The sequence below is a fragment of the Actinokineospora spheciospongiae genome, from assembly GCF_003182415.1.
In the GTDB taxonomy this organism is placed as follows: Bacteria; Actinomycetota; Actinomycetes; order Mycobacteriales; family Pseudonocardiaceae; genus Actinokineospora; species Actinokineospora spheciospongiae.
Genome location: NZ_QHCP01000003.1, coordinates 622,593 through 680,263, shown reverse-complemented (window position 1 = coordinate 680,263; position 57,671 = coordinate 622,593). Strand labels below are relative to the sequence as shown.

Here is a 57,671-nt window from a genome sequence, read left to right as displayed (position 1 = left end):
AGGCCGGAGCTGAGCAGCACCCCGGTGACCCGGCCCGGGGTGCGCCCGATGTGGTCGAGTAGGGCGAGCGGGTCCGACCGGGCGGCGCCGCTCCCGGTCCCGGCCAGGAGCGCGCCCACCCGCTCCACCTCCTGCCGGGTGAGCGCCGCGCGCCGCGCGCCGTCGTGCTCGACCTGCGCCCCGCGCCGCAGCCGCAACTGCCCTTCCTCGACCACCCTGGGCCGCTGGTCCCCGGCCACCACGACCCGCAGGCTCGCGTGGTCGCCCCGCAGCGCGGCGGTGATCTCCTGCCGCGCCCGCGCGGTCAGCGCGGGCGCGGGCTCGTTGGCCCCCGCCGTCATGGCGAGCACGAGGACGTCGTCGTCCCCCGCCGCCTCCCGGGCGCACCCCACGACGAGTGCGCCGAACAGCACCGTTGCTGTCAGAAGAGCTGTGACCTGCTGGTTCTCCCTCATCGAGCACCTCATTCCCTGGCCGGGGGCGGCTCCCGAGGCCGCCTCCCGTGTGGCGTACGCCACCGGTACTCAGATTGCGTGACAGAAGTGCCTAAAACAAGTTCCTCATGCAATTGCACAAGGTGGCACCACCCGTTCGGAGCAGCATCAGGACCCCGGGTGTCAGCCGAATGGCCCAACGATCGCACGAACCATCCGAAGGTGTGATCCCGCCGAAAAGCTCCCTGGTGAACACTGGATTTCAAGCCCGGCAACAAGTTGGGCGGCGCGGCGCGCGCCGCGCTCCCACTGGCGCCGACCCGGGACGCCGGTGTTAACCTCGACGGGCTCTCGCCATGCAATTGCACCACGCTGCGCGGCGACTCCGCCCGGGTCGGCCACTTCGCGACGCGTTGAGCCGTCCGGAGAGCCGCCACGACAGCCGAGGCAGCAAGATCGACACCGTCCGGGGTCACGCCGCCGAGTAGGAGGGGACATGCCCAGCCAGGGCCCGCTCATCCCCCGACGCCGCCTGGGCGCCGAACTCCGCAGGCTCCGCGAGGCCGCGGGCCTGCACCTCGAGCACGCCGCCGCCCACCTCGAGTGCAGCACCAGCAAGGTCTCGCGCCTGGAGACCGGCCAGGGCATCCCCAAGACGCGCGACATCCGCGACCTGCTCGGCCTCTACGGCCTCACCGACCAGCGGGCCCAGGACCGCCTGCTGCGCCTGGCCGGGGACGGCCGCCGCCAGGCCTGGTGGCAGGACCTCAACGACGCGCTGACGAGCAACCTCGACCAGTACATCTCACTGGAGTCCGAGGCCTCGCTGCAACGCGACTTCAGCATCTCCTACATCTACGGGCTCCTGCAGACCGAGCGGTACGCCCGCGCACTGCTGCGGTCGATCGCCCCGCACGAGCGGGAGAGCATCGTCGAGGACCGCGTGGGCCTGCGCATGAAGCGGCAGCAGGAGTTCGGCGCCCGCACCGACCTGCCGCGGCTGGACATCATCCTGGACGAGGCGACCCTGCACCGCCGGGTCGGCGACGCGGGCGTCATGCGCGACCAGCTCGAATCCCTGTTGGCGGTGAACGAGACCACCGGCAGGCGGCTGCGGGTCTTCCCCTTCTCCGCCCAGCCCGACATGGGCGCCCAGTGCTCGTTCGTCATCTTCACCTTCGACAGCGACTACGACCGCAACGCCGTCCACATCGAACTGCCGGGAGGTGACCGCTGGTTGGAGGTGGAATCCGACATCGAGCGGTACACCTTGTTCTTCCAGGCCCTCGCCGGGAAAAGCCTCAGCGAGGATGACACCGACGCCCTGATAAAGAAAATCATGGCCAACAACCAGTAGGACAACCCGTGACAATCGATGCCGAATTCCGGCGGAGCAGCTTCTGCTCGAATGGCAACTGCGTCCAGGTCGCCATGCTCGCCGACGGCAGGGTCGCGCTGCGCGACTCGAAGAACCCCGCCGCCCCCGCCCACGTGCTCCCCGCGCGGGCGTGGACCCGGTTCAACGCCGCGATCAAGGGGGACGCGGTGGGCTGTCCGGCGGGCTGAGCCCGCTGTCCGCTTTTCGTCCCTGGTGATCACCTGTTATCGACCGCTAACCTGAAGGTGAAAGTCCTGTCACATCGCTGACTGCCGGACACGGGGATTCCTCCGCGATGTGGCTCCGGAGAGGGGTGGCGGAGTGGAACGGTTCAGGCGGAGCAGTCACTGCTCCAACGGCAGTTGTGTCGAGGTGAGCATCGCGGCGGACTCGGTGGCGGTTCGGGGAGTGGAACCGCGCACAGTCCTGCGGGTTCCCCTCGTCGGCGGCTGGCGGCGATTCCTGGGCGTGGTCAAGGCATCCGGGCCGGAGGACGACCGGGTCGCGTGAGACGGGGGTCTCATGCGGCCCGGCACCCGCCGGTTCGCGGGCGGACGAATGGCCGCCGCCGCGGTGCGGTTCGCTAGTCTCGGGTACTCAGGTCGGGGCCTGCAACCACACACGCGAGGAGTACCTGGTCATCGAACAGGGTCAGTTGGTCGCCGGTCGCTATCGGTTGCTCGAGACCATCGGCGGCGGCGCCATGGGAATCGTCTGGCGGGCCAAGGACGAACGGCTCGAGCGGGTCATCGCGATCAAGCAACTGGTGGTGCGGCCCGGCCTGTCGCAGACGCAGACCGACGAGGCGCGCAGGCGGGCGATGCGGGAGGCGCGGATCGCCGCGCGGCTGCACCACCGCAACGCCATCGCCATGCTCGACGTGGCCGAGCACGACGGCGACCCGTGCCTGATCATGGAGTTCCTGCCGTCGCGCAGCCTGTCCGCGGTCATCGCCGAGCGCGGCACGCTGCCGCCGGAGCAGGTCGCCGCGATCGGGTCGCAGGTGGCGGCGGCGCTGGCCGCGGCGCACGCGGCCGGGATCGTGCACCGCGACGTCAAGCCGGGCAACATCCTGCTCGACGACGCGGGCACGGTGAAGATCACCGACTTCGGCATCTCCCGGGCCATCGACGACGGCACGGTCACCGAGACCGGGATGCTCGCGGGCACCCCCGCCTACCTGGCCCCGGAGATCGCCCGCGGCCAGGACCCCAGCCGCGCCTCGGACGTGTTCTCCCTGGGTGCCACGCTCTACCACGCCATCGAGGGCACCCCGCCGTTCGGCCTGAACCCGAACGCGCTGGCCCTGCTGCACGCGGTGTCCTCCGGCAACATCCAGCACCCGCGCAACGCGGGCCCGCTCACCGACACGCTGATGGCGCTGCTCAGCGTGGACCCGGCGAACCGGCCGACGATGGAGCAGGCGGTGAGCGCGCTGACCGTGCCCACCGCGCCGCTGCCCGCGCAGCCGCTGCCGCAGCCGGTGCCGGTGCCGTTCACCGAGCAGCGCACCGTGCCCGCCCGGCCCGCCGCCGCGCCGCCGGTGCCGCCGCGGACCAGCTTCCTGCCCCCGCCCCGGCGGGAGCAGCCCGCCGCCGCCCCGGCCCCGCGCCAGCAGCCGGGTCCCAAGCGCGGTGTCCTGCTCGGCGCGGTGCTCGTGGTGGTCGCGCTGGCCGCCGCGGTGGTGACCGTGATCGCCGCCAACTCGGGCAAAACGGACGCCACCCCGCCCGGGACGGTGACCAGCTTCGTGACCGTGCCGGGGCAGGCGCCCCCGCAGCAGCAGCAACCGCCGACCACCACCACGACGACCCCCGCGCCCGCGGCGGGCGACGGCAAGGTGTCCGACTTCAGCTCCGCGGGCAAGCTGGTGATCGACTTCTACGGCGACGGCTCCGCCGCCGCGCACTGGGCCATGCTGGGCCCGAACGCCCGCGCCGTGTTCGGCGACGAGGCGGCGTTCACCGAGTACTGGGAGGGCTTCCGGTCGGTCAGCTCGCGCAACGCCAACGGCGTCACGGCGAACGCGAACGGGTCGGTCAACGTGCCGGTCGACGTGACCACCACGACGGCCGCGGGGGCAGAGGAATCCCGCAAGCGGCAGGTCGTGGTGATCTCCAGCGGGGGCAGGCTGCTGATCGACTCCGACCCGCGCTGACCGGCCGGTCCACCCCGGACTGTGATTGCGGCAACCCCGATCGGGTGGCAGCGTGGGGGGTCCGGGTCCACTGCCCGGGGTCGAGGAGGACCGCCATGCCCGTGATGCCGGTGACGGATTCGGTGTTCCTGCTCGGCGAGACGCGGGAGCACCCACTGCACGTGGGCGGCCTCCAGGTGTTCCGGCTCCCGGACGGCGCGGGCCCCGACCACGTCGGTGAACTGCACCGGGAACTGCTCACCCACACCGACATCAGCCCGCTGTTCCGGCGCAGGCCCCGCGGCCCGATCGGCACCCTCGGCCAGTGGGTGTGGTCCGACGACCACCAGCTCGACCTGGAGTACCACGTCCGGCTGTCGGCGCTGCCCACCCCGGGGCGGGTGCGCGAACTGCTGGAGCTGGTGTCCCGGCTGCACGGCTCCCTGCTCGACCGCCACCGCCCGCTGTGGGAGTGTCACCTGATCGAGGGCCTGGAGGACAACCGGTACGCGGTCTACACCAAGGCCCACCACGCCCTCCTCGACGGCGTCTCCGCTCTGCGCCTGCTGGAGCGTTCCCTGTCCACCGACCCGGCGGACACCGGCGTCCGCCCACCGTGGTCCCCGCGCCGGGGCGCGGTCGAGCCGCCGGAGCGGACCGCCCCGACCCCGTTCGCGGGCCTCGCCTCGGCCGCGAGCGTGGTCCGCGACGTCGTCGGCCTCGGCCCGGCGGTGGTGAAGTACGTCAACCAGGCGTTCCGCGAGCAGTCGGCGACCCTGCCGCACGAAACCCCCAAGACGATGTTCAACGTGCCGATCACCGGCGCCCGCCGCTTCGCCGCCCAGGGCTGGCCCCTGGCCCGCATCCGCGCGGTCGGCGCCGCCGCGGGCGCCACGGTGAACGACGTGGTGCTGGCGATGTGCGCGGGCGCGCTGCGCGAGTACCTGCTGGAACTCGGCGCCCTGCCCGACAAACCCCTGGTCGCCGCCGTCCCCATCTCCCTGCGCGAGGGCGCGGCCGTGGGCGGCAACGCCGTCGGCCTCATCCTCTGCACCCTGGCCACCGACCTCGACGACCCGGCCGCCCGCCTCACCGCCATCGCGGAGTCCATGCGCCGGGGCAAGGCCTTCTACCGGGGGATGTCCCCGCTGCAGATCACGGCCCTGAGCGCCATCCCGTTCGCCCCGCTGGCCCTGTCCCTGGTTCCCGGCGCGGTCCGGATCACCCCACCGGCGTTCAACCTGCTGATCTCCAACGTGCCCGGCCCGTCCGCCCCGCTGTACTGGAACGGCGCCAGGATGGAGGGCGTCTACCCCGTCTCGGTCCCGTACGAGGGCCAAGCCCTCAACATCACGGTGACGAGCTACGCGGGCAGCCTGGAGTTCGGCCTCACCGGGTGCAGGCGCAGCGTCCCCCGCCTGCAACGCCTACTGACGTTCCTCGAGGACAGCCTGGCCACCTTGGAGAAAGAACTCCTCTGAGCAGGTCCGCCACCGAGCGGGAACGAAGCCCGCTCCCCCACTGCCGAACCGCCGGGACACCTCGCCGGGCGATTCGCACCGACCCGACGATCCACACCGACCGGGCGATCCCGCACCGACCCGACGATTCGCACCGACCGGGCGATCCCGCACCGACCCGACGATTCGCACCGACCGGGCGATCCCGCACCGGCACCCCCGAGCACCGCACGCGCACCCGCGAACGGACGACCCGCCCCGCCGGCCCACACCGACACCGGGTCCTCGATCAGCACCCACTGCTCCGCCTGATCAACACCCGGAGCCCCGACGCACCCACCTGCCGAACACGCCCCAGGCCAACCGAAGTCAACTCCCGCCCCACCAACTCCCCGCCCCCGCCTGCCCTGCGCCCCCACCTGCCCCGCGCTCCCACCAGCCCTCTGCTCCACTCAGTCCTCTGTTCCCGCTGGCCCCCGAACACCACGCCCATCCCGCACCCGGCAACAGCACGTGAAGCACCGACCACTCCCCCGCAGCCCCAAACCCCAAGCAGCCCCAACTCGAAGCACCGCCCCGAACCCGAAGCCGCGCACCCCACTCCGAAAACCAAGCACGCGCGCCGCTTTCCCTCGCGCGCGCGTTGCCATCCACAACCCCCACCCTCCCTGGGGATTGGCGGCCCTGGGGCCATTCTACCGGGGTGGGAGGGCGGGAGCGGTGGTGTTGATCTTGCCTGTGGACAACTCCTGTCGCCCGGGCGGGTGGTTCCGGGGTCAGCCGCTCTTGCGGCGGTGCTGGCGCTTGGCGCCCGCGCGGCCGTGGGCGTCGTGGACCTTGGAGTTGCCGGTGGCGTTGTCCTGGCCTGCCTGGGACTTCGCCTGCTTGCGCTGCAGGGCTTCGCGGAACTTGCTCTTGAGGTCCTGGGGCTCGGCCGTCTCGTCGGTGGCGGGCGGCTCGGGCTGGTCGGGCATGAAGGACCTCCAACGGGGGGCGGACGGGCAGTCAAGCCTGGCACGGGTGCTCCGGCCGGGTCGACTCGGTTTCGAGGTTACCGCGCTCCGGACCCGGCTCCGCGCCCCTCGGCCCCCGGCGCCGGGTGGCGGGCGGGGCGGGCGCGCCGAACCGCATCGGCCCAGGGTGGCGGCGAAGATCGCTCCCACTACCCTCTCCGGCGGAGGAAGAACGGTGAACCTGCTGGACCACATCGCGTCCGTGGCGGCACTGGCCGGCCGCGCGGACCACGACCCGCGCGCGCTCGCGGCCGACGAGCACCTTCGCTTCGAGTGGTACCGGGCCGCCGACCCGGTGGACGAGCGGGCGTTCCTGGAACTGGTGCTGCTCGACCCCGACCGGGAGATGGCGACCGCCGCGGTGGTGGCCAGGATCGACGAGCGCGGCCGGGCCCGCGGCGACTTCCACGCCTGGGCGGCCAGGGTCGGTCCCGTGGTCGAGCACGTGGAGTTCCTGCGCCGCAGGCTCGCCGAGTGGCGGCTGCTGCGCGACGCGCTGGCGGGCAGGCCGGTGCAGGCGACGGCGGTGCTGGCGGCGAGCGACTGGGCGCAGCGGCGGCTGGCGGCCGAGGTCGACGGGGACCTGCTGGCGCTGCTGGCGGTGCACGGCCGCACCCGCCGGGTGCGGGCGCTCACCCGGGTGCCGCGCCCGGTGCGCAGGCCGCGCGAACCGGACAGCGGGTACTGAACCGGGCGCGCATGACGGTCGACACGCCCGCCGGGACTGGACCGGGCCGCCGCGGTCGCGGTCTACTCGGATTCCGCACGGGTGTAGGGAGTTCGATGTCGTACCTGGGGACCACCGGCGAGCACAGCGCGCGCTTCCGGCCGGTGGACGAGACGATCGTGTTGGACCGGCCCACCACCTCGGCGCACTTCGTGGCGCCGGGTTCGGTGACCGACGGGCAGTTCGGCCTGTTCCGCTGGGACATGGCGCCCGCTTCCGGCGGCCCGGCCCGGCACTTCCACAAGACGTTCTCGGAGTCGTTCTACGTCATCGACGGCACCGTCCGCCTCGATGACGGGGAGCGCACCGTGGACGCGACGGCGGGTGATTTCCTGTACGTGCCGATGGGCGGCATCCACGCCTTCGCGAACGTCTCCGACGAGCCTGCGTCGATGCTGATCCTGTTCGCCCCCGGCCCGCCGCGCGAGCAGTACTTCCTGGAGCTGGCGGAGATCGCCGAGTCCGGGCGCGAACTCAGCGCCGAGGAGTGGGCCGAGTTCTACGCCAGGCACGACCAGTACATGGTCTGAGCGGTTCAGCCGGGCAGCTCGTACTCCAGCTCGAAGAAGTGCTCCTTGTCCGGGGTGATGGTGATGGTGGCGGTGCCGCGCAGGCCCGCCAGCCCACCGGTGCCCGAGCCGGGCACGACGAAGTAGCGCGAGCTGAGCTGCCCGCGGTCCTGGCTGGAGCTGTGCGAGAGCACGAAGGTGCCCTCGCGCCCGTGCACGGTGCCCTCGAAGAACTCGATGCCGACGTAGGTGGCGGACTTCTCCTCGGTCGTCTGCGCCATGATCATCTCGGTCCAGCCGCGGCCGGTGATGTCGCCGCCGTCGAACTTGCGCGAGGACTTCCCGTGCAGCAGCTTCGCGCCGTCGGTCACCCGGTACGGCTGGTCCGCCTCTTCCCAGACGTCGAGGTCGAACTGGCTCTTCGCGGTCGGCACGGCGACTCCTCCTGGCTCGGTTGGACCACACCCTAGCGCCGCACCGGCGCGGGCGGGCCGCTCAAAGTTGAGCGGCGCCACCGGGTCGCCCCGGCGCAGCATCGGCGGGTCCGAAGTGCCCGACCCCCCGGAGGGCCCGCGATGCCCGTTCCGCAGCCGCCCGCCCGGCCCGCCCGGCCGCGCCGCACCGAGGCGGCCGGGGTGGCGATCGGCGCGGACGAGGCGCACGTGTGGGTGCTCGACCCGCAGACCCTGGCCCTGTCGGACCTGGTGTCGGCCTGCCACGACCTGATCTCCGACGACGAGCGAGCCAGGGTGCGCCGCCGCCGGTTCGACCGCGACCGGCACACCGCGCTGGCCGCGCACGCGCTGGCCCGGACCGCCCTGAGCTGGTGCTCCCCCGAAGTTCACCCGGACGAGTGGCGGTTCGCCCGCACCGAGCACGACCGCCCGGAGGTGGCCGACCCGCCGTCGCCGCTGCGGTTCAACGTGTCGCACACCGACCGGCTGATCGCCTGCGTGGTGACCCGCGACATCGCCTGCGGGGTGGACGTGGAGGTCGCCGACCGGGACACCGACGTGGCGCTGCTGGTCCGCGGCACCTGCACCCCGGCCGAGTGCGCCGCGCTGCGCGGGCTGCCCGAGGGCGAGCGACCGGGCCGGTTCTTCCGGTACTGGACGCTCAAGGAGGCCTACAGCAAGGCCCGCGGCCTGGGCATGTCGGTGCCGTTCGAGCGCTACGGCTTCGACTGGGACTCCGGCCCGATCCGGGTCAGCACCCCGGGGGACGCCCCGGAGGAGGACGACCCGGCGCACTGGCAGTTCGCCCAGTGGCCGGTGACCGACCGGCACATCCTCGCGGTCGCGCTGCGCACCGGCCTGGCGCCGGACCTGCGCATCGTCCGCCACCCCACCCCGACCGGGCGCGACGGCGCGGGCGGCCCGGGGGTCTTCGCGCGTTGGAGGTTCGAGAACCATGGCTGACACCGTCCTGATCACCGGATCGGCCGTCCTGCTGGGCGCGCACCTGGCCGCGCGCAGGCTGGCCGCCTCGGACGACTACGTGATCTTCGCGCCGTGGGGCACCGACCAGCCGGGCCGCGCGGACCTGACCGCCGCCGTGCGCCGGGTGCTGCGCGCCTCGACCGGCGCCGGGCCGGGTCCGGCCGTGGACATCGGGCGGATGCGCTGCCTGCCGTACGGGGAGGGCCTGGCCCGCGCCCTGCCGGAGGGCTGGGAGACCGCCGAGGTGTGGTGCGTCACCGGGACGCCGAAGGTGTCCGGGGCGCAGTTGGCGGCGGCGGACCTGGTCGGCACCCGGCGGCTGCTGGAGGAGCTGGGGCCGCTGGGGGTGCGGCGGCTGAACTACGTCGGGTCCGGGTACGCGGCGGGCCTCGACGCCGGGCACGTCCCCGAGGAGCCGTGGGCGGTCGACGACGGCCTGGGCGACCCGGTCACCGAGCGGTACACGGCGCTGGAGCGCGAGGTCGTCGGCGCCTGCGCCGCGGCCGGGGTGGAGCACCGCGCGTTCCGCACCGGGCTGGTGGTGGGCGAGGACCTGGGGCTGGCGGGGTTCGTGCGCGAGGGCGCGGTGCCGCTGTTCGCCGCGGTGCACGACCTGGTGCGGGAGGTGCGGGAGCGGCTGCCGGAGTACTTCGGGCACCAGCCGCTGCGCTGGTTCGCGCCGGGCGGCGGCTCGCTGGGGCTGATCGAGGTGGGGGCGGCGGCCGACGCCCTGCTGTGCCTGGCGCGCAACGAACCCCCCGGCGGGGTGCACAACGCGCTGGCGCCGTCGAACCTGGCCGTGGAGAAGCTCGTCGACCAGGTCGGCGAGGCCTACGACATCCCGATCACCGCCGTGGCCGACCGGGCCGACCTGACCGCGGTGGACCGGCTGTTCGAGGCGCGGCTGGGCGCGTTCGCGGAGTTCTTCACCGCCCGCACCACGTTCCGGCCCACCGCGCGCTGCGGCCCGGAGTCGGCGGTGACCCCGGAGCTGCTGCGCTCGCTGCGCCGCGCCCAGGACCTGGCGGCGCGCGCGGGCGCCCGGCACGTCGCGGAGACGCGGATGGGCGCGCGGCGGCGGACGATCGACGTGCACGGGCAGCCGCTGACCTACGAGGTGTGCGGCGGCGACGGCCCGGTGCTGGTGGTCCTCAACGCGCTCGGGCAGGGCCCCGGCTTCTGGTACCGGCTGGTGGACCGGCTCGCCGACCGCTACCGGGTCGTCCTGTGGGAACCGCGGGGCACCGACTCGCCGGTATCGGTGGTGCTGGGCGACCAGGTGAACGACCTGGCGGAGGTGCTGCGGCACGAGGGCGTCGAGGAGTGCGACCTGCTCGGCTGGTGCACCGGCCCGAAGGTGGCCGTCGAGTTCGCCCGCCGCCGACCGGGGGCGGTGCGGTCGATGGTGCTGCTCAACGGCTCGTTCCGGGCCACCGGGCGCGTCGGCGACCCGGACACCCCGTACGAGCGCAACCTGGAGGCGCTGTGCCGGATGGTCGGCGGGCAGCCGCAGTTGGCGCGGTCGATGCTGCGCATGTTCGGGATGCGCGAGGAGTTCGACCCGTCCGCCGACCCGCACGAGCTGGCCGCGCAGGTGCTCGCCCTGCCCAACACGACCCTGGCCGAGGAGCTGCGCCACCCGTTCCGCTCGCCGGAGGCGCTGGTCAACTACGCCCGCCAGCTCCTGGACTTCTGGGCGCACGACTCCCTGGCCGACGCCGGGTCGATCCGCACGCCGATGCTGTTCGTCGGCTCCGAGCTGGACACGGTGGCCTCACCGGAGCGGTTCGAGCTGTCCGCCGCGGCCTTCCCCAACGCCCGGCACGTGCGGATCGACGGCGCCACGCACTACGTGATGCACGACCGCCCCGACCTGGTGGCCACGATCGTCGACGGGTTCCTGCGCGGGCACGAGCGGCCGCTGGACCGCGCGGGCGGCGTGCACTGGGCGGGTTCGCCCGCGCTGGTGGGCGACCGGTCCTGAACCGCGCGACCGCTCAGTCGATCGGGTTGTGCCTGGCCAGGAAGTCGTCGACGTGCCGCCACGTGGTGGCCCGGGCGGCGCGACCGGCCAGCACGCCCAGGTGCCCGCCGGGGCAGGTGTGGAAGGTGACCTCCGGGGCCCCGCCGAGCACGTCCACCAGGTGCCGGACCGCCCGCGCGGGGGCGATGGCGTCGCTGTCCCCGGCGACCACCAGCACCGGCACCGACACCTCGCGCAGCGCGATGCGGCGGCCGCCGAGGTCCAGCTCACCGCCCGCGAGGTCGTTCGCGCGGAAGAAGCGGTGGTAGATCTGGCCGAAGGTGCGACCGGGGTAGGCGATCATGTTGTCGGTGAACCGGTCCACCGCCTCCAGTTGCGCCAGGAAGTCCGCGTCGTCGAGGTTGCGCAGGATCGCGTACGGCTTGGTGACCACCTTGTCGATGGCCGAGATCTGGAACGCCTTCTTCACCAGCGCCCGCGGCGCCCCGCCCAGCAGCCGGTAGGCCGGGGTGAGAATCCAGCCGTTGGTCAGGTCCGCCAGCGGTTTGATCGGGGCGACCAGCGGGATGGCGGTCATGTCGATCGGCGCGGCGATCGTGGTCAGCGAGGCGATCGGCAGGTCGTGCCGGTCGGCGGCGGTGAGCAGGGACAGGATGCCGCCCAGGCACCAGGCCACCAGGTGCACCGGCCGCCCGCCCGCGTCCCGGCTGACCGCCTCGATCGAGCGCGGCAGCACGTCGTCGACCCAGTGCTCCAGGCCCAGGCCGCGGTCGGCGAAGCTCACCTGCCCGTAGTCCACCAGGTACACCGAGCGCCCCCGGTCCACCAGGTGCTCGGCCAGGCTGCACCCGCGGCGCAGGTCGAAGCACAGCGCCGGGGCGGCCAGCGGCGGCACCAGCAGCACCGGGTCACCGGCCCCCGCCGGGGTGAAGCGGTGCACCGCGCGGGTGCGACCGCGGTCGACCAGGGCGCGCGGCATCGGCCGGAGGTCGGCCAGCCCGCCCCGGAACACCTTCGCCACCACGTTCGCGGTGGCCGAGGACACCCAATCCGGTGCCGCTGCCAGTCCCGACGCCACTGCCGCTCCCCACGTTCGGTTCACCCACTAGTATCCATGCGGGCGGAGGGTCACCGGGGAGGTACACATTGTCAGGACCGGCGGCGGACCCCGACCGGCCCAGCGCCGCCCGGGTGTACGACTACCTGCTCGGCGGCGCCTGCAACTTCGAAACCGACCGCCGCTTCGCCGAGCGGATCGTCGCGGCCATGCCCGAGGCCCGGTCCGCCGCCAGGGAGAACCGCGACTTCCTGCGCCGCGCGGTCCGGTACTTCCGGGCCCGGGGCATCACCCAGTTCCTCGACCTCGGGTCGGGCATCCCCACCGTGGGCAACGTGCACGAGGCGGTCCCGGACGCGCGGGTGCTGTACGTGGACCTCGACCCGATCGCGGTCGCGCACAGCGAGGTCGAACTCGCGGGCTGCCCCCGGGCCGAGGTGGTCCTCGCCGACATGCTCGACCCGGACGCCGTCCTCGGCTCAGCGGCGGCGCGCAGGCTGCTCGACCTGGAGCAGCCGATCGCGGTGCTGATGGTGTCGGTGCTGCACTTCGTCCCCGACCCGATGCCCGCCATCCGCCGCTACGTCGAGGCGATGGCCCCCGGCAGCTTCCTGGCCATCACCCACGGCACCCGCGACGCCCGCCACCCCAACAACGACAGCGCCGTCCGCCTCTACGACGAAACCGGCAGCGCCAGCGTCTCCCGCGACCGAGCCCAGGTCGAAGCCCTGATCGACGGCCTGGACCTGGTCGAACCAGGCGTGGTGTGGACCCCCCAGTGGCACCCGGACACCGCCCCCGGCGACGGCGACCCGCGCGAGTCCCTGATCTACGCGGTGGTCGGCCGCCGCCGATGAGACCCCTGCGCGACGAGTCGGAACTGACCACCCTGTGTTCGCACAGACCCGACGCGGAAGCCTGGCGCCGGATGATCACCCACGGCCTCGGCACCGGCCTCAACCGCCTGGAGTGGTGCTGGCTGGCGGAGGAAGCCGGGGAGGTCACCGCCGCCCTGGCCTGGTGGGCCCCGATCGGCGCCACCCACCCCCACATGCTCGACCTCCTCGCCACCCCCGACCCGACCGCCGCGGTGGAGCTGATCACCCACAGCCGCCGGGCCCTCGACATCCCCACCGCCGAGTGCAACGTGGTCACCCCCGACGACACCACCCCCGACCCCGTCATCCCCGACATCCTGCGCGCAGCGGGCTTCACCCCCGCGGTGGACCGGGTCCGCGTGGAATGGACCCCGACCAGCCCACTGGCGACACGATCGGGTGAACAACCGCAAAAGTTGTCCCCGATCCACCCCGCCGGCCCCTCTCCCGTATCGAAGAGGAGAACGCGGCCCCGGACCCCCCTGGAACTCCGCCAGGCCCGCCACGTGGACGAGGACACCCTGATGACCCTGTTCGCCCAGGTCGGCGACGGCACCCTGGACCACCACTCCAGCCGCGCCCGAGCCACCCGGGGCCGCACCGCCGAAGCCGCCGACCGCCTGCACAAGTGCTTCGCCTACCCCGGCGACCCCACCTGGTTCACCATCGGCTTCACCCCAGACGGCCACCCCGCAGGCTACGTCGTCCCCGCCCTCATCGACGGCGACCACCCCGTCCTCGCCGAGATCGGCGTGGCCCAACCCTTCCGCGGCCAAGGCCACGTGGACCACCTGCTGACCACCGGCACCCGAGCCCTGACCACCGCCGGAGCCACCCGCGTCCACTCCGACACCGACCAGGCCAACCACCCCATGCGCGCGGCCTTCGCCCGCGCGGGCTACCGCGAATTCGCCACCCGCCGCGACTACGCGTGGACCCGCCCGCACTGACCCGGCTCGACGGGCGCGCCTGGCCGGCCTGCGCGGCGGTGGCGCGCCGGGTGGGGTCTGGTGGCGAGGTTGGGGGAATCGTTGCGGGAGCGGTTTTTCGCATCGCCTGGGCGCAGTTTCGGGGTTTCAGGCCGAACGGCCTGTCGCGGGTGCCAGGCCGGTCAGAGTGCGGGAACGTGCGGCAGTCCGATGAGTCGCGCGGCGTGCCACTGGGCCGGGGGGACAAGCCAGCGAGCCACCCGGGCCGGGTGACGAGCCACGGGCCGGGTGGCGGATCGGCGGCTCCGCAGGCCACCGAAGTGGACCCACGGAGCTGTCACCCGGTCAGCCCGCCAACCCCAGTTCGCGGGCGATCAGCATGCGCTGCACCTCGCTCGTGCCCTCGCCGATTTCCAGGATCTTCGCGTCCCGGTAGAACCGCCCCACCGGGTACTCGTTCATGAAGCCGTAGCCGCCGAAGATCTGCGTGGCGTCGCGGGCGTTGTCCATGGCCGCGTTGGAGGCGACCAGTTTGGCGATGGCCGCTTCCTTCTTGAACGGTTGGCCGCGCAGCATCTTCGAGGCCGCGGCGTAGTAGGCGAGGCGGGCGGTGTGGGTGCGGACCTCCATGTCGGCGATCTTGAACTGGATGGCCTGGTAGGAGCCGATGTTGTGGCCGAACGCGGAGCGTTCGGCGGCGTAGGTCAGTGACTCGTCGACGCAGCCCTGGGCCAGGCCGACCGAGAGGGCGGCGATCGCCACCCTGCCTTCGTCCAGTGTGGACAGGAATTGGGCGTAGCCGCGGCCTTCGGTGCCGAGGAGGTTTTCAGCGGGGACGCGGACGTCGGTGAAGGACAGGCCGCGGGTGTCGGAGGCGTTCCAGCCGACCTTGGAGTATTTGCGCGAGACCTCGAAACCGGGGGTGCCGGAGGGGATGATGATGGCCGAGATGCGCTTGCGGCCGTTGTCGTCCGTGCCGGTGACGGCAGTGGCGGTGACCAGGCTGGTGATGTCGGTGCCGGAGTTGGTGATGAACGACTTGGAACCGTTGACCACCCACGAGTCGCCGTCGCGGACGGCGCGGGTCTTGGTGGCGCCCGCGTCGGAGCCGCCGCCCGGTTCGGTGAGGCCGAACGCGCCGAGGGCGGTTCCGGCGGCCAGAGGGGGCAGCCAGCGTTCCTTCTGCTCGGCGGTGCCGAAGCGGTACAGCGGCATGGCGCCCAGCGACACGCCCGCCTCCAGGGTGATCGCCACGGACGAGTCGACGCGGGCGAGTTCTTCCAGGGCCAGGCACAGGGCGAAGTAGTCGCCGCCCATGCCGCCGTGCTCCTCGGGGATGGGGAGGCCGAACAGGCCCATCTCGCCCATCTTGGCCACGAGCGCGTACGGGAACTCCTCGCGCTCGTAGAGGTCGCCGATGACCGGGGCGACCTCCTCGCGGGCGAACTCGCGCACGGTCGCGCGCAGGGCGTCGTGCTCCTCGTCAACGCTCAGGTCGATCATCGCTCGTCCTCCGGTGGGGTGACCACGGCCAGGGTTTGGTCCAGCGCGACCTGTTGGCCGGGCCGGACGGGCAGTTCGGTGACGACGCCGTCGACCTTCGCGGTGACGGTGTGCTCCATCTTCATGGCCTCGACGACGAGCAGGGGCTGCCCGGCCACCACGTGCTCGCCCGCCGCGACCTTCACCACGAGGACGGTGCCGGGCATGGGGCTGGTGACGGGGCCGCCCGCGGCGGTGGTCCCCCGGTCGCCGTCGAGCGCGGAGTGCTCGGTGACGGCCCAGGTGTGCCCGGCGGAGGCCAGCCACAGGGTGTTCCCGGACAGGGCGCGGGTGTGGCGGGTGACCCTGCCGCCCAGGGTGACCCGCAGCGAGTCGTCCGCGTGGGACGCCGAGGCGCGCGCCGGGGTGCCGTCGCCGACCGTGACCTCCGCAGCGGCCGGGGTGCCGGTGACGCGCACGGTTTCGGCGCGGTCGCCGCAGGTCAGGCGCAGGGTGAGGGGGGCGGGGCGGCCGAGTCGCCAGCCGTTGGGGACGTCCCACGGGTCGATCGCGGCGCCGTCCGGTTGCAGGGAGAGCAGCCGGTCGAGCGCCGCCGCGGCGAAGACCCCGTCCGGGGCTTCGGCGGTTCCGGTGAGCCGGTCGAGTGAGCGCTCGACGAGTTGGGTGTCGAGCCTGCCCGCGCGCACGTCCTCGTCGGCGAGGAGGGCGCGCAGGAAGGTGGTGTTGGTGCCGACGCCGAGGACCACCGTGTCCGCCAGGGCCGAGGAGAGCCTGGCGAGGGCTTCGGTGCGGTCGGCGCCGTGGGCGATGACCTTGGCGAGCATGGGGTCGTAGTCGGAGCCGACGACGGTGCCGACGCGCAGGCCGGAGTCGACCCTGGCCCACTCGGCGGTGGGTTCGCGCAGGTGCAGGACGGTGCCGCCGGTGGGGAGGAACCCGGCGGCGGGGTCTTCGGCGTAGACGCGGGCCTCGATGGCGTGGCCGTGGAGTTCGACCTCGTCCTGGGTGAGGGCCAGGGGTTGCCCGGCGGCGACGCGGAGCTGCTGTTCGACCAGGTCGAGGCCGGTGACCAGTTCGGTGACGGGGTGTTCGACCTGCAGGCGGGTGTTCATCTCCATGAAGAAGAACTCGTCGGGCCGGTCGGCGGAGACGATGAACTCGACGGTGCCCGCGCCGGTGTAGTCGACGGCCTTGGCGGCGTCGACGGCGGCCCGGCCCATGCGGGCGCGGGTTGCGGGGTCGAGCAGCGGGGAGGGCGCCTCTTCGATGATCTTCTGGTGTCGCCGCTGGAGGCTGCACTCGCGTTCGCCGAGGTGGATGGCGCCGCCGTGGGTGTCGGCGAGGACCTGGATCTCGATGTGCCGGGGGCGCTGCACGAACCGCTCCACCAGGAGCGTGTCGTCGCCGAAGGAGCCGCGGGCCTCGCGCCGGGCCGACTCGATGGCGGCGGTGAGCCCGGCGGCGGACTCGACGAGCCGCATGCCCTTGCCGCCGCCGCCCGCGGACGGCTTGAGCAGCACCGGGTAGCCGACCTCGGTCGCGGCGGCGACCAGGTCGTCGTCGGTCATGCCGGGTTCGGTGCGGCCGGGCACGACCGGGACGCCCGCGGCGGTGACGGTGAGCTTGGCGCGGATCTTGTCGCCCATGGCCTCGATGGCGCCGGGGGGCGGGCCGATGAAGACCAGTCCGGCGTCGGCGCAGGCGCGGGCGAAGGCGGCGTTCTCGGCGAGGAAGCCGTAGCCGGGGTGGACGGCCTCGGCGCCGGTCAGCCGGGCGGCGGCGATGACCTTCTCGATGGACAGGTAGCTGTCGCGGGCGGCGGCCGGTCCGATGTGGACGGCTTCGTCGGCTTCGCGGACGTGCCGGGCGGACGCGTCGGCGTCGCTGTGGACCGCGACCGAGCGGATGCCGAGGCGGCGGAGGGTGGCGATCACCCGGACCGCGATCTCGCCGCGGTTGGCGATGAGGACCGTGCTGAACACTGCGATCACATCCGGAAGACGCCGTAGCGGACGGGTTCGAGCGGCGCGTTGGCCGCGGCGGAGAGGGCCAGGCCGAGGACCTGGCGGGTGTCGGCGGGGTCGATCACGCCGTCGTCCCAGAGCCGGGCGGTGGAGTAGTAGGGGCTGCCCTGTTCCTCGTACTGGCGGCGGATGGGTTCGCGGAACGCCTCTTCCTCGGCCGCGGACCACTCGCCGCCGCGGGCCTCGACGCCGTCGCGGCGGACGGTGGACAGCACGGCCGCGGCCTGCTCGCCGCCCATGACGGAGATGCGCGCGTTGGGCCACATCCACAGGAAGCGGGGTGAGTACGCCCGTCCGCACATCGAGTAGTTGCCCGCGCCGAAGCTGCCGCCGATGACGACGGTGAACTTGGGCACGCGGGCGCAGGCGGTGGCGGTGACCATCTTGGCGCCGTGCTTGGCGATGCCGCCCGCCTCGTAGTCGCGGCCGACCATGAAGCCGGTGATGTTCTGCAGGTAGAGCAGGGGGATGCTGCGCTGGTCGCAGAGTTCGATGAAGTGCGCGCCCTTCATGGCGGATTCGGCGAAGAGCACGCCGTTGTTGGCCACGATGCCCACCGGGTGCCCGTGGACGCGGGCGAAGCCGGTGACGAGGGTGGCGCCGTACTCCTTCTTGAACTCGCGGAACCGGCTGCCGTCGACGACGCGGGCGATGACCTCGCGCACGTCGTAGGGGGTGCGCGAGTCGGTGGGCACGGCGCCGTAGAGGGTGGCCGGGTCGACGGCGGGCTCCTCGGTGGGCAGCACGTCCCACGGCTTGGGCGCGCGCGGGCCGAGGGTGCTGACGATGGAGCGGACGATGCGCAGGGCGTGCGCGTCGTCGTCGGCGAGGTGGTCGGTGACGCCGGAGGTGCGCGAGTGCACGTCGCCGCCGCCGAGTTCCTCCGCGGTGACGACCTCGCCGGTGGCGGCCTTCACCAGGGGCGGCCCGCCGAGGAAGATGGTGCCCTGGTTGCGGACGATCACTGCCTCGTCGCTCATGGCCGGGACGTAGGCGCCGCCCGCGGTGCAGGAGCCGAGGACGGCGGCGATCTGCGGGATGCCGCGGGCGGACATGGTGGCCTGGTTGTAGAAGATCCGCCCGAAGTGCTCCCGGTCGGGGAAGACGTCGTCCTGGGCGGGCAGGAACGCGCCGCCGGAGTCGACCAGGTAGACGCACGGCAGGTTGTTCTGGAGGGCGACCTCCTGGGCGCGCAGGTGCTTCTTGACGGTCATCGGGTAGTAGGTGCCGCCCTTGACGGTGGCGTCGTTGGCCACCACGACCACCTCGCGCCCGGACACCCGCCCCACCCCGGTGATCACCCCGGCGGCGGGCGCCTCGTCGCCGTAGAGGCCGGTGGCGGCGAGGGGTGAGAGTTCCAGGAAGGGGGAGCCGGGGTCGAGGAGCGTGTCCACCCGCTCCCGGGGCAGCAGCTTCCCCCGGGCGACGTGCTTGTCCCTGGCCCGCTCGGGGCCGCCGAGCGCCGCGGTGTCGAGGCGCCGCCGCAGGTCCTCGACCAGGGCCGAGTGCTGCTCGACGTTGTCGGCGAACCCCTCCGCGCCCTCGTCGACCCCACTGCGCAGCACAGGCGCGTCCATCGCACATCCCGCCGTTAGTCGCCGTTAACTACGGCTCCGATGTTAGCGCTGACTAACAATTCCGTCCACCCGATCGGCTCCAGCCCCACAACCCACCCGAACGGCTGAACGCGGCCTGTCCACCGCCGGTTCGCTAGCATCTGTGCGAAATTCGCACAACACTGGCGGCATGGAGTGGTCGTTCCTCGGCGAGCGCGTTCGGGAAGCCCGCCTCGCGGCCGGGTTGTCCCAGGACCAGTTGGGGCACCTCGCGGGGTTGGAGCGCAGCAAGGTGGCGAAGATCGAATCCGGGGATCGGCGAGTGGACGCGCTGGAACTGGGAAGACTCGCCACCGCGCTCGGTGTCCCCATGAGCCATTTCCTGGAGGCACGGCCGCCGGCGATCTCGCGCCGCGCACCGCTCACCGCCGACACGGACACCGCGGGCGCCCGAGACGCCTACCGGTTGGACGCACGCCTGACGGCGTGGCTGCGTGACGTGCGCCAGGTCGTCGAACTCGACGACTTCCGGCCCGCAGCGGCGATCACCAGCCCGGTGCCGGTCACCGACGCGGCCGGAGCCCGCCGCGCAGCGGGCTGGTTGCGGACGCACCTCGGCCTGGGTGACGAACCGATCCCCAGCCTCATGTCGATCTGCGCGCGGGCGGGGCAACTGGTGCTGGTCACCGATCTCCCCGGAGACGGTGCGTCACTGGTCGACGGGGACATCGCGGTCGCCGTGGTCGGCCTCTCCCAGGACCCCGGCAGGCGCCGGAGCACCGCGGCACACGAACTGGGCCACATGGTGCTCGGCGACGCCTACTCGACGGACCTGCACCTGGGCGTCGACCGGGAAGACCTCGTCGACGCCTTCGCGGCCGAGCTGTTGCTGCCGGTCGACTCGGTCCGCGCGGTCGGGGACGCTGTCGGACGCCCGGCCCTGGTCGAACTCGCCGCCCGCTACCGGACCTCGTGGTCGCTCGCGGTCCGGCAGGCAGAGCAGGCGGGCGTGGCGACCAGGCAGGAAGCGGCGAAGCTGCGGTCGAGCACCCCGACCCGCGTCGAGTTCCAGGAAGCCCTGGGGTGGACGCCCCAACCCGACCTGGACGGGGTGCGCGTGCCACCGAGCTACGCGACCGCCGTGGTGAAGGCGTGGCACCGGCGGCTGATCACCTCATCCCGGGCGGTGGAGCTGATGCACGGCCAGATCACCGGGGAGGACCTTCCCGAGGCACCCGGAGCGTGAGCGCGAAGGGCGTCGCGCGCAGCCACGGCCTCGATGCGCACGGGACGCTGTGGCTGCTCGCCCGCGCCCATCGGGCGGGCAAGCTGACCGCAGGAGGCGCGGGCAACATCGTGGACGTGCCCCGCGACACGGGAATGCGGCTTCCTTGCGACGGCTCGGGTTTCGACCGCTGGGCGCGCAGGACAGGCCTGCTCTGACACCAGGAGGCCACCTCGACCGGGGTCGGGGCGGCCTCCTGGTGTCGTGGTTCAGCCCGTGACGGCGCGGAGCGCGGCGTAGTAGCCGCCGTTCTGGCCCGCGCTGTTCGGGTGGTAGGACTCGGCGATCGGGAGACTGACGCTGTTGATCCAGCGGGTGCCGGAGGCGCAGATCTCGTGGCCCGCGAAGGCGTTGCGGCCGTCGACGAAGGTGAAGCCGTGTGCGGAGGCGGCCGAGGAGATGACGCTCGCGAGCACGTCGGAGGACTGGTTGATGGCGGCGCGCTTGGTCTCGCTGAGCCCGATGGCGCAGGAGCCGCCGAGCTTGTAGATGCGCGGGTAGCCCATGACGACCACCCTGGCCGAGGGGGCGCGGGTGCGGATCTGGGAGTACACGGTGTTCAGCCGCCCGGGCAGGGTGGTGCGGGCGAAGTTCTGCGCGGCGTTGTTGCCCGCGACGCAGGCGGAGTCCGACCCGAGGTTGCAGTCGGTCATGACGTTGGCGAAGCCCGCGTCGTTGCCGCCGACGGAGATGGTGACCAGGGCGGTGGTGGAGGTGAGGGCGGAGAGCTGGTTGTTGGTGACGTCCGAGGTGACGGCGCCGGAGCAGGCGACGAACGCGAACGACGACGGCGCGTGCGCGTTGGCCCACAACTGGGCGTAGGAGTTGCTGCTGCGCTTGCAGTTGCCGCTGCTGCCGTAGCTGCCCGCGCCGAGGCCGGAGGAGTAGGAGTCGCCGAGGGCGACGTACCTGCCCGCGGCGGTGGGGGCGGCGAGCGCGGGGGACGCCAGCCCGAGGATCGACAGGGCCGTGAGCAGGGCCACGGCCCAGGAACGAGTGATGCGCATCTTCTGGCCTCCGACTCTGGAGGAATTCCCGACGGTTCACATCACTACCAGCGGAAAAGCGCTCACGGTACCTCTCGGCAACGAGTTAACACTTGCCACTTTAGGGGGGTGGGCGTCCGGTTAGCGGGCGCTAACCGGGCCTCCGTACGATGTGCCCGTGCCCCCCGCAGCCGACCCCGCAGGCGCCAAGCCGTCCCGCCGCGAGCAGATCCTGGCCGCCGCCGCCGAGCTGTTCGCCCGGCACGGCTTCCACGGGGTCGGGATCGACGACATCGGCTCCGCGGTGGGCATCTCCGGGCCCGCCCTGTACCGGCACTTCCGGTCCAAGGACGCGATGCTCGGCGAGATGCTCACCTCCATCAGCGAGGTGCTGCTCACCGGGGGCCAGGCCCGGGTGTCCTCGGTGGCCGATCCCGACGTCACGCTGGGGGAACTGGTCCGCTTCCACGTCGACTTCGCCCTGGACAACCCGGCGCTGATCACCGTGCAGGAGCGCAACCTGGGCAACCTCACCGACCCCGACCGCCGCAAGGTCCGCGCCCTGCAGCGGCGGTACGTGGAGACGTGGGTCGAGGTGATCGTGGCGGCCGTCCCCGAGGTCGCCGAACCCACCGCCCGCGCGGCGGCGCACGCGGTCTTCGGGTTGATCAACTCCACCCCGCACAGCAGGCACCTCGACCGCGACCAGATGGCGGACCTGCTGACCGGCATGGCCCTCTCCGCCCTGGTGCACACCCCTACCGCCCAGCCGAGTCTTCAACCGCGCTTAAGCGGCCGTTAGCGCACCGGCCCCCGGCGCAGGACCGCGGAAACGCCCACGGGACAGCTCCGGCGGAGCTGTCCCGTGGCGAGTGCGAGCCGATTCGAACCGGTTAGAGCTTGTAGACGTCGGCGACGAAGGTGTACGCGCCGGTGGCGTTGGCGATCAGCCCGACCCGGACGAGGTTGATTCCGCCGACCGGACCCGGTTCGGTGAAGTGGAACGGCTTTCTTTCATTCGTCGCGGTCCGGGTCTGCGTGCTGTAGTAGCCGTTCGCGGTGTAGAAGTCGAACACGGCGGTCGTCGATCCGGCGTTCCGGTCGTCGAACACGTTTCCCACGACCGTGGCGGAACGGTTCGAGAACGAGATGTCCGCGGTGACACAACCGCTGGTGCCGTTGCAGATCTCGGCGAACGCGGGAGTCAGCGGGTCCGCGCCTGCCACCCCTGCCGAAAGGCCGATTCCGATGAAGCTGAGAAATGCGAAAACAAGAGCCGTCAAGGAACGTCTCACTTTTGCCCTCCCCTGAAAAATGATCCACTCCCGACAATGGCACGGATGCCGGGCACCGGTACCGCCGACGGAGTGAGCCGACCCCGGTCGAACCCGATCGCGAACGGGTGAGCGCGACCCGGCGGCGGCACGGCTCTGACAGGCCCGGATCGACAAGCGGGCACCGGGGTGCGAATGGGGTGAATGGGATGCGTGCGCCCGGTTTGCGGAATCCACGGTCAAGCGGGGGTGGACGGCTCCCGGCCACTCAGGTGGTCGTCCCGGGGTGACCGTGAGTGTGAAATCGAGGTCTCGTCCAGGTGATGGCGGCGGGGAGTAACGTGTCCGTCACGCTACCGAGTCGGAAGAGGGGTTGGCCGTGGCGGAGTTGGCAGGCTGGGTGCCCGAGGGGATCGACCTGGAGCGACCGAGCGCCGCGAGGCTCTACGACTACCTGCTCGGCGGTGGGCACAACTTCCGCCACGACCGGGAGCTGGCCCACCGGTTCCTCGAGGCCCAGCCCAACGCCAGGGAGATCGCCCGGCACAACCGCGCCTTCCTGCGCCGCTCCGTGCTGCTGATGGTCGAGCAGGGGGTCCGCCAGTTCCTCGACCTCGGCTCCGGCATCCCCACCGTGGGCAACGTGCACGAGATCGCCCAGGACGCCGACCCCGGTGCGCGGGTGGTCTACGTGGACTACGAGGAGGTGGCGTACGCGCACAGCGTGTTGATGCTGCGCGACAACCCGCTGGCCACGATCGTGCAGGCCGACCTGACCCGGCCGGAGCAGGTGCTCGACGCCCCGCAGACGCGGGAGCTGCTGGACTTCGACCGGCCGATCGGGCTGCTGATGGCCGGGGTGTTCCACTTCGTGCCCGAGGACAAGGACCCGGCGGGGATCGTCGCCCGGTACCGGGACCCGATGGTGGCGGGCAGCCACCTGGCGTTCTCCCAGTTCACCCGCGACCTGATGCCCTCGGCGATGGACCGGGTGGTGGAGGTGATGAAGACCAGCCGCGACCCGATGTTCCCCCGGTCGCACGCGGAGATCACCGCCCTGTTCGACGGCTACGAGGTCCTCGAGCCGGGCATCGTGCCGACGGCGCTGTGGCGCCCGGACGCGACCCTGGACGACGGGGACGACCCCGACCGGGCGGGCATCTACGCGGGCGTCGGCCGCAAGGCCTGAGGCCGCGCGGATGCCGACCCGACCGGTCGCCCCCGACGGGGACCAGGAGACCCTGGTCCGGTCGTGGCTGCGGGTGGTCGCCTCGACGGCGTACGTGCCCCGGTCCGCGCAGGACCTGGCGGCGCTGCTGGCCTCGATGCTGGCGACGCTGACCGCGGCGCTGGTGGCGGAGCCGTTCGACACCGGGCCGGGGTCCGAGGTGGGCGCGCGGATGGTCACCGGCGCGCTGACCGGTGAGGAGACCCTGTCCCGGTCGCTGGCTGTGCTGGCGGGTGGGCTGCTCGCCGCGGGCCACCACCCCGAACGGGTGGTGGTGCTGCTGGCCGCGGTGTCCTCCGGGTACGCCGCCGCGCTGCGCGCCCGGACGCTGGAGCAGCAGGAGGACATGAAGCGGGCGATGCTCGGCGCCGCCCGGTTGGCCGAGCAGGGCCGCAAGGACACCGAGTACCGGTTCCGCGAGGTGTTCACCGCCTCCGCCATCGGCATCGCCATCACCGGGGTGGACGGCCGGTTCCTGGAGACGAACCCGGCGCTGGCGACGATCCTGGACCGCGAGCAGGAGGACCTGCGCGGGCACCTGCTCGGCGAGTACTTCCTCGACCAGGAGGCCGACCGGCCCGACCCGGCGTCGAGCGCGCCGGACCGCAGGCGGGTGGTGCGCCCCGACGGGGACACCGCGTGGGTGCTGGTGAACAACTCCGTCGTCCGCGACGACAGCGGCGAACCGGTGTACCGGGTGTCGATGGTGCAGGACCTCAGCGAGCTGGAGCTGCTCGGCACCCGGCTCACCCACCAGAGCCTGCACGACGCGCTGACCGGGCTGCCGAACCGGCTGCACTTCCAGTCCCGGCTGGAGGTGCTGCTCGGGCAGGCCCACCCGGCGGCCGGGGTCACCCTGCTGTGCCTGGACCTGGACGCGTTCGGGCTGGTCAACACCACCCACGGGCACGCTGCGGGCGACCGGCTGCTGCGCGCGGTCGCGCACCGGCTCGCCGCCATGGTCGAGGACGAGCCCGCGGCGCTGGTGGCGCGGGTCGGCGGGGACGAGTTCGCGGTGTTCGTCGTGGACGGGCCGTCGACCCCGGACATCCCCGGTCTGGTGGCGCTGGTGCGCGCGGAGCTGACCGAACCGGACTACGACGGGAAGATCGGCCTGGCCGCGACGGCGTCGATCGGGGTGGTGCGGTGCGCGGCGGCCGACGTGGACAGCGCGGAGCTGTTCCGCGCCGCCGACGCCGCGCTGCACCGGGCGAAGGCCGTGGGCCCGGACCAGTGGGCGGTGCACGACCCGCACGTCGACCGCCGGGCCCGCCGCGTCGGCGCCGCCGCCACGTCCCTGCCCTCGGCGTGGGAGCTGGGCGAGCTGGTGGTGGCCTACCGGCCGGTGGTGCGGCTGACCGACCGGGCGGTGGTGCGGGTGAGCGCGGTGCCGCACCTGCCGGGCGCCCGGGGCGCGCTGCCGCCGCCCGCGGAGCTGGCCGAGCAGACCGGCCTGTCGGTGGCGCTGGCGCCGTGGCTGCTGCGGGAGGCCGCCGGGCAGCTCCCGGTGTGGCAGGAGCTGTTCCCGGGCGCGGGCCCGGTGCTGCGGGTGACCCTGACCAGGGCGCAGACGGCGGACGCGGACCTGGTGGGCGCGGTCAGCCGGGCCCTGGCGCAGGCGGCGCTGCCCGCGCACCTGCTGGAGGTGGTGCTGGACACCGCCGCCGTCCGCGACGCCCACGGCGACGCCCGGGACAACCTGCGCACCCTGGGCGACCTGGGGGTCGGCCGCGGCCTGCACGGCTTCACCGGCGGCCCGGCCCTGGTCGAGCTGGTGGAGCGGTTCGGCGTGGGCGCGGTGCTGCTGGCCGACCCGTTCGACGGCTGGCGCCCCGACTGGTTGCCCGGGAACGCGGTGGCGGTGCGGGCCACCGCCGAGCTGATCGCCGCGGTGGGTTCGGTGGGCGCCGAGGTCGGTGTGGTCGGTGTCCGCGACCAGGCCGAGGCGGCCTGGTGGGCGGCCCGGGGCGCGAGCACGGGCGAGGGGCCCGCTTTCGGCGGTCCGGTGGGGGTGCCGGACGTGGTGCGCGCCGTGCGCGGCGGCAACCCGCCGCCAAGTGAGCGAATCGCCCCGACCTGATCTCCCCGCGCGGGCCGGCCCTGTTGCAGGATGGGGTCCGTGGACGCCGACCCCGACCGCAGGCGCCGCCTCACCGAGGCCGCCGCCCAAGCCATCGCCGCCATGCGCGCGGGTGCGGACGACGGCGCCCTCGACCAGGTCGCGGCGGCCGTGCGGGACACCCGCGACAGCCACACCGGGGCCAGGGAGCTGATGCTGATCCTGTTCCGGGAGTGCGGCACCATGGTCGCCGCCCTCGGCTCGGGTGGCACCGCCCCGGTGAAGATGCAGGTCTACGACGACGACGGCGAGGAAGTCCCGATCGACGAGGCCGACCCCCCGGTCCGCACCGCGGTCCGCACCCTGCTCGCCGAGGTGCACGGGGACACCGAGGCGGCTGAGGCCCAACTGGACATCGCGCTGCACGAGGCCGCCCCGGAGGAGATGACCACGCTGATGGTGCAGGCGCTGCGCTGGACGCTGCGCCTGTCGGAGGAGTGCGCGGCCCGCGACCTGCCCGTCCCGCCGTGGCTCGCCGACGGGACCGCGTGAGCGGGGGCCTACCCCAGGAGTTCCTTGACCAGCCCGGCCAACTGCGGGATCTCGGTGAGGAACCCGTCGTGCCCGGAGGACGAGGTGATCACCCGGAGCCCGTCCGCCCCGGCGATGCCCGCCGCCAGTTCCTCCTGCTGCGCCAGCGGGTACAGCCGGTCGCTGTCCACCCCCGCCACCACCGCCCGCGCGGTCACCGACGACAGCGCGGCCGCGACGCCGCCGCGCCCCTCGCCCACGTCGTGGTCGTTCATGGCCTCGGTCAGCACCACGTAGCTCCCGGCGTCGAAGCGCCGCGACAGCTTGTCGGCGTGGTGGTCCAGGTAGGACTCGACGGCGAACCGCCCGTCGGCGGCCCGGGCGCGCCCGAACCGCTCCTGCAACTCCGCACCGCTGCGGTAGGTGGTGTGCGCGATCCGCCGCGCGACCCCCAACCCGACGTGCGGCCCGGTCTCGGCGCCGTGGTAGTCCCCGCCGTTCCACATCGGATCGGCGCGGATCGCCGCCAGTTGCGGTGCGGCCCAGGCGATCTGGTCGGCCGAGGCCGCGGCCGGGCAGGCCAGCAGCAGCACGGCCGAGACCCGCGACGGCAGTCCCACTGCCCACTCCAGGGCCCGCATCCCGCCCATCGACCCGCCCAGGACCGCGGCCCACACCGGGATGCCCAGCGCGTCGGCCAGCAGCGCCTCGACCGCCACCTGGTCGCGGATGCCCACCCGGGGGAAGCGGCTGCCCCAGGGGGCCCCGTCCGGGGCGGGCGAGGCGGGCCCGGTGGTGCCCTGGCACCCGCCGAGCACGTTCGCGCACACCACGAACCACCGGTCGGTGTCGACGGCCCGGCCGGGTCCGATCAGGCCGTCCCACCACCCGCCGTCCGGTCCGGCGTGCGCGTCGCCGGTCAGCGCGTGCTCGACCAGGATCGCGTTGTCGCGCCCGGGGTTGAGCGCCCCCCACGTCTCGTAGGCGACGGTGACGTCGGGCAGGACCCCGCCCGCCGCCAGGTCCAGCGCGCCGAGCGCGCGGAACCGGCGGCGGCCGGGGGAATCCCCCTCCCGCCACGCGGCGGTGGCGGGAGGGGGAGCGGCACTCACAGTTCTGCCTTGGCCGCCCGGAAGCCCGCCTCCAGGTCGGCCTTGAGGTCCTCGACGTTCTCGATGCCCACCGCGAGGCGCACGAGACCGGCGGTGACGCCGCTGGTGAGCTGCTCCTCGGGGGTGAGCTGGCTGTGGGTGGTGCTGGCCGGGTGCACGATCAGGCTGCGCACGTCGCCGATGTTGACGAGCTGGCTGTGCAGCTCGGTGCCGTCGACGAACCGGCGGCCCGCCTCGACGCCGCCGCGCAGGTCGAAGGAGACGATGGCGCCCGCGCCGCGGGGCAGGTACTTCTGCGCCGCCGCGTGGTACGGCGAGGACGGCAGGCCCGCGTAGTAGACCTTCTCCACCTCGTCGCGCTGCTCCAGCCACTCGGCGAGGGCCTGGGCGTTGGCGACGTGGCGCTCCAGCCGCAGCGACAGGGTCTCGATGCCCTGCAGGATCAGGAAGGCGTTGAACGGGGAGACCGCCGCGCCGGTGTCGCGCAGGAGCTGCACGCGGGCCTTGGCGGCGAAGGCGCCGGGGCCCAGGGCCTCCCAGAACTTGAGGCCGTTGTAGCTGGGGTCCGGCTCGTTGAAGCCGGGGTAGCGGGCCGGGTCCTTGCCGAAGTCGAAGGTGCCGCCGTCGACGAGGACACCGGCGATGGTGGTGCCGTGGCCGCCGAGGTACTTGGTGGCCGAGTGCACGACGACGTCGGCGCCGTGCTCGATCGGGCGCAGCAGGTACGGGGTGGGCACGGTGTTGTCCACGACCAGCGGCACACCCGCCTCGTGCGCGACGTCGGCGACCTTGCGGATGTCGAGGACGTTGCTGCCCGGGTTGGCCAGGGTCTCGGCGAAGAACAGCTTGGTGTTCGGGCGGACCGCGGCCCGCCAGGCCTCGGCGTCGTCCTGGTCGTCGACGAAGGTGACCTCGATGCCCAGCTTGGGCAGCGTGTAGTGGAACAGGTTGTACGTGCCGCCGTAGAGCGACGGGCTGGAGACGAAGTGGTCGCCGGAGTTGGCCAGGTTGAGGATGGCGGCGGTGGTGGCCGCGCTGCCGGAGGCGAACGCCAGCGCCGCGACACCGCCCTCCAGGGCGGCGACCCGGCCCTCCAGGACCTCCTGGGTGGGGTTGTTGATGCGGGTGTAGATGTTGCCCGGCTCGGCGAGGCTGAACAGGTCCTGCCCGTGCTGGCTGTCGCGGAACACGTACGAGGTGGTCTGGTAGATCGGGGTGGCCCTGGCACCGGTGGCGGGGTCGGGGGCGGCGCCCGCGTGCACCTGCTTGGTCTCGAACGACCAGGCTGCGGATTCGGTCATGGCGGTGGTACTCCTTCGTCGCTGGGGGATGGGTTTCGCGCGGCCGGTCAGCGACAGGCGGCGCTGGTGACCCGCAGCAGGTCGACGTGGAGCCGAACGGTGAGAACGGCCATGCCCAGCACGGTAGTGGGAACGGTGCCACCCGGTGCCCGGTTGTCCACACCCTGGGAAATCCCGAATTGACCGTTCCCTCTTCCGCGTGAAGCATCAGGCGCATGCGCCTGCGCGCCCTGCTCGCCTGCGCGGTGGCCGTCGCCGCCGCCGCACCCGCCTCCGCCACGTCGCGGCCCGCCGCGGAGCCCGCCTACCAGCGCTACGTGGCGCTGGGCGACTCCTACGCGGCGGGCCCGCAGATCCCCGAACCGGTGCCGGGGTCGGTCCCCGGGTGCGGCCGGTCGACGGCGGGCTACCCGGCGCTGCTGGCCGCCTGGCTGCGGGTCCCCACGTTCGTGGACGTGACGTGCAGCGGCGCCACGACCGCGCACCTGACCGGTCCGCAGGCGGTCTCCGGTGGGGTGAACCCGGCGCAGTTCACCGCGCTGACCCCGGACACCGACCTGGTCACGCTGACCATCGGCGGCAACGACATGGGGTTCGGCCGCATCGTCGAGACCTGCGCGCGCGAGGGCCGGGCGGACCCGGGGGGCGCCCCCTGCCGGGCGTACTTCACCCGATCGGGCACCGACGTCCCGGCCGCGGACGTCGCCGCGGCCGGGCGGCGGACCACCGCCCTGCTGCGCCGGGTCCACGAGCTGGCGCCGAGGGCGAAGGTGGTCGTGGTCGGCTACGCGCGCATCCTGCCCGAGGGTCCGGGGTGCTGGCCGCTGATGCCGTTCGCCGCCGGGGACACCGCTTACTTCGACTCGGTCGAGCGGCGGCTCAACGACTCCCTCGCCGCCGCGGCCGCGGCGACCGGCTCCGAGCACGTCGACCCGTACCGGTACGGGACCGGGCACGACGCGTGCGCCGCCCCGGAGCGGCGGTGGGTGGAGCCGCTGCTGCCCGCGAGCCCGGCCGCGGTGGTGCACCCGAACGCGCGCGGGATGGCCGCGGTGGCGGCCCTGGCGTGGTTGGCCGCGCACCGCTGACCTTTACTGGGGGCGGGTGAGCGGAGGTCGGGCGATGGTCGGCGTGCGGGACGTGGTGGGCCGGGTCGGGCCGACGCTGCTGCGGTTGGTGGCCGCGGGCGGGGGCGGCGCGGTGGGCGACGTGGTGATCGCCGACGGGGGCGTGGTGGCGGCCGGGGACCTGGTGCTGGGCGTGGGGGTGGACGCGGCGGGCGCGGTGGGGCTGGTGGGCGAGTGCGGGCGGCGGGACGCGGCGGCGGTGCTGGTGAAGCCGCCGCTGGCCGAGGACCCCGCGGTGCTGGCCGAGGCGGAGCGCGCCGCGGTGGCGGTCGTGGAGGTGCGGGCGGACACGTCGTGGGCGCAGTTGGTGTGGCTGCTGCGGTCGGTGCTCGACGCGGCGGCCGACGAGTCCGGACCCGCGGACCCGTTCGGCGACCTGTTCGGGCTGGCGGACGCGGCGGCGGCGGTGGTGGACGCGCCGGTGACCATCGAGGACGCGAACTCGCGGGTGCTGGCGTACTCGGCGCGGCAGGACGGCACCGACCCGGCCCGGGTGTCGACGATCATGGGCAGGCGGGTGCCGCACGACGTGCTCGCCCGGTTCCGCTCGCACGGGGTGTTCCGGGAGCTGGTCAAGGGGCGCACGGTGGTGTTCGTGCCCGCGCAGCCCGACGGCACGCTGCCGCGGCTGGTCGTGCCGATCCGGATGGGCGGGGAGCTGCTGGGTTCCATGTGGGCGGTGGTGTCCGGGCCGGTGCCCGACGAGCGCGCCGCCGCCTTCGCCGACACCGCACCGGTCGTGGCGCTGCACCTGCTGCGCCGCCGGGCCAGGGAGGACGGTGCGCGGGGCCGGTCGGCGGACCTGGTGCGCGCGGCGCTGCTCGGCGAGGGCAGCGGCAGGCTGGCCGCCGCCGAGCTGGACCTGGGGCCCGGCCCGCACCGGGTGGTGGCCATCGACGCGCACGACGAGGGCGGCAGGCTCGCCCTGGCCGCCCGGCTCGGCGAGGGCATCGGGAGGCGCACGGCGATGGGCGAGCTGCACGGTGTGCTGTACGCGATCGTGCCGGACGAGGGGTGGCCCGCGCTGCGGTCCGCGCTGGGCGACCCGGCGGGCCCGCAGGCCGCCGCCGGGACCGCGGTGGGCGCCGGGGACCTGGCCAGGGGCCGGGCGGAGGCGGACGAGGCGCTGGCGCTGCTGCGCGCCGGGCTGGTCGGCGGGCGGGTCGCCGCGCACGACGACGTGTGGGTGGTGCTGGTGCTGCACCGGGCGGCGACGGCGATCGCGGGCGCGGTGGCGGGCATCGGCCCACTGGCCCGGTTGGACGGCAGCGACGACTGGTACCGCGACACCCTGCACGAGTGGCTGCGCCACCCCGGCGACCCGAGGGCGGCGGCCGCGGCGCTGCGGATACACCCGAACACCCTGCGGTACCGGATGTCCCGGGTGGCCGCGCTGCTCGCGGTCGACCTCACCGACCCGGACACCCGGGTCGCCCTGCTGTGCCAGTTGGTGGCCGAGCGCTGGCACTGAGGTGTCGGCACCGAGCGCAGGCGTCGGGCCTGGTGCTGTTGTCGCGGCAGCACCACCCGGTCGACTGATTCTCGTGCCCGGCGCACGATGACAACCGGGGTCGGCGGGGAGACCGTGGTACAGGACACCCTGAGCCACGAGCGAGAGGACCACCCCGGTGAAGATCGCTGTTCCCCGTGAGATCAAGAACCACGAGTACCGCGTGGCGCTGACCCCGGCGGGCGCGCACGAGTTGACCACCCGCGGCCACGACGTGTTCGTCGAGGCGGGCGCGGGCGAGGGGTCGGCGATCACCGACGCCGAGTACACCGGCGCGGGCGCCAAGGTGCTGCCGTCGGCGGAGGAGGTGTGGGCCGAGGGCGAGCTGGTGCTCAAGGTCAAGGAGCCGATCGCCGAGGAGTACCCGAGGCTGCGCGCGGACCAGGTGCTGTTCACCTACCTGCACCTGGCCGCCGACGAGCCGCTGACGAGGGCCCTGCTGGCGGCGGGCACCACCGCCATCGCCTACGAGACCGTCCAGACCCCCACCGGCGCGCTGCCCCTGCTGGCACCGATGTCGGAGGTGGCGGGCAGGCTGGCCCCGCAGGTGGGCGCGTTCGCCCTGATGCGCCCCTCCGGCGGCCGGGGCGTGCTCCCCGGCGGCGTCCCCGGCGTGCTCCCCGCCCGGGTCGTGGTCATCGGCGGCGGCGTCGCGGGCGTCAACGCGGCGACGATCGCACTGGGCATGGGCGCCGAAGTCCAGGTGCTCGACACCAACGTCGACCGCCTCCGCCAGATCGACGCCCAGTTCAACGGCCGAGTACGCACCCTCACCTCAAACCGCTACGCGGTGGAAGAGGCCGCGAGGGAAGCCGACCTCGTCATCGGCGCGGTCCTGGTCCCCGGCGCCAAGGCCCCCAAGCTCATCACCACCGACCTGGTGGCGCACATGCGCCCCGGCTCGGTCCTCGTCGACATCGCCATCGACCAGGGCGGCTGCTTCGAGGACTCCCACCCCACAACCCACGACACGCCCACCTACCCCGTCCACAACTCCCTCTTCTACTGCGTCGCCAACATGCCCGGCGCAGTCCCCCGAACCAGCACCTACGCCCTCACGAACGCAACCCTCCCCCACGCCCTCACCCTCGCAGACCAGGGCTGGCACAAGGCCCTGACCACCAACCCCACCCTCACCCCCGGCCTGAACACCCACGCAGGCCACCTGACAAACCCCCCCGTAGCCCAAGCCCACACCCTCCCCCACACCCCCCTAAACACCCTCCTGGAGAACTAGCCCCACTCCACCCCAAATTCATCCAACCACCGGACGACCCACCCCACTTCCCTTACCCACCAAGACACGCTGGTCCAGCAACCAACCACACCGCGGTAAGCCCAACCGAACCACGCTGGTTCAGGAACCAACCGCACCGTGGGGGTCCGGGGGGTCGCCCCCCGGGGGGAAATGACGAGACCCCCCGGCGAAGCGCGAAGCGCGAGCAGGGGGCCTCAGGGTCGAGGGCGGCCCGCTCAACCAGCCTGGGGGTCACTGGGAGCGGGCCGCCACCTACAGCTTAGGCATAGAACCCCGGCTGTGCCTACGCGGGGGTGCCGATGAGTCGCGATTACTTGTTCACCGACCACCGACACTTTCGAGTGAGAAACCTGGCAATGGGGTGATGGGCGGGTCGGGGACCTGTGGGGTCGGGGGTGTGGCGCCGATGTCGGGTGGGTGATGGAGCCTCGGTGGTGTGTCGGTTGTCATGATCCGTTCGGCCGGGATCGGGCGCTGACGGTGCTGGTGGAGGACGACCTGGTGCTGTTGGTGCCGCCGCCGGGTGCGTCGGCGGTCTTGTCGGCGCAGCAGACCCGGTCGTTGGGTGTGGTGTTGGCGGAGGTCGCCGAGCGGGTGGGTGCGCCGTGACCGGCTTCGGCGACCCGTCCCCGGACGGCCCGCCTCCGATCGGCTCCGACCCGCCCGGTCCGGTTTCGGCGGGCGGCGGCCTCGACGGCGACTCCGACGGCGCGCTGCGGTCGGCGGTGCTGCGCAGGCTGGCGCTGCTGGACGAGGCCGCGGACACCGCGGACGCCTCGACCTTGCTGCCGTTGGCGCGCAGCGAGATCACCCGGCTCGCGCAGGGGTGGCGGTTGCTGCTGACGGTGCACCAGCCGGACGAGGGCGGCCGCTGCCCGGCGTGCCCGGCGGTGGCCTGGCGCGGCGGCCGGGGGCGCAGTTGGCCGTGCCCGGTGTGGCGGATGGCCCACGACCACCTGATCGGCGAGGGCATGGTGCTGCGCCGGGGCAGGCGCCGCCGGGCGGAGCTGCCGGTGGACGGTGTGGTGCGCGGCGCGGGCGGCGAGGTGGTGGCCCGGCTGTACCCGGCTCCCCGCGCGCACCCGGGCTGATCCGGCACGGGTTTCCCCATGTGCCCGGCGCGGGACCACCCGCATGGGGCAAGATGGCCGCCACGACATGCCAGGCGAGCTGGAGGGGTCCGTGCAGGACGGCAGTGGCCGCATCGTGGTGCAGAACCTGAGCAAGAACTTCGGGCCGATACCAGCGGTGCAGAACCTCAGTTTCCAGGTGGAACCCGGGTCGGTGACCGGGTTCCTCGGTCCCAACGGCGCGGGCAAGACCACCACCCTGCGGATGATCCTCGGGTTGGTGACACCGACCTCGGGGACCGCGACGATCAACGGCGAGCCGTTCGCGCGGCTGGGCAACCCGGGTCGGATCGTGGGCGCGGTGCTGGAGGCCCAGGGCTTCCACCCGGGGCGCACCGCCCTCAACCACCTCCGGGTCTACACCGCCGCCATGGGCATCGCGGATTCCCGCGCCATGGAGGTGCTGCAACTGGTGGGCCTGGGCGCCGCCGCGAACCGCGCGGCGGGGGCGTTCTCCCTCGGCATGAAGCAGCGCTTGGCGCTGGCGACCGCGCTGCTGGGCGACCCGCAGGTGCTGGTGCTCGACGAGCCCGCGAACGGGTTGGACCCGGAGGGCATCGCCTGGCTGCGGCAGTTCCTCAAGGCGTACGCGGCGGCCGGGCGCACCGTGCTGATCTCCAGCCACCTGCTGGCCGAGGTGGAGCAGACGATCGACCAGGTGGTGATCGTCAGCCGCGGCCAGACCATGTTCTACGGGCGCCTCGACGACCTGCGCGCCTCCCAGCAGGCCCGGGTGCTGGTGACCCCGGCGGACCCGGGTGCGCTGGCGAACGCGTTGCAGGCGGCGGGGATGACGAACCTGTCGCCGCTGCCCGACGGCCGGATCGCGGTGGTGGGCGCGAGCGTGCAGCAGGTGGGCGACGCGGCGGCGAAGGCCGGGGTGGCGCTCTACGGCGTGCAGGAGGAGCGGGTCGACCTGGAGCAGTTGTTCTTCCGGCTGACCAACGGCCAGTATTCGGCTCCCGGCTTCGCCCCGCCGGGCGGGCCCTACCAGCAGCCGGGCGGCCACCAGCCCCCCGGCGGGTTCGCCCAGCCCGTCTACCAGCAGCAGCCGCCGCAATACCAGCAGCCCCAGTACCAGCAGCCCCAGTACCAGCAGCCGTACCAGCAGGCGCCGTACCAGCAGCCGCAGGCGCCCTCGCCCTACCAGGCCCCGTCGCCGTACCAGCCGCCGCAGCAGCAGGTCCAGCCGGTCGTGGTGCCGCCCGCGCCGACCGCGCCGGGCGTCCCCGGGGAACCGGCACCGGCACCGCCCGCGTCCGACTTCGGCGGTGACGCCGACGTGACCCAGACGGTGTCGGACCCGACCGCCGGTCCGTCGGGCGCGACGGCCGACCCGAAGCAGGACCCGAACGGCCAGGGGGGCGGCAACTGATGGTCAAGCTGATCAACGCGGAGTTCCGCAAGATCTTCACCACCAAGCTGTGGTGGGCGCTGCTGATCCCGGCGCTGGTGCTGTCGCTGCTGTGGGCGTGGGCGGCGTCCGCGCTGACCTCCGGGATCGCCGACGAGGTCAACCGGTCGACGCTGTTCCAGCAGGCCGACATCAGCTTCGAGGAGGTGTCCTGGTCGGTGATCGCGCTGGCCCGGGGCATGAACATCTCCTCGATCTTCCCGATGGTGTTCGGCGCGCTGGGGATGGCGAGCGAGCTGAGCCGCCGCACGATCACGACCACGTTCCTGACCGCGCCGTCGCGGGTGTCGGTGCTGGGCGCGAAGGCGGTCACCTACCTGGTGTGGGGTGTGGTCTTCGGTGTGGTGATCAGCGTCGGGGTGAGCGTGGGCACGCTGTTCGGCTCGGACTCCAACTACCTGCCCAACGCCGCGGACTGGATGCTGACGCTGGTCGCGGGCGTGCTGATGTGCGTGCTGTGGACGCTGGTCGGCCTCGGGTTCGGCGCCCTGGTGGGCAGCCCGGTCGGCGCGCTGGTGTCGCTGCTGGTCTACGCGCTGATCATCGGGCCGGTGCTGGAGGTGTTCCTGGCGAACTCGGGCGCGGCGGGCCTGGAGGCCCTCGCGGGCCTGATGCCCAACGGCTCGGCCAACGGCCTGACGAGTTCGACGGCGGCGGCGCTGCTGTTCGACCAGATCCAGACGCTGGTGCTGGACCAGGGCGGGGTGCCCGCCTCCGCGGACGTCAAGGAGAACTTCGACGAGGTGATGCGGTTGGCCGCGGGGGCGCCGGGCGCGTACTCGCTGTGGGTCAGCGGCCTGGTCTTCCTCGGGTGGACCGCGATCTTCTTCGGGACCGGGATGCTGCGGAACAAGAGCCGCGACATCACCTGATCCACCGCCGTGCCCGAGTTGTCCCGCTGAGTTGTCCCCCTGAGTTGTCCACAGGGCGGTTCGGCACTGTTCCACCAGTTGTCCACAGGCGCGGGCAGCTCCCCACCACGGGGGGCTGTCCGCGCCTACTGTTGTTGGCGTGCCCGAGAACAACGCCCCCGGTTGGATTCGCAAGCTCTGGACCGCCTGTTGGCGGCACCGCAGGCTGGTGCTGCTGTCGATGGTCGCGTCCGTCGTCGGCGTCGGCTTCCAGGCCGCCGGTCCGCTGCTGGTGAAGTTCGTCGTCGACGACGCGGTGGCGGGTGGGACGGCGCGGCTGGCCTGGCTGGTGGCGGCCATGGTGGGGATGGAGGTGCTGTCCTTCGGCAGCGCGTTCCTGCGCCGGTACCTGGGCGGCAGGCTGGCCCTGGACGTGCAGCACGACCTGCGCCAGGCGGTGTTCGGCGCGGTGCAGCGGCTCGACGGCGGCAAGCAGGACGCGCTGCGGACCGGGCAGGTGGTGTCCCGGTCGATCACCGACCTGCAACTGGTGCAGGGGCTGTTGATGATGGTGCCGCTGTCGGTGGGCACGGTGGTGTTCGCGCTGGCCGCGCTGGGGGCGATGCTCTACCTGTCGCCGTTGCTCACGGTGGTGGCGCTGGTGGTGACACCGGTGGTGGCCCACGTGGCGGCGCGCAGCCGCAAGACGCTGTTCCCGGCCACCTGGTCGGCGCAGCAGCGGGCGGCCGACCTGGCCCAGCACGTGGAGGAGAGCGTCACCGGGGTCCGGGTGGTCAAGGGCTTCGGGCAGGAGGCGCGGGAGGTCGCCCGGCTGGAGAAGGCGGCCAGGGTGCTGTTCGGCGAGCGGATGCGGTCGGCGCGGCTGACCTCGCGGCCCGCGGCGACCCTGGTGGCGATGCCGTCGGCCGGGCAGGTGGCGGTGCTGGCCCTCGGCGGGTACCTGGCGCTGGACGGGCAGGTCACGCTGGGCACGTTCCTGGCCTTCGCCAGCTACGTGGCGAACCTGGTCGGCCCGACCCGGCTGCTGGCCGGGCTGCTGGTCAACGCGCAGTTGGCCAGGGCCGGGGTGGAGCGGGTGTACGAGCTGATCGACTCGCAGCCGGACGTGGTGGACAAGCCGGACGCGGTCGACGTGCCGGACGGGCCGGTCGGGGTCGAGCTGGACGGGACCTCCTTCGGCTACACCCGCAGCGAACCGGTGCTCGACGGGGTGTCGCTGCGGGTGTCCCCGGGGGAGACGCTGGCGCTGGTGGGCACGGCCGGGTCGGGCAAGTCGACGGTGTCGCTGCTGCTGCCCCGGTTCTACGACGTGCAGGCGGGTGCCGTCCGGGTCGGCGGGGTGGACGTGCGCGACCTGCGGCTGTCGTCGCTGCGGCACGCGGTCGGGGTGGTGTTCGAGGAGGCGTTCCTGTTCTCCGACAGCATCCGGGCCAACATCGCCTACGGCAGGCCGGACGCCACCGGCGCCGAGGTCGAGGCCGCGGCGCGGGCGGCGCAGGCGCACGACTTCGTCACCGCCCTGCCCGAGGGCTACGACACGGTCGTCGGCGAGCGCGGGCTGACCCTCTCCGGCGGGCAGCGGCAGCGGGTCGCGCTGGCGCGGGCGCTGCTGTCGGACCCCAGGGTGCTGGTGCTCGACGACGCCACCTCGGCGGTGGACACGGCCACCGAGGCCGCCATCCACGACACGCTGCGGGAGGTCACCGAGCAGCGCACGACGCTGCTGATCGCGCACCGGCGCTCGACGCTGTCGCTGGCCGACCGGATCGCGGTGCTGGACGCGGGCCGGGTGGTCGACGTGGGCACGCACGCGGAGCTGACCGCCCGCTGCGAGCTGTACCGGGCGCTGCTGGCCGGGCCGGACGACGCGATCGAGGACCCGACCCGGCGCGACCGGCGCGAACTGGTGGCCGGGCCGGACGGGACCACCCCGGCGCTGTGGCCGGAACCGGTGGCCGACGCGGTGGGCGCGGGCAGCGCCCGCGCGGCCGCCGACGTCGGCGGGCGGATGGGCGGCATGGGCCCCGGCGGGGCCGCGCTGGGCGGGATGCCGCCGACGGAGGAGCTGCTGGCCCAGGTCGAGGCGCTGCCACCGGCCACGGAGGAGCCGGACCTGGGGGGCGAGGACCCGACCGCGCCGGACCCGGGGTTCCGGCTGCGGCGGTTGCTGCGGCCCGCGCGGGCGGCGTTGCTGGTGGTGCTGGGCCTGGTCGTCCTGGACTCGGTGACGGCGATCGCCCTGCCCGCGCTGATCCGCACCGGGGTCGACTCCGGGGTGCTCACCGGGACGGCGGGCGCGCTGTGGGTGGCGACCGCGGTGGCGGCGGTGCTGGTGGTGGTGATGTGGCTGAACACGGCCGCGACCACCGTGCTCACCGCCCGGGTCGGTGAGCGGCTGCTGTACCTGCTGCGGGTGCGCAGCTTCGCCCACCTGCAACGGCTGGGGCTGGACTACTACGAGCGCGAGCTGGCCGGGCGGATCATGACCCGGATGACCACCGACGTGGACGCCCTGTCGACGTTCCTGCAGACCGGGCTCACCTCGGCCGCGGCGGGTCTGCTGACGGTGGTGGCGGTGACGGGGGCGCTGCTGGTGACCGACCTGGAGCTGGCCTGGGTGGCGCTGGCGGTGCTGCCGGTGGTGATCGCGGCGACGGTGGTGTTCCAGCGGCTGTCGTCGCGGGCGTACGCGGAGGCCCGCGAGCGGGTCAGCGCGGTCAACGCCGACATGCAGGAGAACGTGTCCGGGCTGCGGGTGGCGCAGGCGTTCACCCGCGAGGGCCGGTCCGCGGAGGTGTTCGCCGAGCGCAGCGACGCCTACCGGCGGAGCAGGCTGCGGGCGCAGCGCTACATCGCCACCTACTTCCCGTTCGTCACCATGCTGTCCGGGCTGGCGCAGGCGGCGGTGCTGGTGGTGGGCGCGCACGCGGTGGCCGACGGGTCGCTGACCCCGGGGGTGCTGCTGGCGTTCCTGCTGTACCTGGGGCTGTTCTTCGCGCCGGTGCAGCAGCTCTCCGGGGTGTTCGACGGCTACCAGCAGGCCAGGGTCGGGTTGCGGCGGATCTCCGAGCTGCTGCGCACGCCGACGTCGGTGGCCCCGCCCGCCGATCCGGTGCCGGTGCCGGAGCGGCTGGACGGCGCGGTCGAGCTGCGCGGGGTGAGCTTCCGCTACCCGGGCACCGACACGCCCGCGGTCTCCGACATCGACCTGGTGGTCCGGCCCGGTGAGACGGTGGCGCTGGTGGGTGCGACCGGTGCGGGGAAGTCGACCGTGGTGAAGCTGATCGCCCGGTTCTACGACCCGACCGGGGGCAGCGTGCTGGTCGACGGGGTCGACCTGCGCGAGTACGACCTGTCCGGCTACCACCAGCGGCTGGGCGTGGTGCCGCAGGAGGCGCACCTGTTCACCGGCGACGTCGCGCGCAACGTCGGCTACGGCGACCCCGGGGCGCCGCCCGCCCGGGTGGAGGCGGCGGTGCGCGCGGTCGGGGCCCTGGACATGGTCGCCACGTTGCCCGCCGGGTTCCGCCAGCCGGTGGGTGAGCGCGGGCAGGGCCTGTCCGCCGGGCAGCGGCAGCTCGTGGCGCTGGCCAGGGCGGAGCTGGTGCGACCGGACATCCTGCTGCTCGACGAGGCCACCGCCGCGCTCGACCCGGCCACCGAGGGGCAGGTGCTGGCGGCCAGTGAGCGGCTGGCGCGGCGGCGGACGACGTTCGTGGTGGCGCACCGGCTGGCGACCGCGGCCAGGGCGGACACCATCGTCGTGCTCGACGGCGGGCGGGTCGTGGAGCAGGGCGGGCACGCGGAGCTGCTGGCGCGGGGCGGGTACTACGCGCGGCTGTGGGAGCTGGGGACGGCCGAGCCCGCGCACGGCCTGTCCGGGCAGCGCCGACCGGACGCCGAGCAGATGGTGCCGCTCGTCGACGAACGGGGGTGAGCGGAGGAATGAAACGGACGAAACGGAAACTTAACCTGGGCGCCCAACCCGGTTCGACACGCCTGAACAGGGTAGACCTGCTGGGCCGAACAGCCCAGGACGATCGGTCCGGTGCGCCCCCTCCGGGAAGCGGTGCCACCCCGGGTGGCGGCCGGTCAGCCGCGTCGCAACACCGCGCCTGTCCGGGAACAACCGTCCGGCGCTCACGATCGGCCGCTCATCGGCCGGACGGCGCACGGGATCGGTCTCTCGAACGATCCAGTGCATGAGGTGCCTCACGGCCCCCCGGTTGGCTGCCATCTCGCCAACGGGGAGGACTAGCCTGGCGAAGAGTTGTGCTCATTACCAGATCGAGAATGGATAGAGGCGAGAGCCAGCCGTGTCCAGCAGCAGTCCCGCGTCACAGTTCGGTGCCAACGAGTGGCTCGTCGAGGAGATGTACGAACAGTTCCTCGCCGACCCCCAGTCGGTAGACTCCGCGTGGCACGATTTCTTCGCGGACTACAAGCCCACCCCGCGCGCCGGTGCCGCGCAGGCCGAGGCGGGGAGTGACACGGCGAGCGCGAACAGCGCGTCCGCCACGGCCACCGCCACCCGGCCCGCCCCGGCCAAGCCCGCCACGAACGGCAGCGCGCCCAAGGCCGCCGCCCCGGCCGAGCCCCCGGCCGCGAAGCCCCCGGCGGCGGTGACCCCCACCACGACCCCGGCGACCAAGCCCGCGGCACCCGCGAAGTCGGCCACCCCGCCGCCCGCGAAGCCCCCGGCCAAGCCCGCCGGGCCCGGCGCCGAGGAGCGCAAGCCGCTGCGCGGCCCGGCCGCGGCCATCGCCAAGAACATGAACGCCTCGCTGTCGCTGCCGACCGCGACCAGCGTGCGCGCGGTTCCGGCGAAGCTGCTGGCGGACAACCGCATCGTGATCAACAACCACCTCAAGCGCAGCCGGGGCGGGAAGGTCTCCTTCACCCACCTCATCGGCTACGCCATGCTGCGCGCGCTCGCGGCGTACCCGAACATGAACCGGCACTACGCCGAGGCGGACGGCAAGGCCTTCGCGGTCACGCCGGAGCACGTGAACTTCGGCCTCGCCATCGACCTCGCGGGCAAGGACGGCGCCCGCAACCTGGTCGTCGCCTCCATCAAGGGCTGCGAGGCGATGACCTTCAGCCAGTTCTGGCAGGCCTACGAGGACGTCATCCGCAAGGCCCGCAACGGCGCGCTGACCGCCGACGACTTCGCGGGCACCACGATCTCGCTGACCAACCCCGGCGGCATCGGCACCAACCACTCGGTGCCGCGGCTGTCGGTCGGGCAGGGCACGATCCTGGGCGTCGGCGCGATGGAGTACCCCGCGCCGTTCCAGGGCGCCAGCGAGAAGACGCTGGTCGAGATGGGCATCAGCAAGATCATCACGCTGACGTCCACCTACGACCACCGGATCATCCAGGGCGCGGAGTCCGGCGAGTTCCTGCGCGAGATCCACCGCCTGCTGCTGGGCGAGGACGGGTTCTACGACGACATCTTCACCTCGCTGCGGATTCCCTACGAGCCGATCCGCTGGACCGAGGACCTCGCCACCGAGGGCGTCGACAAGACCGCCAGGGTCATCGCGCTGATCGACGCGTACCGCACCCGCGGCCACCTGATGGCCGACACCGACCCGCTGAACTACCGCCAGCGCAAGCACGACGACCTCGACGTGCTCTCGCACGGGCTGACCCTCTGGGACCTCGACCGCGAGTTCCCCGTCGGCGGCTTCGCGGGCAAGGAGCGGATGAAGCTGCGCGACGTCCTCGGCGTCCTGCGCGACTCCTACTGCCGCACCGTCGGCGTGGAGTACACCTACATCCTCGACCCCGCCGAGCGGCGCTGGATTCAGGACCGGGTGGAGGTCGCGCACGAGAAGCCCCCGACGGCCGTGCAGAAGTACGTGCTGTCGAAGCTGAACGCGGCCGAGGCGTTCGAGACGTTCCTGCAGACCAAGTACGTGGGGCAGAAGCGGTTCTCGCTCGAGGGCGGCGAGTCGGTCATCCCGCTGCTGGACACCGTGCTGGACAAGGCCGCCGAGTACGAGCTCGACGAGGTCGTCATCGGGATGCCGCACCGCGGCCGCCTGAACGTGCTGGCCAACATCGTCGGCAAGCCCATCTCGCAGATCTTCCAGGAGTTCGAGGGCAACCTCGACCCCGGTCAGGCGCACGGCTCCGGCGACGTCAAGTACCACCTGGGCGCCGAGGGCAAGTACTTCCGGATGTTCGGCGACGGCGAGACCCGGGTGTCGCTGACGGCGAACCCGTCGCACCTGGAGACCGTCGACCCGGTGCTCGAGGGCATCGTCCGGGCCAAGCAGGACCTGCTCGACAAGGGCGACAACGTCGGAGTGGGCTTCTCGGTGCTCCCCGTCGCCCTGCACGGCGACGCCGCGTTCGCGGGCCAGGGCGTGGTGGCCGAGACGCTGAACCTGTCGCTGCTGCGCGGCTACCGCACCGGCGGCACCGTGCACGTGATCATCAACAACCAGGTCGGCTTCACCACCGCGCCGGAGCACTCGCGCTCCTCGCAGTACGCGACCGACGTGGCGAAGATGATCCAGGCGCCGGTGTTCCACGTGAACGGCGACGACCCGGAGGCCTGCTACTGGGTGGCCCGGCTGGCCATGGACTACCGGCAGACGTTCAACAAGGACGTCGTCATCGACCTGGTCTGCTACCGCCGCCGCGGGCACAACGAGGGCGACGACCCCTCGATGACCCAGCCCGGCATGTACGACATCATCGACACCAAGCGCTCGGTCCGCAAGGGCTACACCGAGGCGCTGATCGGCCGCGGCGACATCTCCGTCGAGGAGGCCGAGAAGGCGCTGCGCGACTTCTCCTCGCAGCTCGAGCACGTGTTCAACGAGGTGCGGGAGCTGGAGAAGCACCCGATCTCGCCGAGCCCGTCGGTGGAGTCCGAGCAGCAGGTCCCGGCGAAGCTGGCCACCGGCGTGGCCAGGGGGGTCCTGGAGCACATCGCCGACGCGCACGTGGCGGTGCCGGAGGGCTTCAACCCGCACCCCAGGGTCAAGCCGGTGCTGGAGCGCCGGGTGAAGATGGCCCGCGAGGGCGGCATCGACTGGGCGTTCGGCGAGCTGCTGGCGTTCGGGTCGCTGAACCTCGAGGGCCGGATGGTGCGGTTGGCGGGCCAGGACTCCCGGCGCGGCACGTTCACCCAGCGGCACGCCGCGGTGATCGACCGCAAGACCGGCAAGGAGTACCTGCCGCTGCAGAACCTGTCCGAGGACCAGGGCCGGTTCATGGTCTACGACTCGGCGCTGTCGGAGTACGCCGCGCTCGGCTTCGAGTACGGCTACTCGGTGGCCAACCCGGACGCGCTGGTGCTGTGGGAGGCGCAGTTCGGCGACTTCGTCAACGGCGCCCAGTCGGTCATCGACGAGTACATCTCCTCGTCGGAGGCCAAGTGGGGCCAGCTCTCCGACGTGGTGGTGCTGCTGCCGCACGGGCACGAGGGCCAGGGCCCCGACCACACCTCGGGCCGCATCGAGCGCTGGTTGCAGCTGTGCGCCGAGGGTTCGATGACCGTGGCCGTGCCGTCGACCCCGGCGAACTACTTCCACCTGCTGCGCCGCCACGCCCTCGACGGCGTGCAGCGGCCGATGGTCGTGTTCACCCCGAAGTCGATGCTCCGGAACAAGGCCGCCACCAGCCCGGTGGAGGACTTCCTGGAGGGCACCCGGTTCGAGTCGATCATCGACGACGCCGGTGTGCAGGACCCGGGCTCGATCACCAAGATCCTGTTCGTGTCCGGCAAGCTCTACTACGAGCTGGTGGCCGAGCGGGAGAAGCGCGGCGCCACCGACACCGCGATCGTCCGGGTGGAGCAGCTCTACCCGGTGCCGGAGAAGAAGTTCGGCGCGGTGTTCGAGCGCTACTCGGGCGCCCAGGACATCCGCTGGGTCCAGGAGGAGCCCGCGAACCAGGGTTCGTGGCCGTTCTACGGCCTGATCCTGCCGGAGCTGTTCCCGGACCGCATCACCCGCATCACCCGCGTCTCGCGGCGGCCGATGTCGGCCCCGTCGGCCGGGTCGAGCAAGGTGCACGAGCTGGAGCAGCGCGCCCTGATCGCCAAGGCGTTCGACTGAGTTGACCGCTGTTGTCGGGACCGCCGGGGAACGCACCACCCCCGGCGGTCCCGCCGTTTCGAGGAGTTTCGCCGTGTACTTCACCGATCGCGGTATCGAGGAGCTGGAGAACCGGCGCGGCGAGGACGAGGTCACCCTCGCCTGGCTGGCCGACCGGATGCGCGTCTTCGTCGACACCAACCCCGAGTTCGAGACCGCCGTCGAACGCCTCGCCACCTTCCTGGCCCGCGACGACGACGAGTTCGACGACTGACCGCCCGGCTCAGGGTGGGATGACCCGGGTCCCCCGTCGCCACACCGAGTGCGTCAGGGGGACGCCGGGGCGGTAGGCGAGGTGGGTGGCGCTGGGGGCGTCGAGGACGTGGATGTCGGCTCGCGCCCCCGGTGCCAGGTGTCCCACGTCCTGCCGGTTCAGGCTCCTGGCCGGGGTCCTGGTGGCGGCGGTGATCGCTTCGTCGACGGTCATGCGCATCTGCAGGACCGCGGTGGCCACGCAGAAGGCCATGGACGAGGTGTAGGAGCTGCCCGGGTTGCAGTTGGTGGCCAGGGCGACCGCGGCGCCCGCGTCGAGGAGGGCGCGGGCGTCGGGCAGGGGTTGGCGGGTGGACAGGTCGCAGGCCGGGAGCAGGGTGGCCACCGTCGTCGAGCCCGCCAGGGCGTCGACGTCCGCCGGGGCCAGGTGGGTGCAGTGGTCGACGCTGGCCGCGCCGAGTTCCACCGCCAGCCGCACGCCCGGACCGCGGCCGAGCTGGTTGCCGTGGACCCGCAGTCCCAGGCCCCGGGCCGCCGCGGCGGTGAGGACGGCGCGGGACCGCGACTCGTCGAAGGCACCGGTCTCGCAGAAGACGTCGGCCCAGCGCACGTGCGGGGCCACGGCGGCGAGCATGTCGCCCGCGGCCAGGGCGGTGTAGGCGCCCGCGTCGGCGCCGGGTGGAACGAGGTGGGCGCCGAGGTAGGTGACCTCGTCGACCTGCTCGGCGGCGAGGCGGGCCAGGCGGACCTCGTCGTCGACGGTCAGGCCGTAGCCGGTCTTGGTCTCCAGGCAGGTGGTGCCCTGCGCCAGGGCCTCGGCGACGTGGCGGCGGAGGTTGGCGCGGAGTTCGTCGTCGGTGGCGGCCCGGGTGGCGGCGACGGTGGTGGCGATCCCGCCCGCGGTGTAGGGCTCCCCGGCCATGCGGGCGGCGAACTCGGCCGTGCGGTCCCCCGCGAAGAGCAGGTGGGTGTGGCTGTCGACCCACCCGGGGAGCACGGCCCGCCCCCCGACGTCGACGCGGCTGTCGGCGGCGGGAGCGCGGGCGGCGGACCCGACCCAGGCGACGCGGTCGCCGTCGACGACCAGGGCGGCGCCGTGCAGGGTGGCGAGGTCGTCGTCCTGGGTGCGCAGTTCGGCGATGCCGGTGATGAGGGTGCTCACGGCCACAGCTCCGCGATCGCCTCGGCGAGGAGGGCCCCGACGTCGCCGAGGACGTGCCGCCCGCCGCGCACGACCTCCCGCCCACCCACGATGACCGTGTCCACATCGGACGCGGACGCGGCCAGGACCACCTGCTCGGGCAGGCTGCCTGCGGTCCGGACCGTGTCCAGGCGGAGGGCGACCAGGTCGGCGGGCGCACCGGCTTCGATGCGGCCACCCGCGTGCCCGAGGCTGTCGTACCCCGCGCTGGTCAGCGCGGTGACCAGCGCGTGCGGGCTGAGGCGCCCGCGCCGCCCGGTGCGGTGGCGCTCCCCGTGCTCCAGCGCGCGGGCCTCGGCCAGCGGGTCGACGACGGCGTGCTGGTCGCTGCCCAGGCAGAGGCGGGCGCCCGCGTCGAGGAGTTCGCGGGCGGGCCCGTGGCCGTCGGCGAGGTCACCCTCGGTGGTGGGGCAGAAGCAGACGTGGGAGCCCGCGAGGAGGCGGGTGTCGTCCGGGGTGAGGTGGGTGGCGTGGACGGCGGTGGTGCGCGGACCGAGGGCACCGGCCTCGGCGAGGAGCCGGGTGGGGGTGCACCCGTGGGCGGCGAGGCAGGCCGCGTTCTCGGCGGGCTGCTCGGACAGGTGCACGTGCAGCGGCCCGTCGAACGCGGCCACCTCGGGGATCTGGTCGCGCGGCACGGCGCGCACGGAGTGGATCGCCGCACCGACCACCACCATCGGACCCGGCCGGGCGGTGGCGCGGGCAGCCACCCCCGGAGTTGTCCACAGGCCACCCGCCACGGGTTCCGAAGTGTCGGCTGTGGACGGTAACGTTGAATTCGGGGGTCCCCCGGGGCTGATGATCTTGGTGGGGTCGGGTGCGGCGGCCTGCGGCGGCGGGGGTGCGCCCGCGCCGCGCGTGGGAGTGGCTGCCGGTGCCGGGGGGAAGCCGGCGTCGGTGGGGGGCGGGCGGAGGGCGGCGACCCGGTCGGCCCAGGCGGCGGCGGTGCCGTCGGAGAAGCGCCGCTGGGTCCGGGACAGGGGCTCGTCGATGCCGCCCGCGAGGTAGCAGGTGTCGAGGAGGGTGATGCGGATGCCCGCGTCGGCGGCGGCCTGGATGAGGGCGTTGCCCATGGCGTTGGGGTCGGCGTAGCGGGTGCCGCCGGGGGCGTGGTGCAGGTAGTGGAACTCGCCGACGGCGGTGATGCCCGCCAGGGCCATCTCGGCGTAGGCGGCGCGGGCGAGGCGGAGGTAGGAGTCGGGGTCCAGGCGGTCGGCGAGGGCGTACATGCGGTCGCGCCAGGTCCAGAAGGTGCCGCCGCCGCCGTGGGTGCGGCCGCGCAGGGCCCGGTGGAAGGCGTGGGAGTGGGTGTTGGCGAAGCCGGGGAAGACCATGCCGGGGAGCGGGCGGGCGTCGCCCCGGGGTTGCCCGGTGGTGACCCGGGTGATGGTGGCGCCGTCGGTGTCGATGCGGACGCCGGTGGCCGGGCCGGTGGGGAGCCAGGCGTGCGCGGCCCAGTGGGCGGTCATCGGGCGAGGTGGGCGAGCACGTCGGCGAGGGCTTCGGTGCCCGCGGCGCAGTCGGCGGGCTCGGCGAACTCCTCGGGCGCGTGGCTGACGCCGGTGGGGTTGCGCACGAACAGCATCGCGGTGCGGGTGTGCGCGGCGAGGACACCGGCGTCGTGGCCCGCGCCGGTGGGCAGGGCGGGGACGCCGCCGAGGGTGGCGGCCAGGTCGTCGCGGAGGGCGGGGTCGAAGTGCACGGTGTCGCCGTAGGACTCCTCGGTGACCTCGACGGTGCACCCCTCGTCCCGCGCGGCCCGGGTGGCCGCCTCGGTGACGGTGTGCACGACCGCGCGGGTGCGGGCGGTGTCGTGGGCGCGGGCGTCGAGCCACAGGTCCACCGCCGCGGCGATGACGTTGGTGCCACCGGGTACCGGCAGCAGCCGCCCCACGGTGGCGCGCGCCCCGCCGGTGGCGGCGGTCCGGGCGGCGAGCACGGTCGCGGCGGCGGCGAGCATCGGGTCGCGCCGGTCGGCCATCGGGGTGGCGCCCGCGTGGTTGCCCTCGCCCCGGAACCGGAACCGCCACCGCCCGTGCGCCAGGATCGACGACGCCACCCCGACCGGCGCCCCCAGGTCGACCAGCCCGCGCCCCTGCTCCACGTGCAGTTCGACGAAGGTGCCGATCCGCCGCAGCGCCTCCTCGTCGCGCCCCAGCCCGCCCGGGTCGACCCCGCAGGCGCGCACGGCCTCGGCGAGCGCGTTCCCGTCGGGGTCCTTGAGCGCCAGCGCCTCCTCCGGCGCGATGCTCCCGGTCAGCAACCGCGACCCCAGGCAGGCACTGCCGAACCGCCCACCCTCCTCCTCCACGAACACCACGACGGCCAGCGGCTTGGCGGGCGCGAACCCCCTGCCCCGCAGCAGGTCCACGGCGTTCAGCGCGGCGACCACCCCGAGCGGCCCGTCGAACGCACCACCCCCGGGCACCGAGTCGAGGTGGCTGCCGGTCACGACGGCCCCCTCCCCCGGCTCACCCCACCACGCCCAGACGTTGCCGTTGCGGTCGGTCTCGACCCCGAGCCCCCGCCGCCGCGCCTCGGCGGTGAACCACGCCCGCAACTCCAGGTCGACCCCCGTGAACCCGTGCCGCGTGAACCCCCCGCGCCGGTCCACCCCCACCCCGGCCAGGTCGTCGAGCGAAGTCACCGAGCACCCCCAACCCGCCAGGCTACCGCGTTCCCCTTGCCCCGCACCGAATCCATCCACAGCCCCAGGGGACCCCCCGGATTCAACGCTACCGCAGGGGTACGACACCCCGCCGCGCCCCATCCACAGCCCGCCGAAGCAGACCCCGAACCCCGGGCCACCGCAGAAAAGCCGGAACCCCCGCGCCCCCACCCCCAGGCCGCGAAGGCAGTCCTCAAACCCCACGCTACCGCAGGAAAACCGAAACCCGCGCACATCCATCCACAGGCGCCCAAGGGGACCCATGATTTCAACGTTACCCGAGGAGCGGCGGAACGCGCATCCAATTGTCCACAGGCTGCCCCGGGAACCCCCGAATTCCATTCTACCGCAGGGGAAGCAGGGTCCGCGCGCATCCATCCACAGGCGGCCCAGGGGACCCCCGGATTCAACGCTACCGCAGGGGTGCGACGGGAACGGGGGCGCGGGTTGGAGTTGTCCACAGTGGTCACGGGCGGGCCATCGGGACGGGGATGCCGTGGTCGGTGGCGACCCCGGTGGCGCGGTCGTAGCCCGCGTCGACGTGGCGGATGACGCCCATGGCGGGGTCGTTGGTGAGGACGCGTTCGAGCTTGGCGGCGGCGAGGGGGGTGCCGTCGGCGACGGTGACCTGGCCTGCGTGGATCGAGCGGCCGATGCCGACGCCGCCGCCGTGGTGCAGGGAGACCCAGGTGGCGCCGGAGGCGGTGTTGACCAGGGCGTTGAGCAGGGGCCAGTCGGCGATGGCGTCGGAGCCGTCGGCCATGGACTCGGTTTCGCGGTGGGGGCTGGCGACCGAGCCGCAGTCGAGGTGGTCGCGGCCGATGGCGACGGGGGCGGCCAGTTCGCCGCCTGCCACCATCTCGTTGAAGCGCAGGCCCGCCAGGTGGCGTTCGCCGTGGCCGAGCCAGCAGATGCGGGCGGGCAGGCCCTGGAAGGCGACGCGCTCGCCCGCCAGGCGAATCCAGCGGGCCAGGGACTCGTTGTCCGGGAACAGGTCCAGCATGGCCCGGTCGGTGGCGGTGATGTCGGCCGGGTCGCCGGAGAGCGCTGCCCAGCGGAACGGGCCGCGGCCCTCGCAGAACAGGGGGCGGATGTAGGCGGGGACGAAGCCGGGGAAGTCGAACGCGCGGTCGCAGCCGCCGAGCCGGGCCTCGGCGCGCAGGGAATTGCCGTAGTCGAAGACCTCGGCGCCCGCGTCCTGGAAGCCGACCATGGCCCCGACGTGCTCGGCCATGGACTCGCGGGCGCGGTCGGTGAACTCGTCCGGCTTGTCGGCGGCGTAGGCGGCCCAGTCGGCGAGGTCGACGCCGCGGGGCAGGTAGGCCAGCGGGTCGTGCGCGGAGGTCTGGTCGGTGACGACGTCGACCTCGACGCCGCGGCGGAGCAGTTCGGGCAGGACCTCGGCGGCGTTGCCGATGACCCCGACCGACAGCGGCCGACCGGCGGCCTTGGCGGCCAGGGCGCGGGTGACGGCGTCGTCGAGGTCGTCGGCGAGTTCGTCGAGGTAGCGGGTCCGCACGCGGCGGCGGGCGCGGTCGGGGTCGACCTCGACGCACAGGGCGACGCCGTCGTTCATGGTGACCGCGAGCGGTTGCGCGCCGCCCATGCCGCCCAGGCCCGCGGTGAGGGTGAGGGTGCCGCGCAGGGTGCCGCCGAAGCGCTTGGCGGCGACGGCGGCGAAGGTCTCGTAGGTGCCCTGGAGGATGCCCTGGGTTCCGATGTAGATCCACGACCCGGCGGTCATCTGCCCGTACATGGTCAGCCCCCGGGCTTCCAGCCTGCGGAACTCCGGCCAGGTGGCCCAGTCGCCGACGAGGTTGGAGTTGGCGATGAGCACCCGCGGCGCCCACTCGTGGGTGCGCATCACCCCGACCGGCTTGCCCGACTGCACGAGCAGCGTCTCGTCCTCGTCGAGGGTGGTCAGTTCCCGGGTGATGGCCTCGAAGCTGGCCCAGTCGCGGGCGGCCTTGCCGGTGCCGCCGTAGACGACGAGGTCGTCGGGGCGCTCGGCGACCTCGGGGTCGAGGTTGTTGTGGAACATCCGCAGCGCGGCCTCGGTCTGCCAGCTCTTGGCGGTCAGCGCGGTGCCGCGGGCGGCGCGGACGGGGCGGGGTCCGGGGGTGGTCACGGGTTCCTCCTGGTGGCGGTGTGCGCGGCGGCGAGCACGGCGCCGGAGCGGACGAGCGCCTCGGCGGTGGCGATCTCGGGGGCGAGGTGCCGGTCGGGGCCGGGGCCGGGGACGTGGGCGCGCAGGGCGACGACGGCGGCGGCCGTGGCCGGTCCCGGGGTCAGCGGCGCGCGCAGGTCGAGGGCGCGGGCGGCGGTGAGGAGTTCGACGGCGAGGACGGTGGTCAGCCCGTCGACGGCCCGGCGGAGCTTGCGGGCGGCGGACCAGCCCATCGAGACGTGGTCCTCCTGCATGGCCGAGCTGGGGATGGAGTCGACCGAGGCGGGCACGGCGAGCCGCTTGAGCTCGGCGACCACCGCGGCCTGGGTGTACTGGGCGATCATGTGCCCGGAGTCGACACCGGGGTCGGCGGCGAGGAACGGCGGCAGGCCGTGCGAGCGGGCCGGGTCGAGCATCCGGTCGGTGCGCCGCTCGGCCATGCTCGCCACGTCGGCGACCGGGATGGCGAGGAAGTCGAGCACGTAGGCCAGGGGCGCGCCGTGGAAGTTGCCGTTCGACTCGACCCGGCCGTCGGCCAGCACCACCGGGTTGTCGATGGCGGCGGCCAGTTCCCGGTCGGCCACGGTTTCCGCGTGCGCCACCGTGTCCCGGGCGGCGCCGTGCACCTGCGGGGCGCAGCGCAGCGAGTACGCGTCCTGCACCCGGGTGCAGTCCGGCCCCCGGTGGCTGGCCACGATCGGTGACCCGGCGAGGAACGCGGCGATCCGCGCCGCCGACTCCGCCTGGCCCGGGTGCGGGCGCAGGGCTTGCAGGTCGGCGGCGAAGACGCGATCGGTGCCCAGCAGCGCCTCGACGCTCATCGCGGCGGTGAGGTCGGCGGTGTCGAGCAGCAGCCGCAGGTCGGCGGCGGCCAGGGCCAGCATGCCGAGCATCCCGTCGGTGCCGTTGATCAGCGCGAGCCCCTCCTTCTCGGCCAGCACCACCGGTTCGAGCCCGGCCTCGGCCAGCGCGTCGGCGGCCGGCCGCAGCTCCCCCGCCGGGTCGCGCACCATCCCCTCGCCCATCAGCGCCAGCGCGACCGCCGACAGCGGGGCGAGGTCGCCGGAGCAGCCGAGCGAGCCGAACTCGTGCACCACCGGCACGATCCCCCGGTCGAGCAGGGCCGCGAGGGCGTCCACGGTGGACGGGTGGACGCCGGTGCGGCCGGTGGTGAGGGTGCGCAGCCGCAGCAGCATCAGCGCGCGCACCACCTCGGGTTCGACCTCGGGCCCGGCGCCCGCGGCGTGCGAGCGGATCAGCGAGCGCTGGAGCGCGGCGCGGCGGTCGAGCGGGATGTGCCGGGTGGCGAGCGCGCCGAACCCGGTGGACACCCCGTAGGTCGGGGTGGTGGCCTCGGCCAGCAGCTCGACGTGGGCCCGGGTGGCGGTGACCCCGGCCAGCGCGGGCGCGGCCACCTCGACCCCGGCGAGGCCGCGGGCGACCGCGACCACCTCGTCGCGGCTGAGCGGACCACCGTCGAGGACGACTCTCTCCATGCCCCCATTCCAGCCCCCGGCCCGGCCGGGGACGAGTGGGGATCGGGTGACACCGTCTGGTATCCCAGACGTACGCTGCGCCGATGGGCGCGAGCAGTGACGTCCCCGGGCTGCGCCGGGGGCTGGCGGTGTTGCGGTTGCTGGCCACGAAGGCCGGTCCGGTGACCGCCGCCGCGGTGGCCCGCGAGCTGGGGTTGCCCCGGTCGAGCACCTACCACCTGCTGGGCGAGCTGTGCGCGGCCGGTTTCGCCACCCACCTGCCGGAGGAGCGGCGGTACGGGCTGGGCGTGGCCGCGTTCGAGGTCGGCTCGGCGTACCTGCGGCACGACCCGCTGGAGCGGCTGGGCCGCCCCGTGCTGACCCGGCTCATCGCCCGCACCGGGCACGCCGCCCACCTGGGCGTGCTGCACGGCGGCGAAACCCTGTACCTGCTGCGCGAGCACCCCGGCGACGCGCACACCGTCACCGACGTCGGGGTGCGGTTGCCCGGGCACCTGCCCGCGTCGGGCCGGGCGGTGCTGGCGCACCTGCCCGCCGCGCAGGTGCGGGTGCTGTTCCCCGGGCGGCGCGCGTTCGTGGACCGCACCGGGCGGGGGCCGCGGCACCTGCCGGGGCTGCGGGCGCTGCTGGCGGCCGAGCGCAGGCGCGGGTGGGCGGTGGAGGACGGGTACGTGGTGGAGGGGTACGCCTCGGTGGCGGTCGCGGTGTTCGACCACGGCGGCCGGGCGGTGGCCGCGATCAGCACGACGTTCCGGCACGGTTGTTTGAGCGAGTGCGGGGCCACCTGGCCGGAGTTGGCGGAGCTGACCCGGGTGGCGGCGGACGAGCTGACCGCGCGCATCGGTGGCCACCGGGCGGGCTGACTTCACCTGGGGCGTCCTCGAAGTCCAGGAGTTCGGTGGGTGCCCGGGTGGATGTGCTCGGCGGTGGCCTTGGTTCAAAGCGCCGGTCGTTTCGGTGGTGTGCCCGGCTGGGTGGATGTGTTTGGCCGGGGCCCCTATGGCGATCATGTGCTCCAGTGTGACCGGGTGGGGCTGAAAAGATGCCCCACCGCCCAGGCAGGCTGTCACATGATCGCCACCCCCGGCCAAACACATCCACCCACCCGGGCAGTTGGCTCGCCGGGCCGGCGGTTCCCGGGGTGGTCGGCTGGGCAAGCGCCTCCACCCACTGGGGCAGTTGGCTCGCCGGGCTGGCGGTTTTCGGGGTGGTCGGCTGGGCAAGCACCTCCACCCACTGGGGCAGTTGGCTCGCCGGGCCGGCGGGTTTCGGGGCGGTCGGCTGGCCGAGCGCATCCACCCACCCAGGCATTCGCTCGCCGGGCCGGCGGTTCTCGGGGTGGCTGGTTGCCCGCTGCGCCGGTGGGGTTCGGTGTGGCTGATCGCCGGGCGGGCGGCGGGTGAGGCTCGGTCTTGGACCGGGAAAGGCCGAGGCCCGCCCCCGGGTCGGGGGCGGGCCTCGGTGGGGCGCGGTGGGTCAGATGCCCGCGGTGGCGAGCCATTCCTTGGCCACGACGGCCGCGTTGGGCTTGCTCGGTGCGGCGAGCTTGCCGTTGAGCTCGATGAGGATGTCGGTGGTCAGCTTCGCCGAGACGGCGTTGAGCGTGGACTTGACCAGGTCGCCGGCCTTGCTCTTGTTGATCAGCGGGACCACGTTCTGGGCGGCGAAGTTGGCCTCCGGGTCTTCCAGGGCGACGAAGTCGTTGGTGGTGATCGCCGGGTCGGTGGTGAACAGGTCGGCCGCCTGGACCGCGCCGGACTTGAGGGCGTCGACCGTCAGCGGGCCGCCGACGTCGAGGGACTTGTACTCCTTGAGTTCCAGCTTGTACTTGTCGGCGAGGCCGGGGATGCCGTCGGCGCGCTTCTGGAACTCCGGCGGGCCGCCGAAGGTGACCGGGCCGGTCTTGGCGAGGTCGCCGATGGTCTTGAGGTTCTTCTCGGTGGCGAAGGCCTTGGTGACGACCACCGCGTCCTTGTCCTCGGCCGCCGACTTGTCCAGGACGGTCAGGGTGTCGGGCAGCGCCGCCTGCAGGGCGGTGTAGACCTCGTCGGCCTTGGACGCGGTGGCGTCCTTCTTGACGTGGGTGAGCAGCACGCCGGTGTACTCGGGGATCAGGTCGATCGAGCCGTCCTGCAGGCCCGGGTAGTAGGTCTCGCGGCTGCCGATGTTCAGCGTCCGGGTGACCTTGACGCCCTTGGCCTCCAGGGCGCCCGCGTAGATCTCGGCGATCAGGGTGCTCTCGGGGAAGTTGGCCGAGCCGACGGCGATGGTGTCCGTGGGCGCGGGGGTGCCCGCGCCGCTGGAGCCGCCCGCGAGCGGGTCACCGGACCCGCCGCAGGCCGTCAGGGTGAGCAGCGCGGCGGTGGCCGCCGCCGCCGCGGTGAGAACGCGCTTCATCGGGGGCTCCTCATGTGCTTTCCGATGCGGACTTGACCGCCATCTGGTGGATTCTGCTGGTGGCGCGCGCCTTGCGCGCGCCGGACTTGCGCAGTCCCGGGGACACCACCAGCCACTGCACGCCGGTGAGCACCAGTTCCACGGCGATGGCCAGGGCGGCGATCAGGATCGCGCCGGAGGCCATCTGGTCGAATTCGCGGTTGGAGAAGCCGTCGATCACGTACCGGCCGAGGCCGCCGAGGGAGACCTGGGCGGCGATGCTGACCGTGGCGATGATCTGCAGGGTCGCCGCTCGCAGCGCGCCGAACATCAGCGGCAGCGCGTTGGGCAGCTCGACCTTGAGCAGGATCTCCCACTCGCGCATCCCCATGCCGCGGGCCGCGTCGACCACCGCTCGGTCGACGTTGCGGATGCCCGCGTAGGTGCCCGCGAGCAGCACCGGGATGCCCAGCACCACCAGGGCGATGGTCAGCGCGGGAACGGCGTTGAGGATGCCGAACCACAGCACGAGCAGGATGACCAGGCCCAGTTCGGGCAGCGCGCGGAAGGAGTTGACGATGCCGACGACGAGCGTGCCGCCCTTGCCGGTGTGGCCGATCCAGGCGCCGAGCGGGATCGCGACGACCGCGGAGGCGAGCACGGCCAGCGCGGTGTAGCCCAGGTGTTCCAGGACGCGCTGCGGGATGCCCGCGGCGCCGTAGGTGGTCCGCCAGTGGGCGGGGTCGGTGAGCCAGTCGACGATCTGCTGGAAGATGCTCACGTGGCCGCCCCCGCCTTGGGGCCGACCCGCGCCCACGGGGTGAGGCGCCTGCCCAGCAGCGCGAGCAGGCCGTCGACGACCAGCGCGAGCAGCACGATGATCACGATGCCCACGATGATCTGGTCGAAGTTCGGCGGTGAGGTCTGCGAGCCCTGGAGCAGCAGGAGGCCGAGGCTGGTGACGCCGATGAGCTGCCCGATGGCGACCAGGCCCATGTTGGACACCGCCGCGACCCGGATGCCCGCGATCAGCACCGGCACGGCCAGCGGCAGTTCGACGGCGAAGAACCGGCCGATCGGGCGGTAGCCCATGGCGGTGGCGGCGGTGGTGACCGACTCGGGGACGGCGGAGAGCGCGTCGGTGATCGACCGCACGAGCAGGGCCACGGTGTAGAGCGTCAGCGCCACCTGCACGTTGATCGGCTCGAGGCTCTGCGTGCCGAGGACCAGCGGCATGATCACGAACAGGGCGAGCGACGGGATCGTGTAGAGCAGGCTGGACAGCGGGACCAGGATCGCCCTGGCCACCGGCCACCGGCTCGACGCCCAGCCCAGGGGCATCGAGACCAGGGTGCCCACCACGACCGGCACGAGCGCCAGCCACAGGTGGGTGAGGATGATCGGGCCCAGCCCGTCGAGGTTGTTCAGCAACCAGTTCACGTGGGGACCTCGCCCGAGCGCCGGGCCTCGGCCAGCGCGGCGATGACGGTGTCGGCGGTGATCCCGCCGACCACGGCGCCGCCGCTGTCGACGGCGATGCCGACGCCGGACGGGGAGCTGAGCGCGGCGTCGAGGGCGTTGCGCAGCGAACCGGAGGTGCCGCCGGATTCGGCGTCGACGCTGTAGAGGGAGCCGCCGGAGATCAGGTTCTCCGCGCTCACCGCGTCGCCCGATGACGACAGCAGGTCGGCGGAGACCCAGCCCAGCGGGCGCTTCGCGTCGTCGACGACGACCGCCCAGCCGTCGGTGAGCTGACCCCGGGCGGTGTCGACCGCCGTGCCGACCGGGACGCTGGGCACGGGGCCGACCGGGACGCCGTGGCCGGGCAGGAAGCCCAGGGCGCGGTAGCCGCGGTCGCGGCCGACGAAGGAGGCGACGAAGTCGTCCACCGGGTTGGCCAGCAGCGCCGAGGGGGTGTCGAACTGGGCCAGCCGCCCGCCGACGCGCAGCACCGCCACCTTGTCGCCGAGCTTGATCGCCTCGTCGATGTCGTGGGTGACGAAGACGATGGTCTTGCCCAGTTCGGATTGCAGGCGCAGCAGTTCTTCCTGCAGGTCGTCGCGGACGATCGGGTCGACGGCGCTGAACGGTTCGTCCATCAGCAGCACCGGCGGGTCGGCGGCGAGCGCGCGGGCCACGCCGACGCGCTGCTGCTGGCCGCCGGAGAGCTGCGCCGGGTAGCGCTTGGCGAAGGCGGCGGGCAGGCCCACCGTCTCCAGCAGCTCCGCGGCCCGCTTGCGCGCGGCGGCCTTGCCGGTGCCGGTGAGCACCGGGACGGTGGCCACGTTGTCGAGCACGGTGCGGTGCGGGAACAGGCCCGCGTTCTGGATGACGTAGCCGATGCCGCGGCGCAGCGCGGACGGCGACTGCGCGCGGACGTCGCGCCCGTCGATGAGGACGGTGCCCTCGGACGGGTCGACCATGCGGTTGATCATGCGCAGTGAGGTGGTCTTGCCGCAGCCGGACGGGCCGACGAGGACGGTGATCCCGCCGTCCTCGATGGCCAGGTCCAGCGCGTCCACCGCCACCGTGCCGTCGGGGTAGCGCTTGGTCACGGACTGGAACTCGATCACTCGGGCCCCTCGTTCGAAACGGCTCCTTGCCGGCCGTGGATTCGAAAACCCTAGTCCGACGGCGCCGGGTGGGCAGGGTGTTCCAGGATGTGACCGGCGAGTCTGTGCCGGGAATCTCCCATCCGGGTCAACCGGGTGCGCCACCTTCCGTAGGCTCTCGCGGTTGTGGCCGATTCGCTGACGACCTTCCTGGACAACCGCGGTGCGCACGCCCGCCCGCTGCGCGACCTCCTCGGCACCCTCGCCGGGGGCTGGACGCCGCTGGAGGAGCTGGTGCGCGCCTCCGCGCAGCCCCGGCGCACGGTGGAGGAGCTGCTGGCCGCCTGCGGCGACCTCGTCGAGCGCGACGGCGCGGCGTGGCGGGCGGTGGGGTCGGCGGCCGGGCGGTTGCGCGACCTGGCGACCCTCCCCCCGGCCGACCTCGGCGCGGTGGCGGCGGCGGTCGAGGAGTACCTGGCGGGTGTGCCCGCCCCGCTGCGCGCCCTCGACCACGTGCAGGCCGACGCGGAGACGGTGCTGCGCCGGGCCCGCTGGCTCGACGACACCTACTGGCTCGACGGGGCGCACCTGCTCTGCGTCGGCGACCACGACCTGACCGCGCTCGCCGCCTGCACGCTGCGCCCGGGCCTGCGGGCGACGGTGGTCGACCTGGACGACCGGTTGCTGTCCTACGTGGACGGTGTGGCGCGCGACCGGGGCCTGGACGTGCGCTGCCTGCACGCCGACTTCCGCTTCGGCCTGCCGCCGC

Annotated in this window: 49 protein-coding genes (2 of these 49 cut by a window edge); 29 read left to right on the top strand and 20 right to left on the bottom strand. The window is 73.4% G+C overall.

Annotation, left to right across the window (positions count from 1 at the left end; genetic code table 11):
* Positions 1 to 455: the 5' end (the start) of an OmpA family protein gene (locus DFQ13_RS10685; protein ID WP_146241187.1), read on the bottom strand. Its footprint begins 712 nt before the window's first position; only the first 455 of its 1,167 coding nucleotides appear in the window; the start codon lies at positions 453 to 455; the stop codon falls past the left edge of the window.
* Positions 456 to 930: 475 nt separating this feature from the next.
* On the opposite strand from DFQ13_RS10685, the gene DFQ13_RS10680 reads away from it, so the two are divergent.
* From DFQ13_RS10680 to DFQ13_RS10660, 5 genes are all read left to right on the top strand, one after another.
* Positions 931 to 1,791, top strand: a complete 861-nt coding sequence (locus DFQ13_RS10680) for a helix-turn-helix domain-containing protein (protein WP_035283237.1) — start codon at positions 931 to 933, stop codon at positions 1,789 to 1,791.
* Positions 1,792 to 1,799: 8 nt separating this feature from the next.
* Positions 1,800 to 2,000 carry a DUF397 domain-containing protein gene (locus tag DFQ13_RS10675; RefSeq protein WP_035283236.1) on the top strand — a complete coding sequence of 67 codons (201 nt, stop codon included), beginning with the start codon at positions 1,800 to 1,802 and terminating at the stop codon, positions 1,998 to 2,000.
* A gap of 184 nt (positions 2,001 to 2,184) precedes the next feature.
* Positions 2,185 to 2,322 carry a hypothetical protein gene (locus tag DFQ13_RS10670; RefSeq protein WP_233438342.1) on the top strand — a complete coding sequence of 46 codons (138 nt, stop codon included), beginning with the start codon at positions 2,185 to 2,187 and terminating at the stop codon, positions 2,320 to 2,322.
* A 193-nt stretch (positions 2,323 to 2,515) separates the two neighbouring features.
* Positions 2,516 to 3,970 carry a serine/threonine-protein kinase gene (locus tag DFQ13_RS10665; protein WP_110079746.1) on the top strand — a complete coding sequence of 485 codons (1,455 nt, stop codon included), beginning with the start codon at positions 2,516 to 2,518 and terminating at the stop codon, positions 3,968 to 3,970.
* Between the two features lie 95 nt (positions 3,971 to 4,065).
* Positions 4,066 to 5,430: a WS/DGAT/MGAT family O-acyltransferase gene (locus tag DFQ13_RS10660; protein ID WP_110079630.1), complete on the top strand. Its 1,365-nt coding sequence runs from the start codon at positions 4,066 to 4,068 to the stop codon at positions 5,428 to 5,430.
* Positions 5,431 to 6,185: 755 nt separating this feature from the next.
* Here DFQ13_RS10660 and DFQ13_RS10655 read toward each other — a convergent pair.
* The gene (locus tag DFQ13_RS10655; protein ID WP_035283233.1) at positions 6,186 to 6,383 is read right to left on the bottom strand and encodes a DUF5302 domain-containing protein; all 198 of its coding nucleotides are present in this window, start codon (positions 6,381 to 6,383) and stop codon (positions 6,186 to 6,188) included.
* A 214-nt stretch (positions 6,384 to 6,597) separates the two neighbouring features.
* Here DFQ13_RS10655 and DFQ13_RS10650 point away from each other — a divergent pair, with 214 nt between their 5' ends.
* Positions 6,598 to 7,110, top strand: coding sequence for a hypothetical protein (locus tag DFQ13_RS10650; protein ID WP_110079629.1), 513 nt, complete (start codon positions 6,598 to 6,600; stop codon positions 7,108 to 7,110).
* A gap of 95 nt (positions 7,111 to 7,205) precedes the next feature.
* Positions 7,206 to 7,679, top strand: a complete 474-nt coding sequence (locus DFQ13_RS10645) for a cupin domain-containing protein (RefSeq protein ID WP_110079628.1) — start codon at positions 7,206 to 7,208, stop codon at positions 7,677 to 7,679.
* Between the two features lie 5 nt (positions 7,680 to 7,684).
* Here the strand turns inward: DFQ13_RS10645 and DFQ13_RS10640 are convergent, their stop codons facing one another.
* Positions 7,685 to 8,092 carry a DUF3224 domain-containing protein gene (locus tag DFQ13_RS10640; RefSeq protein WP_035283229.1) on the bottom strand — a complete coding sequence of 136 codons (408 nt, stop codon included), beginning with the start codon at positions 8,090 to 8,092 and terminating at the stop codon, positions 7,685 to 7,687.
* Positions 8,093 to 8,233: 141 nt separating this feature from the next.
* Here DFQ13_RS10640 and DFQ13_RS10635 point away from each other — a divergent pair, with 141 nt between their 5' ends.
* Entirely contained in the window at positions 8,234 to 9,076 is an 843-nt protein-coding gene (locus tag DFQ13_RS10635) for a 4'-phosphopantetheinyl transferase family protein (RefSeq protein WP_110079626.1), read from the top strand.
* On the top strand, positions 9,069 to 11,081 hold the full coding sequence (locus DFQ13_RS10630) for an alpha/beta fold hydrolase (protein WP_110079625.1): 2,013 nt from the start codon (positions 9,069 to 9,071) through the stop codon (positions 11,079 to 11,081). Before DFQ13_RS10635 ends, DFQ13_RS10630 begins: the two co-directional genes overlap by 8 nt.
* A gap of 13 nt (positions 11,082 to 11,094) precedes the next feature.
* On the opposite strand, the gene DFQ13_RS10625 is transcribed toward DFQ13_RS10630, so the two are convergent.
* Complete coding sequence (locus tag DFQ13_RS10625; protein ID WP_052021232.1) at positions 11,095 to 12,147, bottom strand: alpha/beta fold hydrolase; 1,053 nt, start codon at positions 12,145 to 12,147, stop codon at positions 11,095 to 11,097.
* Positions 12,148 to 12,227: 80 nt separating this feature from the next.
* Here DFQ13_RS10625 and DFQ13_RS10620 point away from each other — a divergent pair, with 80 nt between their 5' ends.
* Together DFQ13_RS10620 and DFQ13_RS10615 are read left to right on the top strand one after the other, a co-directional pair.
* Positions 12,228 to 12,995, top strand: a complete 768-nt coding sequence (locus DFQ13_RS10620) for an SAM-dependent methyltransferase (protein WP_110079624.1) — start codon at positions 12,228 to 12,230, stop codon at positions 12,993 to 12,995.
* Complete coding sequence (locus DFQ13_RS10615; RefSeq protein WP_110079623.1) at positions 12,992 to 13,966, top strand: GNAT family N-acetyltransferase; 975 nt, start codon at positions 12,992 to 12,994, stop codon at positions 13,964 to 13,966. The genes DFQ13_RS10620 and DFQ13_RS10615 overlap by 4 nt, the downstream gene beginning before the upstream one ends.
* Before the next feature lie 324 nt (positions 13,967 to 14,290).
* On the opposite strand, the gene DFQ13_RS10610 is transcribed toward DFQ13_RS10615, so the two are convergent.
* Genes DFQ13_RS10610 through DFQ13_RS10600 form a run of 3 tightly spaced genes read right to left on the bottom strand, consistent with a single transcriptional unit; the run spans position 14,291 to position 19,049 of the window.
* Complete coding sequence (locus tag DFQ13_RS10610) at positions 14,291 to 15,448, bottom strand: acyl-CoA dehydrogenase family protein (RefSeq protein WP_035283224.1); 1,158 nt, start codon at positions 15,446 to 15,448, stop codon at positions 14,291 to 14,293.
* Complete coding sequence (locus tag DFQ13_RS10605) at positions 15,445 to 17,430, bottom strand: acetyl-CoA carboxylase biotin carboxylase subunit (RefSeq protein WP_110079622.1); 1,986 nt, start codon at positions 17,428 to 17,430, stop codon at positions 15,445 to 15,447. Before DFQ13_RS10605 ends, DFQ13_RS10610 begins: the two co-directional genes overlap by 4 nt.
* 5 nt (positions 17,431 to 17,435) lie before the next feature.
* Positions 17,436 to 19,049, bottom strand: coding sequence for a carboxyl transferase domain-containing protein (locus tag DFQ13_RS10600; protein WP_110079621.1), 1,614 nt, complete (start codon positions 19,047 to 19,049; stop codon positions 17,436 to 17,438).
* 169 nt (positions 19,050 to 19,218) lie between these two features.
* On the opposite strand from DFQ13_RS10600, the gene DFQ13_RS10595 reads away from it, so the two are divergent.
* Together DFQ13_RS10595 and DFQ13_RS10590 are read left to right on the top strand one after the other, a co-directional pair.
* Entirely contained in the window at positions 19,219 to 20,274 is a 1,056-nt protein-coding gene (locus DFQ13_RS10595) for a helix-turn-helix domain-containing protein (RefSeq protein ID WP_110079620.1), read from the top strand.
* A complete protein-coding gene (locus DFQ13_RS10590; protein ID WP_035283220.1) occupies positions 20,271 to 20,471 on the top strand; it encodes a hypothetical protein in 201 nt (66 codons plus the stop codon). The genes DFQ13_RS10595 and DFQ13_RS10590 overlap by 4 nt, the downstream gene beginning before the upstream one ends.
* Positions 20,472 to 20,522: 51 nt before the next feature.
* Here DFQ13_RS10590 and DFQ13_RS10585 read toward each other — a convergent pair whose 3' ends face one another.
* On the bottom strand, positions 20,523 to 21,320 hold the full coding sequence (locus DFQ13_RS10585; RefSeq protein WP_110079619.1) for an SGNH/GDSL hydrolase family protein: 798 nt from the start codon (positions 21,318 to 21,320) through the stop codon (positions 20,523 to 20,525).
* Between the two features lie 157 nt (positions 21,321 to 21,477).
* Between DFQ13_RS10585 and DFQ13_RS10580 the strand changes: the two genes are divergently transcribed.
* Entirely contained in the window at positions 21,478 to 22,101 is a 624-nt protein-coding gene (locus tag DFQ13_RS10580) for an SACE_7040 family transcriptional regulator (RefSeq protein ID WP_110079618.1), read from the top strand.
* Positions 22,102 to 22,192: 91 nt separating this feature from the next.
* Here the strand turns inward: DFQ13_RS10580 and DFQ13_RS10575 are convergent, their stop codons facing one another.
* Entirely contained in the window at positions 22,193 to 22,594 is a 402-nt protein-coding gene (locus DFQ13_RS10575; RefSeq protein WP_146241186.1) for a hypothetical protein, read from the bottom strand.
* A 358-nt stretch (positions 22,595 to 22,952) separates the two neighbouring features.
* Between DFQ13_RS10575 and DFQ13_RS10570 the strand changes: the two genes are divergently transcribed.
* The 3 genes from DFQ13_RS10570 to DFQ13_RS10560 are packed head-to-tail and all read left to right on the top strand — an operon-like array spanning position 22,953 to position 26,412.
* The gene (locus DFQ13_RS10570) at positions 22,953 to 23,762 is read left to right on the top strand and encodes an SAM-dependent methyltransferase (RefSeq protein WP_110079617.1); all 810 of its coding nucleotides are present in this window, start codon (positions 22,953 to 22,955) and stop codon (positions 23,760 to 23,762) included.
* Positions 23,763 to 23,772: 10 nt separating this feature from the next.
* Positions 23,773 to 25,881, top strand: a complete 2,109-nt coding sequence (locus DFQ13_RS10565) for a diguanylate cyclase domain-containing protein (protein ID WP_052021224.1) — start codon at positions 23,773 to 23,775, stop codon at positions 25,879 to 25,881.
* A gap of 30 nt (positions 25,882 to 25,911) precedes the next feature.
* Complete coding sequence (locus DFQ13_RS10560; RefSeq protein WP_035283213.1) at positions 25,912 to 26,412, top strand: hypothetical protein; 501 nt, start codon at positions 25,912 to 25,914, stop codon at positions 26,410 to 26,412.
* 8 nt (positions 26,413 to 26,420) lie between these two features.
* Here the strand turns inward: DFQ13_RS10560 and metX are convergent, their stop codons facing one another.
* Positions 26,421 to 27,503 carry a homoserine O-acetyltransferase MetX gene (gene metX / locus DFQ13_RS10555; RefSeq protein ID WP_110079616.1) on the bottom strand — a complete coding sequence of 361 codons (1,083 nt, stop codon included), beginning with the start codon at positions 27,501 to 27,503 and terminating at the stop codon, positions 26,421 to 26,423.
* Entirely contained in the window at positions 27,500 to 28,804 is a 1,305-nt protein-coding gene (locus tag DFQ13_RS10550; RefSeq protein ID WP_035283209.1) for a bifunctional o-acetylhomoserine/o-acetylserine sulfhydrylase, read from the bottom strand. Before DFQ13_RS10550 ends, metX begins: the two co-directional genes overlap by 4 nt.
* 215 nt (positions 28,805 to 29,019) lie before the next feature.
* Here DFQ13_RS10550 and DFQ13_RS10545 point away from each other — a divergent pair, with 215 nt between their 5' ends.
* The 10 genes from DFQ13_RS10545 to DFQ13_RS10500 all read left to right on the top strand — a co-directional run bounded on the left by DFQ13_RS10545 (position 29,020) and on the right by DFQ13_RS10500 (position 44,443).
* The gene (locus tag DFQ13_RS10545) at positions 29,020 to 29,892 is read left to right on the top strand and encodes an SGNH/GDSL hydrolase family protein (protein WP_110079615.1); all 873 of its coding nucleotides are present in this window, start codon (positions 29,020 to 29,022) and stop codon (positions 29,890 to 29,892) included.
* Between the two features lie 34 nt (positions 29,893 to 29,926).
* Complete coding sequence (locus DFQ13_RS10540; RefSeq protein ID WP_110079614.1) at positions 29,927 to 31,402, top strand: PucR family transcriptional regulator; 1,476 nt, start codon at positions 29,927 to 29,929, stop codon at positions 31,400 to 31,402.
* Between the two features lie 157 nt (positions 31,403 to 31,559).
* Complete coding sequence (ald, locus tag DFQ13_RS10535; protein WP_110079613.1) at positions 31,560 to 32,678, top strand: alanine dehydrogenase; 1,119 nt, start codon at positions 31,560 to 31,562, stop codon at positions 32,676 to 32,678.
* 501 nt (positions 32,679 to 33,179) lie between these two features.
* The gene (locus DFQ13_RS35560) at positions 33,180 to 33,308 is read left to right on the top strand and encodes a hypothetical protein (RefSeq protein ID WP_255683120.1); all 129 of its coding nucleotides are present in this window, start codon (positions 33,180 to 33,182) and stop codon (positions 33,306 to 33,308) included.
* A complete protein-coding gene (locus DFQ13_RS33705) occupies positions 33,305 to 33,790 on the top strand; it encodes a hypothetical protein (protein WP_181399911.1) in 486 nt (161 codons plus the stop codon). Before DFQ13_RS35560 ends, DFQ13_RS33705 begins: the two co-directional genes overlap by 4 nt.
* Before the next feature lie 91 nt (positions 33,791 to 33,881).
* Complete coding sequence (locus tag DFQ13_RS10520) at positions 33,882 to 35,204, top strand: ABC transporter ATP-binding protein (protein ID WP_181399924.1); 1,323 nt, start codon at positions 33,882 to 33,884, stop codon at positions 35,202 to 35,204.
* Positions 35,204 to 36,115 (top strand): ABC transporter permease, encoded by a 912-nt coding sequence (locus DFQ13_RS10515; protein WP_110079610.1) that lies wholly within the window; start codon positions 35,204 to 35,206, stop codon positions 36,113 to 36,115. Before DFQ13_RS10520 ends, DFQ13_RS10515 begins: the two co-directional genes overlap by 1 nt.
* Before the next feature lie 139 nt (positions 36,116 to 36,254).
* Positions 36,255 to 40,052, top strand: a complete 3,798-nt coding sequence (locus DFQ13_RS10510; RefSeq protein WP_407643151.1) for an ABC transporter ATP-binding protein — start codon at positions 36,255 to 36,257, stop codon at positions 40,050 to 40,052.
* Positions 40,053 to 40,431: 379 nt separating this feature from the next.
* Positions 40,432 to 44,190 carry a multifunctional oxoglutarate decarboxylase/oxoglutarate dehydrogenase thiamine pyrophosphate-binding subunit/dihydrolipoyllysine-residue succinyltransferase subunit gene (locus tag DFQ13_RS10505; RefSeq protein ID WP_110079609.1) on the top strand — a complete coding sequence of 1,253 codons (3,759 nt, stop codon included), beginning with the start codon at positions 40,432 to 40,434 and terminating at the stop codon, positions 44,188 to 44,190.
* A gap of 73 nt (positions 44,191 to 44,263) precedes the next feature.
* Positions 44,264 to 44,443: a DUF6104 family protein gene (locus DFQ13_RS10500; protein WP_110079608.1), complete on the top strand. Its 180-nt coding sequence runs from the start codon at positions 44,264 to 44,266 to the stop codon at positions 44,441 to 44,443.
* Between the two features lie 9 nt (positions 44,444 to 44,452).
* On the opposite strand, the gene hutI is transcribed toward DFQ13_RS10500, so the two are convergent.
* The 5 genes from hutI to hutH form a co-directional block, all read right to left on the bottom strand.
* The gene (hutI, locus tag DFQ13_RS10495) at positions 44,453 to 45,604 is read right to left on the bottom strand and encodes an imidazolonepropionase (RefSeq protein WP_110079743.1); all 1,152 of its coding nucleotides are present in this window, start codon (positions 45,602 to 45,604) and stop codon (positions 44,453 to 44,455) included.
* Positions 45,601 to 47,112 (bottom strand): formimidoylglutamate deiminase, encoded by a 1,512-nt coding sequence (locus DFQ13_RS10490; protein WP_110079607.1) that lies wholly within the window; start codon positions 47,110 to 47,112, stop codon positions 45,601 to 45,603. The genes hutI and DFQ13_RS10490 overlap by 4 nt, the downstream gene beginning before the upstream one ends.
* Positions 47,109 to 48,290 (bottom strand): allantoate amidohydrolase, encoded by a 1,182-nt coding sequence (locus DFQ13_RS10485; protein ID WP_233438341.1) that lies wholly within the window; start codon positions 48,288 to 48,290, stop codon positions 47,109 to 47,111. Before DFQ13_RS10485 ends, DFQ13_RS10490 begins: the two co-directional genes overlap by 4 nt.
* Positions 48,291 to 48,777: 487 nt before the next feature.
* Positions 48,778 to 50,439, bottom strand: a complete 1,662-nt coding sequence (gene hutU, locus DFQ13_RS10480) for a urocanate hydratase (protein ID WP_110079606.1) — start codon at positions 50,437 to 50,439, stop codon at positions 48,778 to 48,780.
* Complete coding sequence (gene hutH, locus DFQ13_RS10475; protein ID WP_110079605.1) at positions 50,436 to 51,974, bottom strand: histidine ammonia-lyase; 1,539 nt, start codon at positions 51,972 to 51,974, stop codon at positions 50,436 to 50,438. The genes hutU and hutH overlap by 4 nt, the downstream gene beginning before the upstream one ends.
* Before the next feature lie 83 nt (positions 51,975 to 52,057).
* On the opposite strand from hutH, the gene DFQ13_RS10470 reads away from it, so the two are divergent.
* Positions 52,058 to 52,837 (top strand): IclR family transcriptional regulator, encoded by a 780-nt coding sequence (locus DFQ13_RS10470; RefSeq protein WP_110079604.1) that lies wholly within the window; start codon positions 52,058 to 52,060, stop codon positions 52,835 to 52,837.
* Positions 52,838 to 53,450: 613 nt separating this feature from the next.
* Here DFQ13_RS10470 and DFQ13_RS10465 read toward each other — a convergent pair.
* The 4 genes from DFQ13_RS10465 to DFQ13_RS10450 are packed head-to-tail and all read right to left on the bottom strand — an operon-like array spanning position 53,451 to position 56,923.
* Positions 53,451 to 54,371 (bottom strand): ABC transporter substrate-binding protein, encoded by a 921-nt coding sequence (locus DFQ13_RS10465; protein ID WP_110079603.1) that lies wholly within the window; start codon positions 54,369 to 54,371, stop codon positions 53,451 to 53,453.
* Between the two features lie 10 nt (positions 54,372 to 54,381).
* On the bottom strand, positions 54,382 to 55,131 hold the full coding sequence (locus DFQ13_RS10460) for an ABC transporter permease (protein ID WP_035282166.1): 750 nt from the start codon (positions 55,129 to 55,131) through the stop codon (positions 54,382 to 54,384).
* Positions 55,128 to 55,790 (bottom strand): ABC transporter permease, encoded by a 663-nt coding sequence (locus tag DFQ13_RS10455; RefSeq protein ID WP_035282165.1) that lies wholly within the window; start codon positions 55,788 to 55,790, stop codon positions 55,128 to 55,130. The genes DFQ13_RS10460 and DFQ13_RS10455 overlap by 4 nt, the downstream gene beginning before the upstream one ends.
* Entirely contained in the window at positions 55,787 to 56,923 is a 1,137-nt protein-coding gene (locus tag DFQ13_RS10450; RefSeq protein ID WP_110079602.1) for an ABC transporter ATP-binding protein, read from the bottom strand. Before DFQ13_RS10450 ends, DFQ13_RS10455 begins: the two co-directional genes overlap by 4 nt.
* A gap of 165 nt (positions 56,924 to 57,088) precedes the next feature.
* On the opposite strand from DFQ13_RS10450, the gene DFQ13_RS10445 reads away from it, so the two are divergent.
* A protein-coding gene (locus tag DFQ13_RS10445) for a bis-aminopropyl spermidine synthase family protein (RefSeq protein WP_110079601.1) crosses the window boundary here: on the top strand, positions 57,089 to 57,671 show its 5' end (the start). It continues 905 nt past the right edge of the window; the window shows 583 of its 1,488 coding nt (coding positions 1-583); the start codon lies at positions 57,089 to 57,091; its stop codon lies beyond the right edge, outside the window.

Bases quoted from the DNA above. Each gene is read 5' to 3' on its own strand.
- DFQ13_RS10680 (WP_035283237.1), top strand. From the start codon at position 931: ATGCCCAGCCAGGGCCCGCTCATCCCCCGACGCCGCCTGGGCGCCGAA.
- DFQ13_RS10665 (WP_110079746.1), top strand. From the start codon at position 2,516: ATGGGAATCGTCTGGCGGGCCAAGGACGAACGGCTCGAGCGGGTCATC.
- DFQ13_RS10660 (WP_110079630.1), top strand. From the start codon at position 4,066: ATGCCCGTGATGCCGGTGACGGATTCGGTGTTCCTGCTCGGCGAGACG.
- DFQ13_RS10655 (WP_035283233.1), bottom strand. From the start codon at position 6,383: ATGCCCGACCAGCCCGAGCCGCCCGCCACCGACGAGACGGCCGAGCCC.
- DFQ13_RS10645 (WP_110079628.1), top strand. From the start codon at position 7,206: ATGTCGTACCTGGGGACCACCGGCGAGCACAGCGCGCGCTTCCGGCCG.
- DFQ13_RS10635 (WP_110079626.1), top strand. From the start codon at position 8,234: ATGCCCGTTCCGCAGCCGCCCGCCCGGCCCGCCCGGCCGCGCCGCACC.
- DFQ13_RS10630 (WP_110079625.1), top strand. From the start codon at position 9,069: ATGGCTGACACCGTCCTGATCACCGGATCGGCCGTCCTGCTGGGCGCG.
- DFQ13_RS10615 (WP_110079623.1), top strand. From the start codon at position 12,992: ATGAGACCCCTGCGCGACGAGTCGGAACTGACCACCCTGTGTTCGCAC.
- DFQ13_RS10610 (WP_035283224.1), bottom strand. From the start codon at position 15,448: ATGATCGACCTGAGCGTTGACGAGGAGCACGACGCCCTGCGCGCGACC.
- DFQ13_RS10600 (WP_110079621.1), bottom strand. From the start codon at position 19,049: ATGGACGCGCCTGTGCTGCGCAGTGGGGTCGACGAGGGCGCGGAGGGG.
- DFQ13_RS10595 (WP_110079620.1), top strand. From the start codon at position 19,219: ATGGAGTGGTCGTTCCTCGGCGAGCGCGTTCGGGAAGCCCGCCTCGCG.
- DFQ13_RS10585 (WP_110079619.1), bottom strand. From the start codon at position 21,320: ATGCGCATCACTCGTTCCTGGGCCGTGGCCCTGCTCACGGCCCTGTCG.
- DFQ13_RS10565 (WP_052021224.1), top strand. From the start codon at position 23,773: ATGCCGACCCGACCGGTCGCCCCCGACGGGGACCAGGAGACCCTGGTC.
- DFQ13_RS10560 (WP_035283213.1), top strand. From the start codon at position 25,912: ATGGGGTCCGTGGACGCCGACCCCGACCGCAGGCGCCGCCTCACCGAG.
- DFQ13_RS10550 (WP_035283209.1), bottom strand. From the start codon at position 28,804: ATGACCGAATCCGCAGCCTGGTCGTTCGAGACCAAGCAGGTGCACGCG.
- DFQ13_RS10545 (WP_110079615.1), top strand. From the start codon at position 29,020: ATGCGCCTGCGCGCCCTGCTCGCCTGCGCGGTGGCCGTCGCCGCCGCC.
- DFQ13_RS10540 (WP_110079614.1), top strand. From the start codon at position 29,927: ATGGTCGGCGTGCGGGACGTGGTGGGCCGGGTCGGGCCGACGCTGCTG.
- DFQ13_RS10515 (WP_110079610.1), top strand. From the start codon at position 35,204: ATGGTCAAGCTGATCAACGCGGAGTTCCGCAAGATCTTCACCACCAAG.
- DFQ13_RS10490 (WP_110079607.1), bottom strand. From the start codon at position 47,112: ATGACCGCCCACTGGGCCGCGCACGCCTGGCTCCCCACCGGCCCGGCC.
- hutH (WP_110079605.1), bottom strand. From the start codon at position 51,974: ATGGAGAGAGTCGTCCTCGACGGTGGTCCGCTCAGCCGCGACGAGGTG.
- DFQ13_RS10470 (WP_110079604.1), top strand. From the start codon at position 52,058: ATGGGCGCGAGCAGTGACGTCCCCGGGCTGCGCCGGGGGCTGGCGGTG.
- DFQ13_RS10465 (WP_110079603.1), bottom strand. From the start codon at position 54,371: ATGAAGCGCGTTCTCACCGCGGCGGCGGCGGCCACCGCCGCGCTGCTC.